Below are 49,648 nucleotides of genomic sequence, written 5' to 3' on the forward strand. Positions count from 1 at the left end.
TACCCGAAATCTGATTTATTCAACAAAGCCATTCCTCGACGTAAAATAACTCTAAGCAATACAACACCAGCGGAGGTCATAACACCTAATATAATCCCAATCAGAACAATAAGTATTTTCTTGGGCTTAATTGGCTTGGGTTGAGTTACGGCATTATCAATAATGCGTACATTACCAATAGCGCTGGATTTTGCTATATTTAACTCTTGCTGCCGATTTAATAACTGCATATACACAGCTCGACCGGACTCTACATCACGGCTTAAACGCAATATTTCCTGCTGCGTTTCAGGCATAGCAGACACACGCTTATTAAGCTTAGATTTTTCATCTTGTAGTGTCTTTCTTTTTTCCATCAATGCTTTATACGTCGGATGTTCCTTGGTATAGAGCTGGGATATCTCTGACTCACGGAAAGTTAATTCGTTAAGCTGATTATCGACATTAACTATTTGATCAAGAACGGCTTTTGCCTCAAGAGATAAATCAACGGAATCACTCTTTCTCCGATATTGGTTTAATTTATCTTCGGCCTGATCCAAATCACTGCGAACCTCGGGCAGTTGCTTACTCAAAAACTCCAGACTTTTCGCATCTTGTGCGGCTTGCCGCGCAATATTCTGAGCTAAATAGTTTTCACTGATGCTATTAAGAATACGTTCAATTAATACTGGATTATCGCCGGTCAAGGAGAGTGTTAGCATCCCAGTATCTTTTCCCTGATCAGCTACGGCTATATCGTCCTGAAGATCTGTTATAGCCTTCAATCGACTAACATAGACAATTGAAAACTCAGTCCCTGGTTTTGCGCTGATTTCATCAACTTTGAGCGAAATTCCCCGCTCATCAAGTAGCTCTCCAACTTTACCATTGATAATAAAGTCACCTACGGAGATAGAAAAACTATTTCTCTCTTTAACAGTTAGTATGATCTCAGGAGTATCATTATCATTTTCCGGTATATACAACCGAGAAATAGATAGACTACCAGGTTTATCTCCCGATAAGCGTGCAAAACCACGCCCTAATAGTGGGAAGTATTTTTGTTTTACCCTCGCCTGCAGGTTAAGATCATCAACTGTTTTTCCTAAAATCATCCGGGAACGAATCAACGCAATTTCTGGGGCCGATTGAGGTTGGCTATCCGGAAGCATCTGGCTAAGATTGCTAAGTATGGCATTCGCTTGTTTCTGTTCAACCTGAATTAGAGCATCAGCTTGATATATAGGCGTGGCAAAAATAGCATAAATTAATGCGACTAATGTGAATAGAGAAGTAACAGAAATAATAAGCTTGCGATGATCTATAAACTCACCAATAAGGCGACCTAAATCAATTTCATCCGCATCTTTAGATGTAGCTTTGTTTGTAACTGATGACATGCGATTTTTCCTGAATTATGCACCTAATTTCTGAGCCCAAAGTCTACCGGCCTGCTCAATAAGTTTATAAACTGATAAGAAGGCTTCGTCACTTTTGCGATAAGGGTCAGGTATATCGCGTTGCTCCAACCAGTGACCAAATAGCATCGTTTTCCCCCTGGCTTCTGGTGCTATATGCCCGATCTGCTCAATATGGGATTTTTCCATTGCTAATATCAAATCGTATTGACGCCCAAGAGAGGATGTAAACTGCCTGGAGAGGTGCCCCTCCAAAGAAAGCCCATGGAGCTGAGCAACCTTAATCGCACTATTATCAGCCGCATGCTCAATAAGTGCTCCAGTCCCTGCTGAATCGATTTTTTTATCAGGTAATAAGTTTCGTAAATATCGCTCTCCAATCGGAGAGCGGCATATATTACCTGTGCAAACCACAAGAATTGAATCAAACATTTCTATCACCAAGTCCGAATGAATTTACCTGTTTCTGTCATATCATGAACTCCCGTAATAGTTGGCACAAGTTGAGATATAACTCTATTCCAACGAACCAATGGAGCTGTAGTGACATAAACAATATCATACGGCTGTAACTGGAACTCTGTACCTAACACCATGGCCGAAGCATCCTGAGCATTAAGCTGATAGATATTCGCAATTTTACCCTGACTATCATTTTTAATCTGACGAATGACAAACACCCCAGTAGCATCACTGAAAGTTTGTGACATCCCCTCAGCGTTACCCAGAGCTTCCGCCAATGTCATGCCACTTCTATCCATCTTCATTGTGCTTTGCTTACCTACTTCGCCCATGACAAATACTTTTAGATCGTCATTACGCGGCACAAAGAGAATATCACCTGGATATAACAGATGATTTTGTGTCAAATCGCCTTTCTGCATTAATGCATACAATGAGACTTTTGTGTCTTTCCCGTTATGTGTTAATACAACATTCCGCCAGTCCGCATCTGGTGCAAGCCCGCCGGCCGCGTTAATGGCATCCATCACCGTTAATGGAATATTGGTAATTGGCTGCTGCCCTGATTTAGTAACCTCACCTGTCACATAGGCTTTTTGCGAACGAAAAGCAGCAACACTAACATCAACCTGTGGGCTTTCAATATAGGTGGTTAAACGGCTCGCTATATCCTGTCGTACCTGAGCGAGAGTTTTTCCCGCTACCTGCACCTTACCAATATAAGGATAAAAAATGGTACCATCGGAGTTAACCCAGTTACCGGTGTCGCTGGCGCTGCGGTATTGGCCTGCAGGAGTAGTTAGTTCAGGGTGGTCCCATACGGTAACCATCAGTACGTCACCAACCCCAATGCGGTATTCATAATTGCGCAGTAAATTATCAAGCTGCGGGTTTGGACGAGCGAGTACAGTCTCCGGACGAAGCTGATCGATCAGTCCTGGGGTCATTGGATACACGTTCACTAACTTATCCAGATCGTAGTCGCTGTCTGGAAGCTCAACCACGTTCTTGCGCAGACTGTTTAATCCCTGACCAGGGATGATTGTACAACCCGATAAAAACCCAATCGCTAACGCTAATGCCGAAAATCTAACAAGTTTTTTCTTCATAATGTCACATCATCAGTAAATCAAAATTTGCCAATTCCTGAGCAGCTGTCATCGCCGTTGCTTACCTGCCGGCTTGTGGAGAGATAAAAACTGACTGCCTCCTGCAGCACTACCACCCTCTCTCCTCTATTTTCAGCATTCAGCCTTATAAACTAAACGGTATCTCTATCCCTGCGCTCGCCCCAACGTCATCGCTGTCGCTGTTGTTCGCGTTTGTGTACCACAAAGAGGTATTCAGACGAACAGACTGATACACATCGCCGCTCCAGCCTAGCTGTACACCTTTCAAAGTATCGGCATGGGGGAATGCTTTATTGATCGACTGGTTCTCAGGGTTAACTTTGGCGTAAACGAGGCGTGTACTCCAACGCTGGTTATCTTCGGTAATCAGCTCAACCTTCCCGGCAATGAGTTGACCATCCCCACCCATCGCATCCCCCAGTGGATACCCTTGTTGGTAATAACCATCTTTATAGATGTGGTGGGTATAGCTGTAATTGGTTCGGCTCATGTTGGTACGCGTGTCATGCGCTTCCACATACCAGTTAACCGCATCTTTACCCCAACCGTGGTGCCCTTCCACTCCACCAAGGAACATATTCGCGGAAGGCAGGTAGCCAGACTCATCCTCGCCGACCATTTGCCCATAGAAACTCACCGGCCACCCTAGAGTCGGCTCGAGTTTGAATTTAAAGTCAAATCCGGCCAGCTGGTTACCCGGTTCGTTATCCGTCCCGGTATTATCATGGCCAGTGAAGCCATCCCAGAAGCTGCTAAATGACTCAGGCCGCCCTTCCCCACCCCACTGCATAATGCGTGACGCGCCTAATTCTAAAGACTGGAATGGTGAAAAGGTAAAACGACCGCCGATAATTTTGGCATGGGGTACCGCGGTATATTGATTCATCTGGCTGGCGGAGATCTGGTACTGCCATGGGCCGACCCAGCGCAACCACCAGGTCTCTGGCGCTGCCTGCTCTGCGCGCTGCATCAGGAAACCGGTCATCGGCCGCATCGCATCCCCGCGGATCAGGCTACCTTCATAGCCAGGCCCCCACCACTGTGGTATCTGGCCAAAGGAGAGCCACTGGTTCCAGAACTTCACCGCGCCATAGGCGCCGTTGGCGTTGAAGCGCGATCCGTTGCTGATCCGCTCTCCCCCTTCAACATTGCCCTGAAGGTGGACGTCCCACCACTCGCCGCTGTTGTTGAACGCCAGGCCTAACGAGCTATCCGCCGGCTGCGTCTGGCCAAACCCCTGCGGAGTGCCCGGCTGATCTGTTGAAGTGTAGCCGGTGACCCGGAAATCCGCTTTTAAGGCAGACAGTCTCTGGTTGATACGGGCCAGAACTACCTGCTCAGAAGAATAGGACGGTTTGGCCTTTTTCAGCGCCCGGGCAATCTCTTCCTGGCTGAGCGGCCAGGTCGACAGGCTCAGATGGATGACCCCGCGATCGGAAAGCCAGGCCAGGTCGTTACGCAAGTCGTTGTCATTTACCACTAACCCGGCTGCGTAAGCCTGGGCTCCCAGGGAGGAAAGCAAACCCAACGTCACGGCAATGCGCGCAATTTTTATCATTGTACAAGATCCATTTTCAGCCCCGCTGTCGTATCTCAATGAGAATGAGGGGAATACCAAGATAGAAAGCGCTCGCGGCACCAGCTGACTTCGCTGTGCAACACCGGCGAGGCAAGTACATTTACCCTAAGCTGCTTGTTAGCCTTATAACATCCACTCAGCTCACAATGTAGGCGAATTTTACCCTACAGGCTATCGATGAGACAGGAAAGTTAATATCCAGGCGATATCAGCAGCCGCTCCTGGCCAACTTCTGAGGATATCCGTAGAAAACTGATAGATATCTAGTGAGGGCGATCATCCTGACCGGGACGATTTTTCAGCCGTTGAAGAGAACCTCTGTGCAACAGCAAGCGGCTTCAGCGACGCTACCGCCCCTGGCTTAACAGCTACCAGTGCACTGACTACCTGAACGACTTAATTTTTATCGACCTGTGAATGAATAATTGGTCAGGCCATTATTTTTGGCGGCGTTAAGTTTACGGGATTTCGGTCACAATTGGGAGTGTTGTTACCGAATATCTGCCAATTAATGCCACCTGTCGTTCTACTGACAAAAAATAAGCGGGTCACCAATTAAGATTATTCACTGATTTCCAGGGTTAGAAATCTTCCCGGTACTGCTACAACATCACACTTGCAGCTAACTGACTGTAAAAAAGCGTCTTTTTCCATAGCTCATCATCATGCAAAAATCAGATGATGGCGTTATAGTCAACTACAATTTCTAATAGTTTCCTGTGTCTGGATATTCATTGAATGTGCATCAGGTAACGTCTCAGCGCATTTAAGAAACGTCTGATCAAAGCTATATCCAGGCAAATATTCAATAACAATGTAGTAGCACTTCATTATTTCATAAATATGAATTATCAATTACCGGATATATAGTAGATTATTTTCTTATTTGTTTAATTAACCGGCGAAAACTTAATTTCCCCTGTAAAACAAATGGCGATTACCAGGCCTGCTTGTGCAGATCGGTACGCGTAAAGGGTTTATCCAGCGGCCCCACCGCGGTGGCGATTTGTCCCAGCAGGGACTGAGTCGGCGCTTTGCTACCGCTATGTAAAAGGATAAGTGGAACCATCACCAGGCATGCGACACCGCCCCATGAGATATTCACGCTTTCCGGATCAGAGGTACGTTTTTGCAACACCAGGAACAAAGCGCTGCCAACAGCGCCCAGCAGCAGGCCGGCAATCACTTCCGAGACGGAATGCGCATGGATGACCAGCCGCGAATAGCCCACCACGGCGGCCAGAACATAGCCGGTAATAACGGCCACTTTACGCAGACCGACGGAGATACGGGCGCTGAGCAGCCACAGGAAGATAGGCCAGAAGGCCGCGGAGAGCGCGGAGTGGCCGCTGAAGCCGGTGTAATCCAGCTCGCGAATACCCAGACCCCAGCCCATAAAGGCCAGTTTGGAGGCGCAGACGATAGCGCCGGTGATGCCGAACAGCAAACTCCATTGCCACGCCAGCAACCGCGACGTTTTACGCAGCATCAGGACAATAAACAGCGCCGCTGCGCTGGGCAGCAAAACAGTGCTATCGCCAAAAAATGAGATGAGTTGCCAGTTCATATACCTGTGATCCTTCGATGATGTCCACTGCCGTGCTCAGGGATTATCCGTAATGTCTGTACCAGCTCGCATGCCAATTCATTTCACATTTTTATGCATGCAAGTGAGATGTTTAAAGCGGAAACATGATCGCAGTCAAGTTTTATTTTTGGCTGACGTTGACCGCTTTCCCTGCGCTTTAGGAATTGTCGCACTAAGTGACTATTCATAAAGCATTATTGCCGCTACTCCGACCATTGCACCACAGAGGCCAGAGACAAACTACCAGAAGTCTCCGAAGCCATACGTTTCTTTACAATCGTTATAACATTCGCGTTATGAATAATTTCTGCATAACGTTATGAGCGGCAGGACGAATGTTCACGCCCTGCCCCCCGTACTACGCTAGCAATCAGGCCAGCATTTTTTTAATACTTTCGCGGAATTTGGTGCCTTCTTTCAGGTTACGCATGCCGTAGGTGACGAAGGCCTGCATGTAGCCCATTTTCTTCCCGCAGTCGTAGCTTTCGCCGGTCATCAGCATCGCGTCGACGGACTGCTTCTTCGCCAGTTCGGCAATGGCGTCGGTCAGCTGGATACGGCCCCATGCGCCCGGCTCGGTACGTTCCAGTTCGGCCCAGATATCCGCCGACAGCACGTAGCGCCCCACCGCCATCAGATCGGAGTCCAGGGTCTGCGGCTCGTCCGGTTTTTCAATAAACTCGACGATACGCGCCACCTGGCCTTCAGCCACCATCGGCTCTTTGGTCTGGATGACGGAGTATTCGGAGAGATCGCCCGGCATGCGTTTCGCCAGCACCTGGCTGCGGCCGGTCTCGTTAAAGCGGGCGATCATAGCGGCGAGGTTATAGCGCAGCGGGTCAGCGGTGCCGCCGTCAAGGATGATATCCGGCAGGACCACCACAAACGGGTTGTCGCCGACTACCGGGCGGGCGCAGAGGATGGAGTGGCCCAGGCCCAGCGGCTGCGCCTGACGCACGTTCATGATGGTCACGCCCGGCGGGCAAATGGCCTGCACTTCCGCCAGCAACTGGCGCTTCACGCGCTGTTCCAGCAGGGCTTCCAGCTCGTAGGAGGTATCGAAGTGGTTTTCCACCGCGTTCTTCGAGGAGTGCGTCACCAGAACAATCTCTTTGATCCCGGCGGCGACGATTTCGTCAACGATGTACTGAATCATTGGCTTATCAACGATCGGCAGCATCTCCTTTGGAATTGCCTTTGTGGCCGGCAGCATATGCATGCCTAGTCCTGCGACCGGAATAACCGCTTTCAAATTCGCCATATTCATCTTCACCTGTTTGGTTGCAAAACACGCGGTTTTGCAAAATTGTACATGTCACAAATCCATTGGAACTGATAATACACGGATACTGCCCGGGCATCTGCCCGCCAAATTCTTAAATTCACTGTCACGTAAAAGAATACACACAACTCCCTTTTACCAACAGTCAGAAGTGAGAATAATCTTATTTTCGTTCAGGTTATTCAGCGGCTCGTTCCTTTGCGCCGCGCGATGTGGCTGAGAGGCCCGTCTATCGGGGTCTGTTGGCCGCCGGCCCCGCCGCGCCGCGCGTATGCCTGGAAAGAATAGATAGAGATAATAAATTTCGCCAGGCAATATATTTCAGCATAAACAGCCGGATATGACGACATATTAGCCTGAATCCGCGACGGTGAACTGCGATCCGCCCTATTCTGCACTCACTTCATAATATGAATTATGCCGGTTTTGTGAGCGGGCTTCGGGCTTCGCGCTTCGCTTCTGCTCTGCGCATCCGCGCTCGCCGTGACGAACCTCGGGAGAAAGCCCTTTTGCCGCCCTCGCTGAAACGCAGCGGAAAAAGTTCTGATATCGGCAAGCTTATTCCATGGTCGCCGCCATGGTATTATTTTTTCACTGTTCTTTTCCGGAACATAATTCTTATCGGTTCGCTTAATCCGCTGGAAATATATCCACCCACGGCAGGGCGATATCCGCGTCGTTATTGCATTTTAGACTCATCTTATCCATGATCGTGGTAACACATACCGCAGTCGTACAGGTTTTAATACATATGGAATGGATTGCCGATCCGTCAATCTGGGCAGGTCTCGTCACGCTGGTGGTTATCGAACTGGTGTTGGGTATCGATAACCTGGTCTTTATCGCTATCCTCGCCGAGAAGCTCCCTCCCGCCCAGCGCGACCGCGCGCGGATCACTGGCCTGATGCTGGCGATGGTCATGCGTCTTCTGCTGCTGGCCTCTATCTCCTGGCTGGTCACCCTGACCAAACCGCTGATTGTTTTTCACGACTTCAGCTTTAGCGCTCGCGATTTAATTATGCTGTTTGGCGGCCTGTTTCTGCTGTTTAAAGCGACCGTCGAGCTTAATGAGCGGCTGGAGGGGAAAGACAGCGATAACCCCACCCAGCGCAAAGGGGCGAAATTCTGGGCCGTCGTGGCGCAGATCGTGGTGCTCGACGCCATCTTCTCGCTTGACTCGGTGATCACCGCCGTCGGCATGGTCGATCACCTGGCGGTGATGATGGCCGCGGTGGTTATCGCCATCAGCCTGATGCTGATGGCCAGCAAGGCGCTGACGCGCTTCGTTAACAGCCACCCGACCATCGTGATCCTCTGTCTAAGCTTCCTGCTGATGATCGGCTTCAGCCTGATTGCTGAAGGCTTCAGCTTTATCATTCCGAAAGGCTATTTATATGCGGCCATTGGCTTCTCGGTCATGATTGAAGCGCTTAATCAGCTGGCGCAGTTTAACCGCCGTCGCTTCCTCTCCGCCAATATGACGCTGCGTCAGCGCACTACCGAGGCGGTGATGAATCTGCTGAGCGGGCAGAAAGAAAAAGCTGAACTGGATGCTGACACGGCGTCGCTGGTCGCCGATCAGGATCAACATCCACTGTTTAATCCGCAGGAAAGACTGATGATTGAGCGGGTGCTGAACCTTAATCAGCGCAGCGTCAGCAGTATTATGACGTCGCGCCATGATATCGAGCGCATCAACCTTAGCGCGCCGGAGGAAGAGATCCGCAGCCTGGTGGAGAAAAATCAGCATACCCGGCTGGTGGTCACCGGCGGGAAGGATAATGAAGATCTGCTGGGGGTGGTGCATGTTATTGACCTGCTCCAGCAGTCCCTGCGTCAGGAGCCGCTGGATCTGCAGGCGCTGGTGCGTCAACCGCTGGTCTTCCCGGAGGGGCTGCCGCTCCTCTCGGCGCTCGAGCAGTTCCGCCAGGCCCGCACCCATTTTGCCTTTGTGGTCGATGAGTTTGGCTCCGTCGAGGGGATTGTGACCCTCAGCGACGTGATGGAGACCATCGCCGGCAATCTGCCCAATGAGGTGGAGGAGATCGATGCCCGGCACGATATTCAGCATCATCAGGACGGTTCGTGGACGGTCAATGGTCATATGCCGCTGGAGGACCTGGTGCAGTACGTTCCGCTGCCGCTGGATGATAAACGTGAGTATCACACCGTTGCCGGTCTGTTGATGGAGTATTTGCAGCATGTGCCGCAGGTGGGGGAGACCATTGAGATTGACGGTTATACCCTGCGCACGCTGCAGGTCGACAGCCATCGGGTGCAGAAGGTGCAGATCGTCCCGCCGGTAAAGCAGGATGAGCTGGATTATGAGGTGTAATCGTCAGGCATAAAACGGCCCGGGGTATCCCGGGCCGTAAAATTGATAGCCAGGTATCCTGTTTAATGCCTGATGGCGCTGCGCTTATCAGGCCTACGGGATGGCGAACTAATCGGGGTATGACGCCCACCGTATAATCCAGACCGGGCCAGGCGTAGCTGCCACACTGCCTGATGGCGCTGCGCTTATCAGGCCTACATTAAGTGGCGACGCAAACGGATGATATTGCGCACATCCCAGGCCGGGTCAGACGCAGCCGCCACCCGGCATCATCGTGAAATCAGACGTTGACGATAAGCACGCAGCCCGGAAACTTCCGGGCCGCGGCGGTAGGAATTACAACTTATCGAGCAGCTTTTTGGCATCGTTGCCGTCTTTGCTGCCTTTATTACGCTCAACCCAGTCGTTGAGGCGCTGCTTCGCTTCATCCTGCAGCTGTTTGCGCAGGATCTGGTCGACCTGCAGACTGTAGCTCAGCGACTGCCACTCGCCGTAAATGCGCAGCGGGATAGCGGTCTGTTTCAGGCGGTCGATAAGCTTGCCCTCCCCTTTCCAGCCGCCGAGCACGCGCACGTTGAAGCGCATATCGCAGTTCTCTTTCTGCAGATCGAGCTGTCCTTCGCCGGTCATCGCCATCACGTCGGACTGCCCCTGCAGGCGGTTCAGCGTCACCAGCCCGTTATCCAGCGTCAGCCGGCTGCTCACGGAATCCAGGCGGGTGGCATTGTCGTAATTTTCCTGCGCCCGCACGTTGGTGCTGCGCTCCACGGCCTGCTGCACCAGCTGCTGGAAGTTCAGCCCTTCGGTGCGGGTATCGGCCATCTGGAGCTGAGCCTGTCCCTGCCAGTGGCGACGGAAATCATCGGCGTCAATGCGCGTTCCGGAAAATTCGCCGCTCAGCGACAGCTTGCCGGTCAGGTTTAAGGAATAGTTAAAGGCTTTGATCAGCGAACCGATCTCCACATTCTGCAGCGCCGGCTGGAACGTCGCCAGCGGCGTGTCGCCGCGGGCATCCAAGGTGCCAGGGAGAGAGAGCTGCCCGCCGTCAAGATTGCCCTGCATTTTGCTGACCGTCAGCAGCCCCTGCTGGTTGCTGATTTCGCTCTGCACCTGGGTGAAGTTCAGACCGCGCCACTGCAGCTGGTCGGCGCTCAGGGCCATTCGGCCGTTGAAGCCGCGCAGGCTCTGGTAATCTTCGCGCTCATCGCTGTCGGCGATCACCGGGCGCAGCGGTCGCGTCTGACTCTGGCCCTGCTGACTGGCACTACTGTCCGTCGCCGGCGACCTTTGCGCCAGCAGACTATCGAGATCGAGAGTGGTGGCGTGCAAATCCAGCGACCAGTCCGGGCGATCCCCCAGCACCACGCTGCCGCTGCCGGTAACGGTGCTGCGGTTAGCCATCAGATTCAGGTTGTCAAAACGCAGGGTCTTGTCATCTTCCTGCCAGCTGGCCTGCAGACTCCCCTGACCATTAATGCCGTCCGGTGGGAGCTCAGCGCCGCGCAGCTGCCAGCTAAGCTGGGTAAAGTCGGCTTTTAAGGAGTGCGGATAATCGCCGCCCTGCACGGTGGCGGAGAAGTTCAGCGCCAGGTCGCGCTGGTCGCGGTTCACCCGGCCGGAGAAATCCACGGTGGCCCGGTGATTCTCATCCTGCTCCATCTGCAGACGGATATCGCGCACGGTCACCTGCTCGCCGTTCTCATGCTGGAAGAAGAGCACGCTGTCGGCCACCTGCAGCTGACGCACATCGTAGGACCATCCGCGATCCTCCTGGGCCAGCGGCAGGGTGTTGTCATGCGGCACCACCGGCGCTGAGCTGTCGCGAACCGCCTCGGTTTTCGGGGTCAGCTGGATCACCGCGCCCTTGAGCATCACCTGCTTCACCTGCAGCTGATGCGAGAGCAGCGGCAGCAGCGCCACGTCGAGGCGCATATTGTCGGCGCGGATCACCGGCTCTTCGGCGCCTCTGGCGGTCAGCGTCATCCGTCCGCTGAGAATGCTGAGCTGCGGCCAGACGTGCCAGCGCAGCGGGCCATCAAGGTCAAGCTGATAACCGCTGCGCTCTGCCACCTCATGCACCATATAGGCGCGAAAATCGTTGGGATTGACCAGCAATACCAACGAGGTAAGCCCGGCGACAATGACCGCCAGCAGGATCATCAGCGTTGTCAGTATTCGTCTCATGGCACCCTCAGCAACACCCCGTTGACGTTATCAATCCTTGTCGATTCGGCTCGCCACCGCGCCCTGCTGGTCGCGATATTTGGCGTCTTCACGGCGGTTATACGGCCGGGCCGCCGGGCCCGATAACGGTTCAAAGCTCAGCGCGCCGATGGGCATCCCCGGGCGCAGCGCCAGCGGCAGCTTGCCGGAGTTGTAGAACTCAAGCACGATGCAGCCGGACCAGCCTGGATCAATACGGTGCGCGGTAACGTGCACCATCAGCCCCAGGCGCGCCAGCGAGGAGCGTCCGTCCAGCCAGCCTACGAGGTCGGCAGGCAGGGTGACAGACTCGTAGGTCACCGCCAGCGCCAGTTCGCCCGGATGCAGGAAAAAGGCCTCCCCTTCCGGCAGGACGATCTCTTCGCTCATCACCCGGTCCAGCGCGGCGCTGACCTCGGCCTTCGGGCCGCTTAAATCGATAAACGGCGCCGTGTGGCCACGGAAGGTGCGAAATTTATTACCCAGCCGTACATCAACCGTCGCGCCATTAATACGCTCAACGGGCGGACGCGGATTGATGGCGAGTCGCCCTTCATCCAACCAGGCTTCGATATCTCGGTCACACAGACGCATGGGCTTTCTCCTTATAAGGCTGCTTCCCGCACGCTTCGCGGCGGAGAGGGCAACAGGGCTACTCTTTGCACGTTACACAATTCGGCCAGGTTATTCAAAGAACTGACTGATTTTGGCCTTCAGAATATCAATAGCGATGCGGTTTTTGCCGCCGCGCGGCACGATGATGTCGGCATACTGCTTCGACGGTTCAATAAACTGCAGGAACATCGGGCGCACGGTTTTCTGATACTGGGCCATCACCGAGTCCATGGAGCGGCCGCGCTCGTTAACGTCGCGCTTAATACGGCGCATCAGGCAAATATCGAGAGGGGTGTCGACGAAAATAGAGAAGTTGAGCTCGTTACGCAGGCGCGCATCGGTCAGCAGCAGGATCCCTTCAAGGATAATCACCTTCTTCGGCTCGACGTGAATGGTGTTCGGCGTGCGGGTATGCTCGACGTAGCTATAGACCGGCAGTTCAATCGGCTGGCCGCTTTTCAGCATCTGCAAATGCTGGAACAACAGACTGTGGTCCATTGAGCTCGGGTGGTCATAGTTGGTTTTGACGCGCTCTTCCATCGACAGATGGCTTTGATCTTTGTAATAGCTGTCTTCCGGAATGACGCCAATATGTTCGTCGCCAACTTGTTCACGCAATTCGCGATAGAGAGTACTGGCGATAAGACTTTTGCCAGAAGCCGATGCGCCGGCGATGCCTACAATGACGCACTGATGGGACATATCAGTCATAAATTTTTGCGACCTGATTAACCTGGATAGAGATGGAGGGTGGCGGCGGACCGCCAAACGCGGCAATTATAGGGATTTCAGCGTCCCGATACCAGTGGTATGCGCCCCGGGCGGCTATTCCGCCGCCGGCGCCCAGTCATCGGTATACCAGATATGCAACAGCGCGTAGGATCGCATCGGCTGCCAGCGGCGGGCATAGCGGGCGATGGCGGCCGGGGTCATTCCCGGAAAGCGCTGTTTAATCAGGTAATCATCCGGCAAAAAGACATCTTTCGCCTGCCAGCCGCGCAGGGCAAAGTAGTTTGCCGTCCAGCGGCCAATCCCGGGCAGGGTCTGCAGTTGACGCAGCCCGGCGTCAATATCCGCCGGCGCCGTCAGGGGCAGCTCGCCGCTGAGCGCCGCCCGGGCGAGGTGGATCAGCGCCTCCGCGCGTCGCAGCGGCATCCCCAGCGCCTTCAGCGCCTGCGGATCGGCACGGGACAGCGCCTCTGGCGTCGGGAACAAGACATATCCAGGCGACTCCGCCAGCGGTTCGCCCCAGCCAGCCGCCACTTTGGCGGTGAGCCGGGCAGCCATCGCCACGCTCACCAGCTGGCCCAGCACCGCGCGCACCGCCTGCTCGAAGGCATCCAGCGCCCCCGGCAGGCGCAGCCCCGGCCGCGCCTGCGCCAGGTCGCCCAGAGTGCGAGCGACCTGCCGCGGGTCGCAGGCTAAATCAAACAGCTGGCCAATTCGCGCATAGCAGATCTCCGCCACCGGCTGCAGCCCGGGGGAAAGGGTCACCCGCAGGCCCTGCGCCTCTTCGTCCGGCGCCAGATGAATCAGCCCGCGGTGGCCTTCCACGCCAAAGCTGCGGCTGTAGCCCCCATCGTGAAAACGCTCGACGCCGGCAACCGCGCGCGCCTGCAGAAAACCAACCATCCACGCCCAGTCATAGGGCGGGGTCCAGGGTAACAGCACCATAAGCTCTCCTTTATATAGCGTTTCAATGATAGTCGCCCTTGACCGTCAGCGCCTTGCTTTTAAATTCCGGTTGTCGGCATGGCGACGATCCGCTAAAGTCGCCCCCCTTCTTCACCGGCATGGGGATTTTGCAGACGATGTTTATTGGTTTTGACTACGGCACCGCCAACTGTTCGGTGGCCGTGATGCGGGAAAATACCCCCCAGCTGTTAACGCTGGAAAACGGCAGCGCCCTGTTGCCCTCCATGCTCTGCGCGCCGACGCGCGAAGCGGTCAGCGAGTGGCTCTATCGCCATCATGATGTCCCCACCCACAGCGACGAAAACCAGGCGCTGCTGCGTCGGGCCATTGCAGCCAACCGCGACGAAGACATCGAGGTGCTGCGCAACAGCGTGCAGTTCGGTCTCGCCTCGCTGCAGCAGTATGTTGAAGATCCGCAAGAGGTCTACTTCGTTAAATCGCCCAAATCCTTCCTCGGCGCCAGCGGGCTGAAGCCGCAGCAGGTGGCCCTGTTTGAAGACCTGGTCTGCGCCATGATGCTCCACATTAAACTGCAGGCCGAAAGCCAGCTGCCCGAGCAGATCGACCAGGCGGTGATTGGCCGGCCGATTAACTTCCAGGGCCTCGGCGGCGATGAGGCGAACGCCCAGGCGCAGGGGATCCTTGAGCGGGCCGCCCACCGCGCCGGTTTCCGCGATGTGGTCTTTCAGTTTGAACCGGTGGCCGCCGGGCTCGATTTCGAAGCGACCCTCAGTGAAGAAAAGCGGGTGCTGGTCGTCGATATCGGCGGCGGAACCACCGACTGCTCCCTGCTGCTGATGGGCCCGCAGTGGCGGGAGCGCGCCGACCGACAGCAGAGCCTGCTCGGCCACAGCGGCTGCCGCATCGGCGGTAACGATCTCGACATTGCCCTGGCCTTCAAATGCCTGATGCCCCTTCTCGGCATGGGCGGCGAAACGGAGAAAGGCACCGCGCTGCCGATCCTCCCGTGGTGGAACGCGGTGGCGATCAACGACGTGCCGGCGCAGAGCGATTTCTACAGCACCGCTAACGGCCGCCTGCTGAACGATCTGCTGCGCAGCGCCCGGGATGCCGACAAGGTGGCTCTACTGCTGAAGGTCTGGCGCCAGCGTCTTAGCTATCGTCTGGTGCGCAGCGCCGAAGAGAGCAAAATCGCCCTCTCCAGCGCCGCCAGCGTCGAAACCGCGCTGCCGTTTATTCAGGACGATCTGGCCACCGCCATCGCCCAGCAGGGTCTGGAAGCCGCGCTGGATCAGCCCCTGACCCGCATTATGGAACAGGTGCGGCTCGCGCTCGACAGCAGCCAGACCACCCCGGATGTGATCTATCTTACCGGCGGCAGCGCCCGTTCGCCGCTGATCAAAAAGGCGCTGGCCGCTCAGCTGCCGGGTATTCCGCTGGCCGGCGGCGATGATTTTGGCTCGGTGACCGCCGGGCTGGCCCGCTGGGCGCAGGTGGTTTTCCGCTAGGCCTCGCCCGGCGCTGCCGCGCAGCAGGTCTGTCCTGATCCTGGCGCTGCAGATTACGCTGGAATATTCCTGGTCTCCCACGCAAAATGGCCTGTTCGTCCGGACAGGCCTGTCCACTCTTCCCCATTTCAGGGGGCGTATTATCCATACCGTAGCCAGACGTCTGCGGTCTGTATCGTTGGCTTGCCGCAAGGGGGCGTGATTGAAAAGGGTGTCTGCGATCTTCGGGGCGGTCCGGCGTTGCCGGCCGCAGTTCCTGGCAGGCTGGCTGCTCAGCTGTGGATTATTCTTGCTGCTGGTCGCCCCACAGGCGCAGGCGGCGACGCGCCAGGTGGGCATTGATATTCCGGTCCAGTGGTACGCGGACGCCAGCGGCCAGATGACCCTCGATCGCTTCGCCGCCCTGCCCACAGACCAGCTCGCCACCACCCGGCAGATCCCCTCCTTTGGTTATTCGCGAAAAACCTGGTGGCTGCGCAGCGAACTGCCGGGAACGTGGTTTGCCGGGGAGCCGCGCTGGCTGCAGCTGGGCCCCTCTTTTGTCGACCATCTGACTATTTACTACCGGCCTCTGGGCAGCGATGCCCCCTGGGCACAGCGCACCTTTGGCGACCGCGACGGCGCCCGCGAGAGCGACCTGCACTACCGCGAAAGCGTGCTGATCCTCCCCCCGCCGCCGACCGCCGCCGGCTATGAGGTGGTCTTTCGCCTGCAGAGCACCAGCACCCTGATCCTGCTGGCCTCGCTCTCCTCTGCGCAGGCGTTTGTGCAGCGGGCCACCGCTGACACCGCTTTCTGGAGCTTCTACTTCGGCCTGGCCGCTGTCGCCAGCGGTGTGGCGCTTTGGCTGGCGCTGGCCCTGCGCCGGCGTCTGCTATGGGGCATCTGTCTTTTCTCGCTCAATTATCCGCTGGTGGCCGCCCTGCACGGCTTCCCGGAGTGGTTCTTCGGCCACGCCGCGCTGCCCTTCCAGGATTTTATGATCAGTAGCCTCTCGCTGTTCAGCTATGCCACCGCCCTCTGGCTGCATAGCGAGATTTTTGATCTGAAGAAGAATATGCCGCGACTTCATCAGCTGCTGATCGCCGCCGTGATACTCAACCTGGTACTGCAGGTCAGTATTCCGCTCGGGTTTTACGGCTTCGCGATGCAGATTGAAGGGGTAGTATTCATCATTATCACCCCGGTGCTGCTGTTCACCTCCTGGTGGCTGTGGCGCAAAAAAGCTATCGACCGTACCACCCTGCTGCTGGGTCTGCTGCCGCCGTTCTATGTCGTCGCCGCGGTGCTGGTGCAGTTGTCGATCCATGGGATTATCCCGTTCCATATGGCGATCTATTCCCTCTGGCAGTACGCGCTGATCGTCCATATCATTACGGTGCTGATCATTGCCATCCTGCGGGTGCGTGCTGAAAACCGCCAGCTGGAGCAGAAGCAGCGCCTGGCGCGCGAACTGCAGATTGAGCGTGAAGCCAGCTTCCACCAGCGGCAGTTTATGGGCATGGTGGCGCACGAATTCCGCACCCCGCTGGCGGTGATCCAGGCGGCGCTGGAGAATCTTCGCCTCTCGGCGGCCTCGACCAGCCAGGAGGCGCGCTTCGATCGCATCGGCCGCGCCGCCACCCGCCTGGTGCAGCTCACCGATAACTGCCTTGCCGACGCCCGGCTCGCCTCCCACGATCTGCACGTCGAGCGCCAGCAGACCGCCCTGCTGACGGTAATCAACATGGCCGCCTCGGTGGTGGCCATCTCCCATGATCACTACCTGAACATCCGCCAGCACGGCGCGGTGGAAAGCCCGCAGCTGCAGGCCGATGCCGGCCTGCTGTGCATCGCCATCGCTAATCTGCTGGATAACGCCGTCAAGTATTCGCCCCCCGGTGAAATCGCCATCGATATTCATTCCGATACCGGGCAAACGGAGCTGCGCATTCGCGACCACGGCCCGGGACTCCCCGCCGGACAGGCGGAACTGATCTTTGAGCGCTACCGCCGCGGCGAGCACACATCGCCGGTGCCAGGCGGCACCGGTCTCGGACTGTATGTTGCGCGTCAGATAGTGCAGGCTCATGATGGCAAACTGTGGCTGGCCGAGCATGGCCCGGACGGCTGCACCTTTATTCTCACCCTCCCCACGGTTGCTTAAGAGGAGAACGACGTATGGCTTTACGGCTGGCGATAATTGAAGATAACGCCGATCTGCTGGATGAATTGCTGGCCTGGCTGGGCTATCGCGGCTTCGAGGTGTGGGGGACGCGCAGCGCCGAAGCCTTCTGGCGGCAACTGCACAGCCATCCGGTGGATATCGTGCTGGTTGATATCGGCCTGCCCGGCGAGGATGGCTTCAGCGTACTGAACTATCTGCATGAGCTGGGGCACTACGGTCTGGTGGTGGTCAGCGCCCGCGGTCAGCAGCAGGATAAACTGCAGGCGCTGAGCCTTGGGGCCGATGCCTATCTGATCAAACCGGTAAACTTCGCCCATCTTGCCGAGACCCTCACCGCCCTCGGCGCGCGCCTGCGCCAGGACCGTCCGGCGGCTCCGCCTGCGGAGGCGATCGGCACGCCGCCGGCCGTCTCCCCCGGCAGCTGGCGTCTGCAAGAGGATAAACTGATTTCACCCGACGCCCGGACGCTGGAGTTAACCCAGCAGGAATATCGCCTGGTGGAGCTCCTGATGCGCAATCGCAACGAAGTGTGCAGCAAACTGGATCTCCATGCCTGCCTGTTTTCCCATGAAAGCGAGCCTGACCTGCACCGGATCGACGTGGTGGTTAGCCGCCTGCGTCACAAGGCACGCCAGCAGGGGATCCACCTGCCCGTTCGCGCAATCTTTGGTAAGGGACTGGCCTTTATTTCCTGAACGACGGGGCGCGTCGGCGGCCGCGCGGGATATAAAAAACTCGCAAGTGTTAATTTTTCTCATTTTCTGAGAGAAATGAGAGGAATGAGACTGACGATGACCTTAAGAACTTTCTTATAGTGCTAGCACATCAGGATGATGGCGTAAGATTTTCGCGGGACAGAAAAGCATATAACAAAACGTATTAGCCGTTCGCGGCAAATTCTGACACCATGCAACACAATCAGGGTAAAAACGATGGCCATGCAAACGTGGTTAGTTTTATTGCTATGCATTTTTTTCTTCAGCATCTCTGTATACAGTTTTATTTCCTATCTGAAAGACAGGAGGCGGCAGAAATTTACTTTTAACGATAAGCGTTCGATGCGTCGTAAATAATTCACTTTAAAATAATAAAAAATTATTGTAGGTGCTTTTATATCTTCAACACACCGCATACGCCCGGAGGATTTGTCACAGCATGGCGTTATGTTTTGCGTAAGGAAATAACGCCATGAGAAACATTAATGTCACCATCAACACCCGCAACGCCTTTGTCCGTGAATCGCTGGTAGCCATGGTCAATGACCTCACCCGGGGCGATCTGCGGGCGCGTTTTTCCTGGCGTAACACCGATCTGTCAGCTGAAGATATCATTATCTGCGAAGTGATCCCCGGGGAAATATACCTGTGTAATACCCTGATTAAGAACAGAAAAAGAGGTAGCTCGCTGATTATTCTCCATAGCTATGACCAGCTGCCGGAAGATGAGTTCATGATTAACTGCCTGAAAGGGGTCATTTTTGTTTCGCTAAAAACGGCCAGTATTCCGCAATTGCTGACGATCATTAAAAGCGAGCTCCAGCATTGTATGACCCCCACGGCTACCGACGCCGCAGGCCGGGAACTCAGCTGCGCCAGCTGTCCGCATCGCGTGTTATCACGATCGCAGACCGCCGTAGTGCACGGTATTCTCGAAGGGCTGGATATGAGTAAAATCGCCGCCCTGCAGCGTGTGAGTCCCCGCACCGCCGCCTATCATAAGAATAAGATCATGGAAAAATACAGCCTGAATAATAATCATGAATTTTTCCAGTTTATGAATCTTTTACGTGAGCGCTGGTAGGCAAACAGCAGCACAAAAAAATAAGATATTGACCTGGCTATATTGTCGGAAATCCGAAAATAGCCGCAGGATGCTAAAAAATATCCAGCGCTGGCGGACATAACGTTAAACTCTGACGCTTCCTCGGTATAAAGACATTACCGCCCGTCTTTATATAATAAAAAACACGCTACACGAGGAAAACTGATACTTCGTCACATTGCCCCTGACGTGCCTGTCAGGGGTCCTTTTTTCCTTGTGGAATAGCGCCCTCAGTGAAAGGGCGCGGCAGGATCAGGCTTCCGCTTTCTCCACTTCCCAGTCCGGCTGCGCTTCCTCGTCGGTCAGCAACCCTTCATTTTTCGACAGCATCGCGGTGGCGATGCCATTACCCAGCACGTTGATGGCGGAGCGCCCCATGTCGAGGAAATGGTCGATACCCATCAGCAGCAGGATCCCGGCGACCGGTATATTGAAGCTGGGGATCGTCGCCGCCAGCACCACCAGCGCCGAACGCGGCACCCCGGCGATACCTTTCGAGGCCAGCATCAGGGTCAGCATCATGACCGTAATCTCGCTAAAGCTCAGCGGCACGTTATAGGCCTGGGCGATAAACATCGCGGCGAAGGAGCAGTAGACCATCGAGCCAACGAGGTTGAACGAGTAGCCAATCGGCAGGACGAACGAGACGATATTGCGCGAACAGCCAAACTTCACCAGTCGCTCGAGGGTCTTCGGATAAGCCGCTTCCGAGCTGCTGGTGGTAAAGGCCACCAGCACCGGATCTTTCAGCATGTTCAGCAGGCGGAAAACCTCTTTTTTCAGCACCATATAGCCGACGGCAATTAGCACCGCGCTGGTCAACAGCACCGCCAGGTAGTAGCCGCCGATGAACGAAGCATAGTTGAGCAGGATCCCCAGCCCCTGGGAGGCAATCACCGACGAGATGGCGGCGAAGATGGCCAGCGGCGCAACGTACATCACATAGCCCGTCACCTTCAGCATAATGTGCGACACCACGTTAAGGGCCGCCACCAGCGGAGCATTAAACTTCTCCCCCAGCGACGCGCCGGCGATGCCGAAGAACATCGAGAACACCACGATCTGCAGGATCTCGTTGTTGGCCATCGCCTCGGTGATGCTGGTGGGGATGGTGTGCGACAGGAACCCTTTTAGGCTCATGCCGCTGACCGCCAGGCCGGTATCCACCGCCTCTTTCGGCACCGCCAGGTTTAACCCGGCGCCCGGGTGCTGGAAGGTGACGATCACCAGCCCGACGAGAATGGATAATACCGAGGAGGTGATGAACCAGACCATCGCCTTGCCGCCTACCCGGCCGATGGTCGCCGTCTCGCCGAGGCGCATAATGCCGACCGTCAGGGTGCTGAACACCAACGGCGCGATGACCATTTTGATCAACCGCAGAAACAGATCGGTGAGCAGCGTAATATTATCCGCCCAGGCGGAAACGGTGGTTGGCGTCGCGTAGGCATGGATAGCCGCGCCGGAGAGGATCCCCATCAGCATAAAAATGACGATGAAGAGCGTGAGTTTGTTTGCGTTTGCCACAGCAATGACCCCTGATTATTTAACACGTTGATTTTTAAGTGCATATTTTATTATTATGAGAATGCACTGATTTATTCACCGCATAAATCTAATTAAAGCCCCCGCGGATACAACTATTTTTTGCTTTTTTAAACTAAAAGTTGATATCACCCCGGATATCGGCCGCGGGAGCGCCCGGCGTCGCGGCGGTTATCCAGACATTTCTCAACCTTCTTTTCATAATTCCTCCATTTTTACGGCCCCTTCCCTCACTAAACTAGTATCATTCAGCGAAACGCTTCAGGATGAGACCGTAAACTAATGAAAGGCAGTAACATACGTCGTTGGGGCGCCGCGCTGGCGGTAGTGATTATCGCCGGGGCCGCCTACTGGTTCTGGCACGATCGCGGGACGAGCGGCAGCGGGGCTCCCGCCGCCGGGCAGGGCCCGCAGGGGCCGGGCGGCGCACGCCATGGCCGCTTTGGCGCCGCGCTGGCGCCGGTGCAGGCGGCCACCGCCACCGAAGAAGCGGTCCCGCGCTATCTCACCGGGCTGGGTACGGTAACGGCGGCCAATACCGTCACCGTCCGCAGCCGGGTCGACGGCCAGCTGCTGAGCCTTCACTTCCAGGAGGGTCAGCAGGTCAAAGCCGGCGACCTGCTGGCGCAGATCGACCCCAGCCAGTTTAAAGTCGCTCTCGCCCAGGCGCAGGGTCAGCTGGCGAAAGATCAGGCCACCCTCGCCAACGCCCGCCGCGATCTCGCTCGTTACCAGCAGCTGGTGAAGACCAACCTCGTCTCCCGCCAGGAGCTCGACACTCAGCAGTCGCTGGTGGTGGAATCCGCCGGCACGGTGAAAGCTGATGAAGCGGCCGTCGCCAGCGCCCAACTGCAGCTCGACTGGACCCGCATTACCGCGCCAATTGACGGCCGCGTCGGCTTAAAGCAGGTCGATATCGGCAACCAGATCTCCAGCGGGGATACCACCGGGATCGTGGTCCTTACCCAGACGCACCCGATCGACGTGGTCTTTACCCTGCCGGAAAGCAGCATCGCCACGGTGGTGCAGGCGCAGAAAGCGGGCAAAGCGCTCAGCGTCGAGGCCTGGGATCGCACCAATAAGCAGAAAATCAGCGTCGGCGAGCTGCTGAGCCTCGACAACCAGATCGATGCGACCACCGGGACCATCAAGCTGAAGGCGCGCTTTAGCAATCTGGACGACGCGCTGTTCCCCAATCAGTTCGTTAACGCCCGCCTGCTGGTGGACACCCAGCAGAACGCGGTGGTGATCCCTGCCGCCGCGCTGCAGATGGGCAACGAAGGGCATTTCGTATGGGTGCTGAACGATGAGAATAAGGTCAGCAAACACAGCGTGACGCCCGGCATCCAGGACAGCCAGAAAGTAGTCATCAGCGCCGGGCTTTCCGCCGGAGATCGCGTGGTCACCGACGGGATTGACCGCCTGACCGAGGGGGCGAAGGTGGAAGTTGTCACCGCCAGCAGCGGCGAGCAGGCGCAGCCCGCCCCGCGCCAGAGCGGTAAACACGGAGCGCGTTCCTGATGCAGGTGTTACCCCCAGGCCGCACCGGCGGCCCGTCCCGGCTGTTTATTATGCGTCCGGTGGCCACCACTCTGCTGATGGTGGCTATCCTGCTGGCCGGGATCATCGGCTACCGCTTTCTGCCGGTCTCCGCCCTGCCGGAGGTCGATTACCCGACCATTCAGGTAGTCACCCTCTATCCGGGCGCCAGCCCGGACGTGGTGACCTCCGCCATCACCGCCCCGCTGGAGCGCCAGTTCGGCCAGATGTCCGGCCTCAAGCAGATGTCGTCGCAAAGCTCCGGCGGCGCCTCGGTAGTCACGCTGCAGTTCCAGCTGACCCTGCCGCTGGACGTCGCCGAGCAGGAAGTGCAGGCGGCCATTAACGCCGCCACCAACCTGCTGCCGAGCGATCTGCCCAACCCGCCGGTCTACAGCAAGGTGAACCCGGCGGATCCGCCGATCATGACTCTCGCCGTCACCTCCTCCGCCATCCCGATGACCCAGGTTGAGGATATGGTGGAGACCCGGGTGGCGCAGAAGATCTCCCAGGTTTCCGGCGTCGGTCTGGTGACCCTCGCCGGCGGCCAGCGCCCGGCGGTGCGGGTGAAGCTTAACGCCCAGGCCATCGCCGCCCTCGGCCTGACCAGCGAAACCGTGCGCACCGCTATCACCAGCGCCAACGTTAACTCCGCGAAAGGCAGCCTCGACGGTCCGGCCCGCGCGGTGACGCTTTCCGCTAACGATCAGATGCAGTCCGCTGAGGATTATCGCCGGCTGATTATCGCTTATCAGAACGGGGCGCCGATCCGGCTCGGCGATGTCGCCAGCGTCGAACAAGGGGCCGAAAACAGCTGGCTCGGGGCGTGGGCCAACCAGCAGCGGGCCATCGTGATGAACGTCCAGCGCCAGCCGGGGGCCAACATCATCGACACCGCCGACAGCATTCGCCAGATGCTGCCGCAGCTCACCGAGAGCCTGCCGAAATCGGTGAAGGTGCAGGTCCTCTCCGACCGGACCACTAACATCCGCGCCTCGGTGCGCGACACCCAGTTTGAGCTGATGCTGGCCATCGCCCTGGTGGTGATGATCATCTACCTGTTTCTGCGCAACGTGCCGGCGACCATTATTCCCGGCGTCGCGGTGCCGCTGTCGCTGGTGGGCACTTTCGCGGTGATGGTGTTCCTCGACTTTTCGATCAATAACCTGACGCTGATGGCCCTGACCATCGCCACCGGCTTCGTGGTGGATGATGCCATCGTGGTGATCGAGAACATCTCGCGCTATATCGAAAAAGGCGAGAAGCCGCTGGCCGCCGCGCTGAAGGGCGCGGGGGAGATCGGCTTCACCATCATCTCCCTCACCTTCTCGCTGATCGCGGTGCTGATCCCGCTGCTGTTTATGGGCGATATCGTCGGCCGCCTGTTCCGCGAATTCGCCGTCACCCTTGCCGTCGCTATTCTTATCTCGGCGGTGGTCTCCCTGACCCTGACGCCGATGATGTGCGCCCGCATGTTAAGCCACGAATCGCTGCGCAAGCAGAACCGATTCTCGCGGGCCAGCGAGCGTTTCTTCGAACGGGTGATCGCCGTCTATGGCCGCTGGCTGAGCCGGGTGCTGAACCATCCGTGGCTGACGCTCGGCGTCGCCCTGAGCACCCTGGCGCTGTCGATTATCCTGTGGGTCTTTATCCCGAAAGGCTTTTTCCCGATCCAGGATAACGGCATTATCCAGGGTACCCTCCAGGCGCCGCAGTCGGTCTCCTTCGCCAGCATGGCCGAGCGCCAGCGGCAGGTGGCCAGCATTATCCTTAAGGATCCGGCGGTGGAGAGTCTGACCTCCTTCGTCGGCGTCGACGGCACCAACCCGGCGCTGAACAGCGCCCGTCTGCAGATCAACCTCAAGCCGCTGGACGAACGCGACGACCGCGTCCAGACGGTGATAAGCCGCCTGCAGCAGGCGGTGGACGGCGTCCCCGGCGTGGCGCTCTACCTGCAGCCGACCCAGGACCTGACCATCGACACCACGGTGAGCCGCACCCAGTATCAGTTCACCCTGCAGGCAAACTCCCTCGAGGCGCTGAGCACCTGGGTGCCGCCGCTGCTCAGCCGCCTGCAGGCCCAGCCGCAGCTGGCCGACGTCAGCAGCGACTGGCAGGACAAAGGCCTGGCCGCCTATATCAAGGTGGATCGCGACAGCGCCAGCCGCCTCGGCATCTCAATGGCCGATGTCGATAACGCGCTGTACAACGCCTTCGGCCAGCGGCTGATCTCCACTATTTACACTCAGGCGAATCAGTATCGCGTGGTGCTCGAGCAGGATACCGAGGCGACGCCGGGCCTGGCGGCGCTGGAGAATATCCGCCTCACCAGCAGCGACGGCGGCATCGTGCCGTTGACCGCCATCGCCACGGTGGAGCAGCGCTTTACCCCGCTGTCGGTGAACCACCTCGATCAGTTCCCGGTGACCACCATCTCGTTTAACGTCCCGGACAACTACTCGCTGGGCGAAGCGGTGGAGGCGATCCTCGCCGCCGAACAGTCGCTGGATTTCCCGACCGATATTCGCACCCAGTTCCAGGGCAGCTCGCTGGCCTTCCAGTCGGCGCTCGGCAGCACCGTCTGGCTGGTGGTCGCCGCGGTGGTGGCGATGTATATCGTGCTGGGGGTGCTGTACGAGAGCTTTATCCATCCGATCACGATCCTCTCCACCCTGCCCACCGCCGGGGTCGGGGCGCTGCTGGCGCTGTGGCTGGCGGGCAGCGAGCTGGACGTGATCGCCATCATCGGCATCATTCTGCTGATCGGCATCGTGAAGAAGAACGCCATCATGATGATCGACTTCGCGCTGGCCGCTGAGCGCGAGCAGGGCATGCCGCCGCGGGAGGCGATCTACCAGGCCTGTCTGCTGCGTTTTCGGCCGATCCTGATGACCACCCTCGCCGCCCTGCTCGGCGCCCTGCCGCTGATGCTGAGCACCGGCGTCGGCGCCGAGCTGCGGCGTCCGCTGGGGATCGGCATGGTCGGCGGTCTGATGCTCAGCCAGGTGCTGACCCTGTTCACCACCCCGGTGATCTATCTGCTGTTCGACCGCCTGTCGCTGCACCTGAAGCGCCGCTTCCCGCGTCAGGAAGAGGAGGCGTAAGTGAAGTTTTTCGCCCTCTTCATTTACCGCCCGGTGGCGACGATCCTCATCTCGCTGGCCATCACCCTGTGCGGCATTCTCGGCTTCCGGCTACTGCCGGTGGCCCCGCTGCCGCAGGTGGACTTCCCGGTGATCATGGTTAGCGCCTCGCTGCCGGGAGCCTCGCCGGAGACCATGGCCTCGTCGGTGGCCACCCCGCTGGAGCGCTCCCTGGGGCGGATTGCCGGGGTCAATGAGATGACCTCCTCCAGCTCTCTCGGCAGCACCCGCATCATTCTCGAGTTTAACTTCGACCGCGATATCAACGGCGCGGCGCGCGACGTTCAGGCGGCGATCAACGCCGCGCAAAGCCTGCTGCCGAGCGGGATGCCCAGCCGGCCGACCTATCGCAAAGCCAATCCGTCGGATGCGCCGATCATGATCCTGACGCTGACCTCGGACACCTACTCCCAGGGTGAGCTGTATGATTTCGCCTCCACCCAGCTGGCGCAGACCATCGCGCAGATCGACGGCGTGGGCGATGTCGACGTCGGCGGCAGCTCCCTGCCGGCGGTGCGCGTCGACCTCAACCCGCAGGCGCTGTTCAACCAGGGCGTGTCGCTGGACGCGGTGCGCACCGCCATCAGCGACGCCAACGTGCGCAAACCGCAGGGGGCGCTGGAGGACAGCGCGCACCGCTGGCAGGTGCAGACCAACGATGAGCTGAAGACCGCCGCCGACTATCAGCCGCTGATCGTCCACTATCAAAATGGCGCCGCGGTGCGGCTGGGAGATGTCGCCACCGTCTCGGATTCGGTGCAGGACGTACGCAACGCCGGGATGACCAACGCCAAACCGGCGATCCTGCTGATGATCCGCAAACTGCCGGAAGCCAATATTATCCAGACGGTGGACAGCATCCGCGCCCGCCTGCCGGAGCTGCAGCAGACCATTCCGGCGGCTATCGACCTGCAGATCGCCCAGGACCGCTCGCCGACCATCCGCGCCTCGCTGGAGGAGGTGGAGCAGACGCTGGTGATTTCGGTGGCGCTGGTGATCCTCGTGGTGTTCCTGTTCCTGCGCTCGGGGCGCGCCACGCTGATCCCGGCCGTCGCCGTCCCGGTATCCTTAATCGGCACCTTCGCCGCGATGTATTTGTGCGGCTTCAGCCTCAATAACCTGTCGCTGATGGCCCTGACCATCGCCACCGGCTTCGTGGTGGATGATGCTATCGTGGTGCTGGAGAATATCTCCCGCCATCTGGAGGCGGGGATGAAACCGCTGCAGGCGGCGCTGCAGGGGAGCCGCGAGGTCGGCTTTACCGTGCTGTCGATGAGCCTGTCGCTGGTGGCGGTGTTCCTGCCGCTGCTGCTGATGGGCGGCCTGCCCGGCCGCCTGCTGCGCGAGTTCGCCGTCACCCTGTCGGTGGCGATCGGCATCTCGCTGGCGGTCTCCCTCACCCTGACGCCGATGATGTGCGGCTGGCTGCTGAAAAGCGGCAAGCCCCACCAGCCGACGCGCAACCGCGGCTTTGGCCGCCTGCTGGTGGCCGTGCAGGGCGGCTATGGTAAATCGTTAAAATGGGTGCTGAAGCATAGCCGGCTGACCGGCCTGGTGGTGCTGGGCACCATCGCCCTCAGCGTCTGGCTCTACATTTCGATCCCGAAAACCTTCTTCCCGGAGCAGGACACCGGGGTGCTGATGGGCGGCATTCAGGCCGACCAGAGCATCTCCTTCCAGGCGATGCGCGGCAAGCTGCAGGACTTTATGAAGATCATTCGCGAAGATCCGGCGGTGGATAACGTCACCGGCTTTACCGGCGGCTCGCGGGTCAACAGCGGGATGATGTTTATCACCCTCAAGCCGCGCGACCAGCGCCACGAGACGGCGCAGCAGGTGATCGACCGGCTGCGCAAAAAGCTGGCCAACGAGCCCGGGGCCAACCTGTTCCTGATGGCGGTGCAGGATATCCGCGTCGGCGGCCGGCAGTCGAACGCCAGCTATCAGTACACCCTGCTGTCCGACGACCTGTCGGCGCTGCGCGAGTGGGAGCCGAAGATCCGCAAAGCGCTGGCGGCGCTGCCGGAGCTGGCGGACGTCAACTCCGATCAACAGGACAATGGCGCCGAAATGGACCTGGTCTATGACCGGGACACCATGTCGCGCCTCGGCATCAGCGTCCAGGACGCCAACAACCTGCTGAACAACGCCTTTGGCCAGCGGCAGATCTCTACCATCTACCAGCCGCTCAACCAGTATAAGGTGGTGATGGAGGTGGATCCGGCCTACACCCAGGACGTCAGCGCCCTGGATAAGATGTTCGTCATTAACAGCGACGGCAAGCCGATCCCGCTGGCCTACTTCGCCAAATGGCAGCCGGCCAATGCCCCGCTGTCGGTGAACCACCAGGGGCTGTCGGCGGCATCCACTATCTCCTTTAACCTGCCCACCGGCCGCTCGCTGTCGGAAGCCAGCGAGGCCATTGACCGCGCGATGACCCAGCTCGGGGTGCCGTCGAGCGTGCGCGGCTCCTTTGCCGGTACCGCTCAGGTGTTCCAGCAGACCATGAACGCGCAGGTGATCCTGATCCTCGCAGCTATCGCCACGGTCTATATCGTGCTGGGGGTGCTATATGAGAGCTATGTGCATCCGTTGACCATCCTCTCGACGCTGCCCTCCGCCGGGGTGGGCGCTCTGCTGGCGCTGGAGATCTTCGATGCCCCGTTCAGCCTAATCGCCCTGATTGGGATTATGTTATTAATTGGCATCGTTAAGAAAAACGCCATCATGATGGTTGATTTTGCCCTGGAGGCGCAGCGCAACGGCAACCTGACGCCGGAAGAGGCGATTTTCCAGGCCTGCCTGCTGCGTTTCCGGCCGATTATGATGACCACCCTCGCCGCGCTGTTCGGCGCCCTCCCGCTGGTGCTCTCCGGGGGCGATGGCTCTGAGCTGCGCCAGCCTCTGGGGATCACCATCGTCGGCGGTCTGGTGATGAGCCAGCTGTTAACGCTCTACACCACGCCGGTGGTCTATCTTTTCTTTGACCGTCTGCGGCTGCGTTTTTCGCGTCACTCCTCTCAACCGGTAAGCGAATAACATGACAGACCTCCCGGCCAGCGTGCGCTGGCAGCTATGGATAGTGGCGTTCGGCTTCTTTATGCAGTCGCTGGACACCACCATCGTTAACACCGCCCTCCCCTCGATGGCCAAAAGCCTCGGGGAGAGTCCGCTGCATATGCATATGATTATCGTCTCCTATGTGTTAACGGTGGCGGTGATGCTGCCGGCCAGCGGCTGGCTGGCCGACCGGGTCGGGGTGCGCAATATTTTCTTCACCGCCATCGTGCTGTTTACCGCCGGATCGCTGTTTTGCGCCCAGGCCAGCACCCTCGACCAGCTGGTGATGGCGCGGGTGCTGCAGGGGGTCGGCGGCGCGATGATGGTGCCGGTCGGCCGCCTGACGGTGATGAAGATCGTCCCGCGCGATCAGTATATGGCGGCGATGACCTTCGTCACCCTGCCGGGCCAGGTCGGCCCGCTGCTCGGCCCGGCGCTGGGCGGCGTGCTGGTGGAGTACGCCTCCTGGCATTGGATCTTCCTCATCAATATCCCGGTGGGGATCGTCGGCGCGATCGCCACCCTCTGTCTGATGCCCAACTACACCATGCAGACCCGGCGCTTCGATCTCTCCGGCTTTCTGCTGCTGGCCGCCGGGATGGCGACCCTGACCCTGGCGCTCGACGGCCAGAAAGGGCTCGGCATTTCCCCTGCCTGGCTGGCGGGGCTGGTGGCCGTCGGCCTCTGCGCCCTGCTGCTCTACCTGTGGCACGCCCGCGGCAACGCCCGGGCGCTGTTTAGCCTTAACCTGTTTCGCAACCGCACCTTCTCTCTCGGCCTCGGCGGCAGCTTCGCGGGACGCATCGGCAGCGGCATGCTGCCGTTTATGACCCCGGTGTTTCTGCAGATCGGCCTCGGCTTCTCCCCCTTTCACGCCGGGCTGATGATGATCCCGATGGTGCTCGGCAGCATGGGCATGAAGCGGATCGTGGTCCAGGTGGTCAACCGCTTTGGCTACCGTCGGGTGCTGGTCGCCAGCACCCTGGGCCTGGCGGCGGTCAGCCTGCTGTTTATGTTTAGCGCCCTGGCCGGGTGGTATTACGCGCTGCCGCTGGTCCTGTTTCTGCAGGGGATGATCAACGCCAGCCGCTTCTCCTCAATGAATACCCTGACGCTGAAAGATCTCCCGGACGATCTGGCCAGCAGCGGCAACAGCCTGCTGTCGATGGTGATGCAGCTGTCGATGAGTATCGGCGTGACCATCGCCGGGCTGCTGCTGGGGCTGTATGGCCAGCAGCATATGAGTCTCGACGCCGCCAGCACCCATCAGGTCTTTCTCTACACCTATCTGAGCATGGCGGCGATCATCGCCCTCCCGGCGCTCATCTTTTCCCGGGTACCGGATGACGTCGGCAGCAATACCGTCCTCCGTCGACGCAACAGGAGTGGATCGTGAAATTTTGGCGCCCGGGTATTACCGGCAAGCTGTTCCTCGCTATATTCGCCACCTGCATCGTGCTGCTGATCAGCATGCACTGGGCGGTGCGCATTAGTTTTGAACGCGGGTTTATCGACTATATCAAGCGCGGCAATGAGCAACGCTTAACCATGCTCAGCGACGCGCTGAGCGAGCAGTATGCCCAGCATGGCAGCTGGGCGTTTCTGCGCAATAATGACCGCTTTATCTTCCAGCTGCTGCGCACCTTCGAACGGGATAACGACGACCGCTCGCCGCCGGGGCACGCCATGAAGCCGGACGCCGCCCCGGACGGGCCGCCGCCGGATGGCCCCCCTGACGGCCCGCGCCCGAGGCCGGAAATGCCGCCCCACGGCTGGCGCACCATGTTCTGGGTGGTGGATCAGTCGGGGCGCGTGCTGGTGGGGCCGCGTGAGCGCGTCCCGGAGGACGGCACCCAGCGCAGCATCGTGGTCAACGGCGCGGAGGTGGGCAAAGTTATCGCCTCGCCGGTAGAGCGGCTGACGCGCAATACCGACATTAACTTCGACCGGCAGCAAAAGCGCACCAGCTGGCTGATCGTCGCCCTTGCCACCCTGCTTGCCGCGCTGGCCACTTTCCCGTTGGCCCGCGGTCTGCTGGCGCCGGTGAAGCGGCTGGTGGAAGGCACCCATAAGCTGGCGGCAGGCGACTTTTCCACCCGCGTGACGGTGACCGGCGGCGATGAGCTCGGCCGCCTGGCGCAGGATTTTAACCAGCTCGCCAGCACCCTGGAGCGGAACCAGCAGATGCGTCGCGATCTGATGGCCGATATCTCCCATGAGCTGCGTACCCCGCTGGCGGTGCTGCGCGGCGAGCTGGAGGCGATTCAGGACGGGGTCCGGCGCTTTACCCCCGAGTCGATTCCTTCTCTGCAGGCTGAGGTGGCTACCCTCACCAAGCTGGTGGACGACCTCCATCAGCTGTCGATGTCCGACGAGGGGGCGCTGGCCTACCAGAAAACCTCACTGGATATCATCACCCTGCTGGAAGTGGCGGCGGGCGCTTTTCGCGAGCGCTTCGCCAGCCGGCAGCTAAGCATTCAGGTGTCGCACCCGGAGCAGGCGATGATCTTCGGCGACCGCGACCGCCTGATGCAGCTCTTCAACAATCTGCTGGAGAACAGCCTGCGCTATACCGACAGCGGCGGCAGCCTGCACATTACCGCCCGCCGCAGCGGCCGGATGCTGGTGATTGACTTCGCCGACAGCGCCCCCGGCGTCAGCGATGAGCAGCTGGCCCGCCTGTGCGAACGCTTTTACCGGGCGGAAGGATCGCGCAACCGCGCCAGCGGCGGCTCCGGCCTCGGACTGGCGATTTGCCTCAATATCGTAGCGGCCCACGGCGGCACCCTGCGTGCCGACCATTCGCCTTTTGGCGGGGTTAGCATTAAAGTTGAGTTACCTCTGGAACATGATTTACCGAGAGACGTATGACTGAATTGCCTGTAGATGAAAACACCCCACGCATCCTTATCGTGGAAGATGAACCGAAGCTCGGCCAGCTGCTGATTGATTATCTGCAGGCCGCCGGCTATGCGCCTGCGTTGATTAACCACGGCGACAAGGTCCTGCCCTACGTCCGCCAGACGCCGCCGCACCTGATCCTGCTGGATCTGATGCTGCCCGGTACCGACGGTCTGACGCTGTGCCGGGAAATTCGCCGCTTCTCCGATGTTCCGGTGGTGATGGTGACGGCGAAAATCGAAGAGATCGACCGTTTGCTGGGGCTGGAAATAGGCGCCGACGACTATATCTGCAAGCCCTACAGCCCGCGGGAAGTGGTCGCCCGGGTAAAAACCATCCTCCGCCGCTGCAAGCCGCAGCGCGATCTGCAGGCGCTGGACGCCCAGAGCCCGCTGATTGTCGACGAAGGTCGTTTTCAGGCCTCCTGGCGCGACAAGCTGCTGGACCTCACTCCCGCCGAGTTCCGGCTGCTGAAAACCCTCTCCCAGGAGCCGGGCAAAGTGTTCTCCCGCGAACAGCTACTCAACCATCTGTATGACGATTATCGGGTAGTCACCGATCGCACCATCGACAGCCACATCAAGAACCTGCGGCGCAAGCTGGAGGCGCTGGACGCCGAGCAGTCGTTTATCCGCGCGGTGTATGGCGTTGGCTACCGCTGGGAAGCGGACGCCTGCCGGCTGGCGTAGTTAGCCTTTTCCCGGCTCGCGCTGCGCTTCGCCGGGCTACACGTTCACCGCCATCTGCAATCCGTAGCCCGGGTAAGGCGTTTACGCCGCAACCCGGGGAACTCCCTAGAGCCTATCCCACCAGGCGTTATTAACGCTGTCAGTGTGAGCACTGCCCAGGTTCAAAATGGCAAACAAATTAGCCATACTGAAAGATACCTATCTGATATTTACTCCCCTTCGCCGCGGCGCTACAATGCCCGCCCTTAATGTGGGGACACTCCCCAACTCGCCGCACCAGGTGCGGCGAATCTGACCTGTCATCAGAACGAGAACACCATGTTTAAACCAGAACTCCTCTCCCCGGCGGGAACGCTGAAGAATATGCGTTACGCTTTCGCCTATGGCGCCGATGCCGTCTATGCCGGCCAGCCGCGCTACTCGCTGCGCGTGCGTAACAACGAATTCAATCACGAAAATCTGCAGCTCGGCATCAATGAAGCCCACGCGCTGGGTAAAAAATTCTATGTGGTGGTCAACATCGCCCCGCATAACGCCAAGCTGAAAACGTTTATTCGCGATCTGAAGCCGGTGGTGGAGATGGGTCCGGACGCGCTGATCATGTCCGATCCGGGTTTAATCATGCTGGTGCGGGAACACTTCCCTGAGATGCCGATCCATCTTTCAGTGCAGGCCAACGCCGTCAACTGGGCGACGGTCAAATTCTGGCAGCAGATGGGGCTCACCCGCGTGATCCTGTCGCGTGAACTGTCGCTGGATGAAATCGAAGAGATACGCCGCCAGGTGCCGGAGATGGAGATCGAGATTTTCGTCCACGGCGCGCTGTGCATGGCCTACTCCGGCCGCTGCCTGCTCTCCGGGTATATCAACAAGCGCGACCCGAACCAGGGGACCTGCACCAACGCCTGCCGCTGGGAATACAACGTGGCGGAAGGCAAAGAGGACGACGTCGGCAACATCGTCCACAAATATGAGCCGATCCCGGTGCAGACCGTGGAGCCCACCCTCGGCATCGGCGCGCCGACCGATAAAGTCTTTATGATTGAGGAAGCCAAACGTCCGGGCGAGTACATGACCGCCTTTGAGGACGAACACGGCACCTACATCATGAACTCGAAAGATCTGCGGGCTATCGCCCACGTTGAGCGTCTGACCCAGATGGGAGTTCACTCGCTGAAGATCGAAGGCCGCACCAAATCCTTCTACTACTGCGCGCGCACCGCTCAGGTTTACCGCAAGGCGATCGACGATGCCGCCGCCGGCAAACCGTTCGATACCAGCCTGCTGGAGACCCTGGAGGGGCTGGCCCACCGCGGGTACACCGAAGGCTTCCTGCGCCGCCATACCCATGACGATTATCAGAACTACGAGTACGGCTACTCCGTCTCCGAGCGCCAGCAGTTTGTCGGCGAATTCACCGGAGAGCGTAACGGCCCGCTGGCGGCCGTGGCGGTCAAAAATAAGTTCAGCGTCGGCGACAGCCTTGAGCTGATGACCCCGCAGGGTAACGTCAACTTCACCCTTGAGCATATGGAGAATGGCAAAGGCGAAACCATGCCGGTGGCCCCGGGCGATGGCTATACCGTCTGGTTGCCTGTGCCGGACGACCTGCCCCTGCAGTATGCCCTGCTGATGCGCAACTTTACTGGTCAAACAACCAGAAATCCGCACGGTAACTAGTTAATTTGCGTTATTTTTTCACGATGTAAGGATATTAGAATCGGATCACATACCGTTTCGATCGAAACAGGTATCATCCATTTCGCTGAAAAACATAACCCATAAATGCTAGTTGTACCAGGAACCACCTCCTTAGCCTGCGTAATCTCCCTTACGCGGGCTTATTTTTTTGCCTCTCCTCCGGTCTTCGCTTTCGTCATGCGGTACACTTTATGCAACATTGAGCAATAAAGGTTCCCTTGATGATGTCTACGTTTCCTGCCAGCTTACTGATCCTTAACGGCAAAGGTGCCAATGAACCGCAGCTACGCGAAGCGGTTAACCTGTTACGCGATGAAGGGATTGATATTCACGTCCGCGTGACCTGGGAAAAGGGCGATGCCGCTAGGTTTATCGATGAAGCCCTGCAGCTGAACGTTGAAACGGTGATCGCCGGCGGTGGCGATGGCACCATTAATGAAGTGGCGACCGCGCTGGTGGAGCGCGGCGGCAAGATGGCGCTAGGGATTTTACCGCTGGGCACGGCTAACGATTTCGCCACCAGCGTCGGTATCCCGCAGGATCTGGCCAGCGCCCTCAAGCTGGCGATCGTCGGCCGCGATGTGCCGATAGATATCGCCCGGGTGAATGATAAAACCGGCTTTATTAATATGGCGACCGGCGGGTTCGGCACCCGGATCACCACCGAAACGCCGGAAAAACTCAAGGCCGCGCTCGGCGGTGTCTCTTATTTAATCCACGGTCTGATGCGCATGGATACACTGAAGCCGGACCGCTGCGAGATCCGCGGGGAGAACTTTCACTGGCAGGGCGATGCGCTGGTCATCGGCATCGGCAACGGTCGCCAGGCCGGCGGCGGCCAGCAGCTGTGTCCGGAGGCGTTGATTAACGATGGTCTGCTGCATCTGCGCATTTTCACCGGCGAAGAGCTGATCCCTGCCCTGTTCAGCACCCTGGCGAATCCGGAAAACTCGCCGAATATTGTTGACGGTGTCTCCTCGTGGTTTGAAATAACCGCGCCCCATGAGATGACCTTTAACCTCGACGGCGAGCCGCTCAGCGGAAAAACCTTCCGTATGGAGCTGTTACCGGCGGCCCTGCGCTGCCGGCTGCCGCCCGACTGCCCGCTGCTACGCTGAGGCGGACAGGGGCACACTGCCCGGCGGCGCTACGCTGGCCGGGCCTACGGTTCGCAGATCTCATGCCGCGCGGATAAGCGCCGCGCCATCCGGGGAAGTCAACCCAGGCCGGGTCAGGCGGCAGCCGCCACCCGGCAAAAAAACCGGTTTGGCGCCCCCCTGAACCTTTCCCGCGGATTAAGGCTATCAATGGGGCGTGAGCGCAGAGAAGAGATTAACCGACCAGCTACATCCCGGGAATGTCTGCGCCCACAAATGGCTGACTTAAACCGCCGCCGCTGGCTCCGCGCTAAGCGCTTCCAGCAGTTCAGGTAAGGTTTGATAGCGGCCAGCGGCGGCCTGAAAACGCGCGTGCTGGCTATCTTCTGCAATCACTATCGTGGCAATCCCCGCCGACTGGGCCGCGCAAAAGCCGGTAAAGCTATCCTCAATCACCAGACACTGGCTGGCATTGAGATTGAGCTTGCGCAGCGTCGTGAGGTACACCGCCGGGTGCGGTTTGCCGCGTGGTTCATCATCCGCGCTGGAGATCGCGTCAAAAAAGTGCCAGAGCGAAAGCTTGTTCAGCACAGCGGCAATAACCTGACGAGATGATGACGTGGCGAGCGCAATCTTATAACCCGCTTCGCGAAAATAGCGTAACGCCTCCTGCACCCCGCGCATCGGTTCGCCTTTCGCGGCAATCAGGCGGGTGATGCGCTGCAGGATGGCGTCTTCAAGCCGCTGCGGAGCGAGATCAAGCTGAAAATAGCGGCACCAGGTGCCGGCAATGTCGTCGAGGCGCTTGCCCTTGGTCAGGGTTTCACATTCAGCAACGCTCGCCGTTGCCCCCCACTGCGCGAGGGCGTCAATCTGCGCCTGACGCCACAGCGCCTCGGAATCAATAATCACGCCATCCATGTCAAAAATAACCGCCTGCATACTCATTCGTTCACCTCATTAAGGCTGGCATGAAGCGCATGCCAGCCGCAGTACCTATGAGAATTCAACCTGCTCGCGGGCGGTTGCTTCCTTGTGGGAGAACCCCGGCTGCTCCACGCGGATAAAGGCGCAGAGGAAAAAGGCCACCACGTACAATCCGGTATAGGCGATCACCACCCCGATGGTGCTGAAGAACGGCAGCAGCACCACGGCAATCGCCGGCGCGAGAAAGTTCGACATCCCCGCCGACAGGTTATAGACCGAAATGGCCGCACCTTTATGCTTCGGCTCCAGCGCCGGGAACACGGCCGCCAGCGGCACGAAGGCGGCGACAAAGATCCCGAGGGCGATGGCGGGGATCAGCGCCATCGCAAAGCTATGGCCAAAGTGCTGAGGAATGTAGTAAAACGCCAGGCTGGAGAGCGCCATCCCGATGCAGCCGAACCAGCGCACCACCTTCATCCAGCCAAGTTTTTCCCCGAGGATCCCCCACAGCACGTTAGAGAAAATGGTGGTGAAGAAGAAGACTGCCCATACCTGGAGCCATTCTGAAGTGCTGAAGCCCAGCTCATCGACAAACATCATCGGCATAATCACCGCAAAACCGAACAGCGAGAGGGTATTGATAATCCTCACCATGCTCGACAGCAGAATATTGCGGTTGGTATAGAGCAGCGTCGCGGCGCGTCCCAGCTCGGAAAACTTCTCACGGGTGGTGAGATTCTGCATATGCTGCGGCGTTTGAATATGGCGCAGGGAAACCAGGGCAATCACGCCCCCGGTAAGGCAGAAGGCCAGCGCCAGCCACAGGGTGCCCATTTCGCCAATGTGGGGAATGGTAAAGCTCGGAATATAGCTGCCGAAGACCCCGATGCCGATGGAATACACCGCCCAGAACCAGCCGATGGCCGAGCTGGCGTTGTCGCTTTTGACGTTATGGACAATCGCCACGATAAACGAGTAGAGGAACAGCGGATAGGCGAAGCCGCGGATGCCGTAGAAAAGCAGGATCAGCGCATAGTTGGCGTGACCGAGGCCGAAAACGAGGAACAGCACGTGGAATACGCACCACAGCACGAAGCCAATCATCATCGTTTTCAGCGGGGTGATAATTTCCGCCACCACCCCGGAAATCCACGCCGACAGCGCGGCGGCCAGGCCGTAGAGGGTAAAGGCAAAGGAGGCCTCCGCCGGAGAGAAGCCGAGCGCTTTGATATAGTGCGACAGAAAGGCTAATTCAAAACCGTCGCCGGTCATAAATACGGCAATGGCGATGTATCCCCAGAGCAGGTTCAGGGGTAAACCGAGCCACTGTTTATTATTGATAGACATAATAACCTCGTTTTCAGGGTACAGGGTGGCCGCTCCGCGACGTGCAACGAAGCGGCGGTTATGATGAAAATCAGTGCTGTCGATAGTGCAGATCGTTTAAATACAGGGCTTTAAACTGCGCGTAGCGTTGCATCAGGATGTGGTGGCGAATGGGATCCGCACGCCAGGTCTGCCAGACTTCCGGTTTTTCACACACCGCGGCAACCGGTTTGCCCGCAGCCAGGCAGGCCAGCCGCGCCGCGCCCAGCGCGCCGCCGGTCTCTCCGCCTTTGTGGGTCACCACCGGCATAGCGAGAATATCGGCCAGCAGCTGGGCCCAGAACGGACTGCGGGCGCCCCCGCCCACCAGCGAGCACTGCGCGATCGGCGTCCCGCTCTCTTTCAATGCCTGCAGGCCGTCGTTGATCCCAAAGCTCACCCCCTCCAGCACCGCGTAGCCTAGCTGCGCGCGCAGGCTGGCATGGGTCATGCCCCAGAAGATGCCGCGGGCGTCAGGATCGTTATGCGGGGTTCGTTCCCCGGAGAGATAGGGCAGGAAGAACGGCGCGTTGGCTTTATCCTCCTCGCTTAGCTCGGCAATCTCCGCCAGCAGCGCCACCTCCGTGGTGCCGGTCAGGCGGCAGAACCACTGCAAACAGCTGGCGGCGCTCAGCATGACGCTCATCTGGTGCCACAGGTTCGGCAGCACGTGACAAAACGCATGTACCGCCGACTGCGGCGCCGGACGATAGGCGTCGGTCACCACAAACAGCACCCCGGAGGTGCCGAGCGAAATAAACGCATCTCCCGGCGAGACCGCGCCGACGCCAATGGCGCTGACCGCGTTATCCCCCCCGCCCCCGGCCACCACCACCGAGGCGTTCAGCCCCCAGCGCGCAGCCACCTGCGGGTCAAGGGTGGCGGAAACCTCGCAGCCTTCGACCAGCGTCGGCATTTGGCTACGCGACAGGCCGCACTTGTCCAGCAGAGCGTCGGACCAGTCGCGCTTCGCCACGTCCAGCCACAGCGTCCCGGCGGCGTCCGACATATCGGAGACTTTCTTCCCGGTCATCCGGTAGCGCAGATAATCCTTCGGCAACAGCACCGTGGCGGTGCGCTGAAAGTGTTCCGGCTCGTGACGGCGCACCCACAACAGCTTCGGCGCGGTAAAGCCCGGCATCGCCAGGTTGCCCGCCACCTGATGCAGCTCCGGCGCCATCGCCTCCAGCTCGGCGCACTCTGCGGCGCAGCGGGTGTCGTTCCACAGAATGGCCGGACGGATCGCCTCCCCCTCTGCATCCAGCAACACCGCGCCGTGCATCTGCCCGGAGAGGCCAATCGCCTTAATGGCCGGCCAATGCTGGGCGCATTTTTCCCGTAGCGTGGCCATCAGGTACTCCGTCGCCTCCCACCATAGCTCCGGCGCTTGTTCTGACCAGTGCGGATGAGGCCGCTGAATACTCAGCGGCGCGCTATGGCTGGCGATAACCTCATGGTTCTCATCAATGACCAGCGCTTTGACTTCCGATGTGCCGAGATCGATACCCAGATACATAGCCACCTCTTAGTTAATCAGCGTGTAAACGGCGGCGACTTTCTCGCGCATCAGCGCCAGGAAATCCGCGTTGTTGGCGAGATCACCAAACAGGGCTTTATCACGGGCGAAGACAGCCACCGGATCCTGAGCCTCGAACATCTCATGCACCGCCTGCGCATCCAGGATGCCGTCCTGGTACTGATACGGCAGAGTTCCCTTGTGCCACTGCTCCATAAAGACGAAGAACAGCGCCGGCAGCATGGCGGTCGCCTCAGGGCGGACGCCGCGTTGGTAGCACTCCTGCAAGGTTGGCGCGATCATCGCCGGAATTTTCGAGAAGCCGTCGGCGGCGACGCGCTGGTTGGTGTCCTGGATATAGGGGTTGGTAAAGCGCTTAAGCACCACATCCCGGTAGGTCGGCAGATCAATGCCGTTATCGCCGAGACACGGAATAACGTCCTCCGTAACGTAGCGGTCGGCAATGGCGTAGATAACATCGGTCAGCGTGCTTTCATGAATATACTGCTGGCCGATTAAGGTTCCCGCCCAGGCAATGCAGCTGTGCGACGCGTTCAGAATACGGATTTTCGCCTCTTCATACGGGATGACCGACTCCACCATCTCCACGCCGACTGCCTCCAGATTCGGGCGGGCATCGCGGAAGTTGTTCTCCACTACCCACTGGATAAAGGTCTCCCCCATCACCGGCGCTTTGTCATCAATTCCGGTTTGCGCTTTGATGCGGGCCGGCAGATCGGCCGCCGGACGCGGGGTGATGCGGTCCACCATGGTGTTCGGACAGGTGGTATTGGCCGCCATCCAGTCAATCACCGCCTGTTTGCCGGTGAGCTGCAGGAACTCGACCATACCGTCGTGGAAACGCTCGCCGTTATGGCGCACGTTATCGCAGTTGAGCAGGGTCAGCGGCCCGGCGTTGTCGGCCATGCGCTTTTCCAGGATCCGCGCGAGGGTGCCGTAAATGGTTTTGCACTCGCCTTGCAGGTCGGCCTGCAGATCGGGGTTGCTGGTTTCCAGCCGATGGCGAGTGTTCAGGTAGTACCCCCCTTCCGTCACGGTAAAGGCGATAACTTTGGTCTGCGGGTTTGCCCCTTCGTTAATCAGCGGCTGTAGCCCGGCCTGCCACGGCAGCAGTTTCTGGATTGAGGTGATCTCTTCATATTCGCGCTCCCCTTCCGGGCTGACGGTCTCGAGGACGTAACGTCCTCCCTGCGCCGCCAGCGCCTGTACCACCTGCTCGGCGTCGTTGCGAATATTCCCCGCCGCGATGCGCCAGCGATTATCCCCGGAAGCAATCAGACGATGCAGATACCACGCCTGATGCGCGCGATGAAAAGAACCCAGACCGATATGAAGCCATGTGAATTGATTGTTCATGTTCTGCTCTCCTTGAGTTGATGGCGCCACTGTAATTGATCATTTGACCTAAATAAGAGCCATAGATCACAAAAGATCAATTACCCAATTAAATTACAAATGACCAGTAAAGAGCAAAAGCTTGCCAGTTATGCCAACCACGGCGAGAATGCGGGTATTCGCCGGGCCAATTGCGTGCCCTGGCCAGCAACTTAGGGCGGGAAACCATGAGTAAAGAAGACGATATCCGGTTGGATCAGAAGGTGCGTGCCGCATGGATGTACTACATCGCCGGCCAGAATCAGAGCGAGATTGCCAGCCAGCTGGGCACCTCCAGACCGGTGGTGCAACGGCTGATCGCCGCCGCGAAAGAAGAAGGGATTGTGTCGATTAATCTGCATCATCCGGTAGCGAACTGCCTCGATTATGCGCAGTTGCTGCAGGAAAAATACCGCTTGATCGAGTGCAATGTGGTCCCCGCCTTTAGCGAAGAAAGCACCCTCGACAGTGTGTCATTTGGCTGCTATCAGCTGATGGCTCGCTATCTGCAGGATGATAAAGAGAAAATCATCGGTCTGGGCTCGGGCCTGACCCTGAAAAAAGCGCTGCAGCGCATCGATTTTGACAGCCTGAATACCCGCTGCGTGGCGCTGATCAGCGCCATGAACGCCGACGGGCAGTGCAATTATTACGATGACGTGCCCCTGCTGCTGACCCGCAAAATTAAGGCCAAGTACTATCAGTGGCCGGCGCCGCGCTACGCCCAAAGCGCGGATGAGTATGAAATGTGGTGCACCAATCGCTTATTCCGCAGCGTCTCCGGCGTCGCCCGCGAGGCGGACGTGATTTTTGTCGGTATTGGTCCGCTGGGCACGCAAAGTCCGATCTTTAAAGACGGCTTTATCAATCAGGCGCAGATGGATGAGCTGACCGCCCGCGGCGGCATCGGGGAGATCCTCGGGCGGTTTATTGATGCGCAAGGCGACGTGGTAGACAGCGAGATCAACCGCATGATCACCAGCTATGATATCCGCCAGAGCCACTGCCCGCGGATTGCCGCTGCCTGTGGAGAACATAAACGACCGGCGATCCTGGCCGCCCTTAAAGGCGGCTGGATTAATGGCCTGGTGACCGATGAGCATACCGCCCGTTGGCTGCTGACGCGGTAACGTCGAACAGCCAGACAGCGACTCAGCTGCTGCTCATCAGTCGCGGGGGAATTTCAATCCGCTGCTGGCTGGCTTCGCCGGCGTCAATAATCGAAAAAACAGCGTCCAGCATCGCCGGCACGTCCTGCTGCACCATGTCGATATCGTGCCCCAGCAGGTAGACAAAAGGATCCCAGTCGAAGCAGCCCATCGGCGGCTGCTCGCTGCCGGTTAGCCCCACCTGCGACAGCCAGCGCACAACCCCTTCCAGGGATATCGTCGAGTTAACAAATATCCCCTGCAACAGCGTCTTCGCGCTGCCAAACCGCTCCTGCAGGCAGTCCTCAACGTGGCCTTTCGAATAGCCGGGAGCCAGAATATTCGCCTGCGGCACGCTAAGCCCCAGCTCGCGATGCGCATCGTGGAAGCCGCGTAAACGCTCGCTGGTGTTATGGTCGCTGCTGCGCCCGCCGATAAAGGTCAGCGGCGCCAGCTCTCCGCGGCGGCGGGCGCTATTAGCCAGGATCTTATGAGTCAGCGCTTTCGCCCCGCCGTAGTTATCCGAAATCACCGACGGCGAGAGAGAGCCCGGCAGGTCGAGATTGACCGTTGGCACGCCCGCCTGCTGGCATAGCGCGGAAATTTTATCCGGATTGGTCGCCCCGGTCGCGACCACCCAGTCAACCTGCCAGGAGAGCATCGCCTTTACCGCTTCGATCTCCAGTTCCGGACGCCGGCGCGTACAGGTGATAATCGGCAGCAGGCCGCGCTCGCGGGCCATCTCCTCAAAGCGTTCGGCGATGGAACCGAAGTAGCGGTTATCATATTTGGGGATAATCATACCGATGACGTGTGATTTTTTACTGCGCAGCATGCTGGCCTGACGGTTAATCGCATAGCCCTGCTCCTCGGCAATCCGCGTCACCTTTTCCGCAAGCTTGGCGCTGATGCGGCGCTTTTTCCAGTTACCGTTGAGGATAGCGCTCACCGCGCTCGCCGAAACGCCGGAAAGTTCCGCCAGGTCGTAAATCGTTATCTTCTTCATTTTTCCAACTTGCGTCACAAAATCATGTCGCTGTTAATTTCCCCACTTGCTCAATCGATGAAGCGAGAGCAACATAGCTTCATCGATTGAGCATCCTTTTCACGCCAGGAAGTACGCGCGCATACCGCCTCAACATGCCAGCAAGCCTGAATTAAGATGCTGATATTCAATATGTTACCAGTTTTAGTCTATCACCTCGAACGTGATGCCCTCGCGTTCGATAGTTTTAACCAGACACGGCAAAGGATTATAAAATGAACCACTCTGTCTCCTCTATGAATACTTCCCTCAGCGGTAAAGTCGCCGCGATCACCGGCGCGGCGTCCGGTATCGGCCTCGAGTGCGCGAGGACCCTGCTGGGAGCTGGCGCAAAAGTGGTACTGATCGACCGCGAAGGCGAAAAGCTCAACAAACTGGTCGCCGAACTTGGCGAAAACGCCTTCGCCCTGCAGGTCGACCTGATGCAGGCGGACCAGGTCGATAACCTACTGCAGGGCATTTTGCAGCTTACCGGGCGTCTCGATATCTTCCACGCCAACGCCGGCGCCTATATCGGCGGGCCGGTGGCCGAGGGCGACCCGGACGTCTGGGACCGCGTGCTGCACCTCAATATCAACGCCGCCTTCCGCTGCGTGCGCAGCGTCCTGCCGCATCTGATCGCGCAAAAATCCGGGGATATTATCTTCACCAGCTCGATCGCGGGCGTGGTGCCGGTGATCTGGGAGCCTGTCTATACCGCGTCGAAATTCGCGGTGCAGGCATTTGTGCACACCACTCGTCGCCAGGTGGCGCAGTATGGCGTGCGCGTCGGCGCCGTACTGCCGGGCCCGGTGGTTACCGCTCTGCTGGACGACTGGCCAAAAGCCAAAATGGACGAAGCGCTGGCCAACGGCAGCCTGATGCAGCCGATTGAAGTGGCGGAGTCGGTGCTGTTTATGGTGACGCGTTCGAAAAACGTCACCGTGCGCGACATTGTGATCCTGCCGAACAGCGTGGATCTCTGACCCTGGCCAGCCTGTGAGAGGATGTGATGCAAAACGATACGCAAAACATTATTGGCGTGGATGTCGGTTCGGGCAGCGTGCGCGCCGGGGTATTCAATCTGCGGGGCGAGCTCCTCGCCCACGCGACCCGGGAAATAACCCTGTTTCGCAGCGCCGGAAACAAGGTCGAGCAGTCGAGCCGTGAGATCTGGCAGGCGGTGTGCTACTGCATTAAAACGGCGGTGGCCAACGCCGGCGTTTCGCCGTCGTCGATCGCCGGGATCGGCTTCGATGCCACCTGCTCGCTGGTGGTGATTGGCGATAACGATGCGCCGCTGGCGGTCGGGCCTTCGGACGATGCGGACCGCAACATTATTGTCTGGATGGATCATCGCGCCACCGGGCAGGCGGAAAAGATCAATGCCACGGGCCACCCGGTACTGCGGTACGTTGGCGGCAAAATCTCGCCGGAGATGCAAACGCCGAAGATTTTGTGGCTGAAGGAGAATCGCCCGCACATCTATCAGCAGGCGCGCCACTTCTTCGACCTCGCCGATTACCTCACCTGGCGCTCAACCGGCGATGAAGCCCGCTCGGTCTGCACGGTGACCTGTAAATGGACCTACCTGGCGCATGAACAACGCTGGGATGCCGGTTACTTCCGCCAGATTGGCCTCGAAGAGCTGGCGGATGAAGATTTTGTCCGCATCGGCCAGCGGATTGTCGATCCAGGCACCCCCTGCGGCGAGGGCCTTTGCGCCACGGCGGCAGAGGAGATGGGCCTGCCGATCGGTACGCCGGTGGCGGTGGGGATGATTGACGCCCACGCGGGCGGCATCGGTACCGTCGGCGTGCTTAACGGCGCGGCCAACAATATGGCCTATGTCTTCGGCACTTCTTCCTGCACCATGACCACCACTCAGGAAGCGGTATTCGTCCCGGGCGTCTGGGGCCCTTACTATTCGGCGATGGTGCCGGGCTACTGGCTAAGTGAAGGCGGGCAAAGCGCCGCCGGCGCGGCTATCGACCAGCTGCTGAGCTTCCATCCGGCGGCGGCGGAAGCGCGCGAGCAAGCGAAAGCCGCAGGCGTCCCTCTACCGGTCTGGCTGGCGGATCGCGTTCTGACGCAAGTTGCTTCCCCTTCTGAGGCGGTAACGCTGGCCGCCGGTCTGCACGTCGTTCCGGAGTTTCTCGGTAATCGCGCGCCGCTTGCCGATCCCCACGCGAAAGCGCTGATTGCCGGGCTGGGGATGGAGCGGGACCTGGATAACCTGACCGCGCTGTACGTTGCCGGGCTATGCGGGATTGGCTATGGTCTGCGACAGATCATTGACGCCCAGCGCGCCTGCGGAATTGAGAGTGAAAATATCGTCATCAGCGGCGGAGCCGGGCAGCATCCGCTGGTGCGTCAGCTGTTGGCCGACGCCTGCGGCGTTAGCATCGTGAGCACCGCCAGCCGCGAGCCGGTGCTGTTAGGTTCCGCCATCCTCGGCGCGGTGGCGGGCAGAGTCGCGGCTTCGCTGCCGGAGGCCATGAAGCAGTTTACTCAGGTGGATGCCACCTATCACAGCGAGACTGCGTTTAGCCCGCTTCATCAGCGCAGGTATGCGGCCTATAAGGCGCTACAACAGGCCGGCAGGCTGATTCGCGAATAACATACCTCCTTATTTTATAACAATAATGCTCCGCTGCTGTGCAGCGGAGACACTCATCTGCACTCTGAAATCGAGGTCAACATGTCCGTTAATAACAAACAGTGGTACGGTCTACCGCTCAACCTCATCTGGGGATATGTCGCCATCGCCGTGTTTATGACCGGCGACGGCTTTGAGCTGGCTTTTCTGTCGCACTACATCAAAGCACTCGGATTCACCCCGGCGCAGGCTTCCTTTGCTTTTACTCTCTACGGTCTGGCTGCCGCCCTGTCGGCGTGGGTCTCCGGCGTGGTGGCGGAAATCATTACCCCACGCAAGGCCATGCTGATTGGCTTCGTGCTGTGGTGTGTGTTCCACGTACTGTTCCTCGTCTTCGGCCTCGGTCGCGCCAACTATGCGCTGATCCTGCTGTTTTATGGCATCCGCGGCCTGGCCTACCCGCTGTTCCTCTACTCCTTTATCGTCGCCATTATCCACAACGTCCGCAGCGACAGTTCCAGCTCCGCGCTGGGCTGGTTCTGGGCGGTCTACTCGGTGGGTATCGGCGTGTTCGGCAGCTATATTCCGAGCTTTACCATTCCCCACATTGGCGAAATGGGCACCCTGTGGCTGGCGCTGCTCTTTTGCGCCACCGGCGGCATTATTGCGCTGGTGTCGATGCGTCATACCGAAACGCCGCGCCATATGCAGAACCTGACCACTCGTGAAAAATTCGCCGAACTGGGGCGCGCGGCGACGCTGCTCTATACCAACCGCAGCATTCTGTTCTCGAGCATTGTGCGCATTATCAACACCCTGTCGCTGTTTGGTTTTGCGGTGATCATGCCGATGATGTTTGTTGATGAGCTGGGATTTACCACCTCGGAATGGCTGCAGGTATGGGCGGCATTCTTCTTCACCACGATCTTTTCGAACGTTTTCTGGGGGATTGTGGCGGAGAAAATGGGCTGGATGAAGGTTATCCGCTGGTTCGGCTGCATCGGGATGGCGCTTTCCAGCCTGGCGTTCTATTACCTGCCCCAGCACTTCGGCCATAATTTTGCCATGGCGCTGGTACCGGCTATTGCCCTGGGGATTTTTGTCGCCGCGTTTGTGCCGATGGCGGCGGTGTTCCCGGCGCTGGAGCCGAACCATAAAGGCGCGGCGATTTCGGTCTATAACCTGTCAGCCGGGCTGTCGAACTTTCTGGCGCCGGCGATTGCCGTGGTACTGCTGCCCTATTTCAGCACTATCGGCGTGGTAATAGCCTATACCGCCTTATATATTCTGGCCTTCTTCCTGTGCCCGTTAATCCGCGTTGAACAGCCTGGCTTTACCAGCGATCAGCATGCGAAACCGTTTACCGCCAACGCGGCAGAGTCTTAATAAACCGCATCTGGTACAAACAATGCGCAATCCGGGCGGTGACGCCCGGATTTTTGCCTTATGCAATAGTCACTTTGCCATCCAGATAAACATCCTGCACGGCATTGATCAGCTTCACGCCGTCGGCCATCGATTTCTTAAACGCTTTGCGGCCAAGGATCAGCCCCATGCCGCCGGCGCGTTTATTGATCACCGCCGTGCGCACCGCGTCGGCAAGGTCGGTCTCCCCGCCCGCCGCGCCGCCGGAGTTGATCAGCCCGGCGCGGCCCATATAGCAGTTGGCCAGCTGGTAGCGCACCAGATCGATGGGGTTATCGCTGGTCAGTTTGCTGTACACCCGGTCGTCGGTATAGCCGAAGTTAACCGCTTTGTAGCCGCCGTTATTCTCCGCCATCTTTTGCTTAACGATATCGGCGCCGATGGTGGCCGCCAGGTGGTTGGCCTGACCGGTCAGGTCAGCGGAAACATGATAGTCGACGCCGTCTTTCTTGAACGCCGAATTGCGCAGATAGGCCCACAGCACGGTGACCAGGCCCAGCTCATGGGCCCGCTCAAAGGCGGCGGAAATCTCTTCTATCTGACGACGCGATTGTTCTGAGCCGAAATAGATCGTCGCTCCCACGGCCACCGCCCCCATATTGAACGCCTGCTCAACGCTGGCGTAGAGGGTCTGGTCGTATTCGGTGGGGTAGCTCAGCGTTTCGTTATGGTTGAGCTTCACCAGGAAAGGGATGCGATGCGCGTAGCGGCGCGACACCGAGGCCAGCACGCCGTAGGTCGACGCCACGCAGTTACAGCCGGCTTCGATCGCCAGCTCGACGATATTTTTCGGATCAAAGTACAGCGGGTTGGCGGCAAAGGAGGCGCCCGCCGAGTGCTCCACGCCCTGGTCAACCGGCAGAATGGAAAGGTAGCCGGTTCCCCCCAGGCGTCCGGTATTGTACAGGGTCTGCATATTGCGTAGCACCGCCGGTGGTCGGTTGTTATCCACCATCACCCGATCAACATAATCTGCGCCAGGCAGATACAGCTGGTCGGACGGAATGGTTATACAACGGTGCTGCAACAGGCTCTCGGCATCTTTGCCCAGCAACTGCGTAATATCAGTCATAGCAATCTCCCGTAAGGCCGGCCGAAGCCGGCATGCATTATCCCAACCCAATTTTTTTGGGCAGGTTAAGCCTGGTACCGACTTAGCCTATTTTCCAGCCGGGGGGCCATTTTTTCAGGAGATTCTGCTGTCCCGTTGCGCTGCCATTTACCACCAGGCGTGGAAATGGTGCACCGGCCCGATACCGTGGCCTACCTCCAGAGAGTCGGCCTGCGCCAGAGCCGCCGACAGCCAGGCCTTCGCCTCGATAACGGTGGCCGCCCAGTCCGCGTGACGCGGGCGCAGCGCCGCCAGCGCGGCGGAGAGCGTACAGCCGGTGCCGTGGGTATTTTTGGTCTGCACTCGCGGCGCGGTGAACCGCTGTTCCCCTTCGCGGGTGAAGAGCCAGTCCGGGCTTTCGGCATCGTCGAGATGGCCGCCCTTCATCAATACCGCGCCGCAGCCCAGCGCCAGCAGCGCCCGCCCCTGCTCCAGCATTTCCCGTTCGTTACGCGCATGGGGGGCATCGAGTAGCGCGGCCGCTTCCGGCAGGTTCGGGGTGATCAATGACACCTGCGGCAACAATCGTTGACGCAGGGTCTCCACCGCCGAGGCCGACAGCAGCGGATCGCCGCTTTTCGCCAGCATGACGGTATCCAGCACCACGTTGGCCACCCGGTAGCGCGCCAGCCGCTCGGCCACGGCTTCCACAATATCGGTCTCCGCCAGCATGCCGATTTTGGTGGTATCGATACGCACATCGCTGAACACCGAGTCGAGCTGCGCGGCCACAAAATCCGGTTCGATGCGATAGACCGACTGTACGCCGCGGGTATTCTGCGCCACCAGGGCGGTGATCGCCGAGCAGCCATAGGCCCCCAGCGCGGAGAAGGTTTTCAGATCGGCCTGGATACCGGCCCCACCGCTGGGATCGGTGCCGGCGATGGTCAGGGCGTTGATGCGTTTCATCCCTGCACCTCCTGATACAGCGCGTCGAGAAACGCCGGAATAAAGCTGCCTGGGCCTCCCTGACGGGCGGCGATCTCCCCGGCCTGCTTCATCAGCCCGCAGGCGGCGGCCACGTTTTCCAGCCGGTCTCCCGGCAGCGCCGCGCTCGCCGCCACCACCGCCGACAGCGCGCAGCCGGTGCCCACCACCCGGGTCATCAGCGGATTGCCCCCCGCCACGCTGAGCACCCGCTCGCCGTCGGTGACGTAGTCCACCTCGCCAGTGACCGCCACCACGGTAGCCAGCCGACGAGCCAGCGCCTGGGCCGCCGGCAGCGCCGCAGCGGCCGTATCGGTGGTATCCACCCCGCGCCCGCCGGCGCTCATCCCGGCCAGCGCCAGAATTTCAGAGGCATTGCCGCGAATGGCCGCCGGCTGGAGGGCCAGCAGCTCGTGACAAAAGGCCGTGCGCACGGTCAGGGCGCCGACCGCCACCGGATCCAGCGTCCAGGGCTTGCCGGCCTGCCGGGCGTGCTCCACCGCGGCGCGCATCGCCACGGCGCGATCTTCGGTCAGGGTACCGACGTTAATTAACAGCGCATCAGCGATAGCGGCAAATTGCGCCGCTTCGCGGGGATCGATCACCATCGCCGGCGAGGCGCCGACGGCCAGCAGAACATTGGCGGTAAAGGTCTGCACCACGTCATTAGTCATGCAGTGCACAAGGGGGGAATGGGCGCGCAGAAGATGGCGCAGGTGCGCGACAGGCGCGGGATTCAACAGCTCAGGCATAGTTTGCTCCCGCCAGACGAGGTAGAAGCAATGACCCTG

The 49,648-nt window shown here is 58.8% G+C and carries 36 protein-coding genes and 2 pseudogenes; 19 read left to right on the forward strand and 19 right to left on the reverse strand.

Annotation, left to right across the window (positions count from 1 at the left end):
* The 4 genes from HMPREF3140_RS04760 to HMPREF3140_RS04775 form a co-directional block, all read right to left on the reverse strand.
* The coding region (locus tag HMPREF3140_RS04760; RefSeq protein WP_267283805.1) for a GNVR domain-containing protein at positions 1–1,382 on the reverse strand (1,382 nt) is incomplete at its 3' end.
* A 15-nt stretch (positions 1,383–1,397) separates the two neighbouring features.
* Positions 1,398–1,832 (reverse strand): arsenate reductase/protein-tyrosine-phosphatase family protein, encoded by a 435-nt coding sequence (locus HMPREF3140_RS04765; protein WP_031592319.1) that lies wholly within the window; start codon positions 1,830–1,832, stop codon positions 1,398–1,400.
* A 5-nt stretch (positions 1,833–1,837) separates the two neighbouring features.
* Positions 1,838–2,971 (reverse strand): polysaccharide export protein, encoded by a 1,134-nt coding sequence (locus tag HMPREF3140_RS04770; RefSeq protein ID WP_032411939.1) that lies wholly within the window; start codon positions 2,969–2,971, stop codon positions 1,838–1,840.
* A 145-nt stretch (positions 2,972–3,116) separates the two neighbouring features.
* On the reverse strand, positions 3,117–4,550 hold the full coding sequence (locus HMPREF3140_RS04775; RefSeq protein WP_015958714.1) for a capsule assembly Wzi family protein: 1,434 nt from the start codon (positions 4,548–4,550) through the stop codon (positions 3,117–3,119).
* 316 nt (positions 4,551–4,866) lie between these two features.
* Here HMPREF3140_RS04775 and HMPREF3140_RS28615 point away from each other — a divergent pair.
* Positions 4,867–4,962: pseudogene (locus tag HMPREF3140_RS28615) on the forward strand (hypothetical protein); the annotation flags it as partial.
* A gap of 546 nt (positions 4,963–5,508) precedes the next feature.
* Here the strand turns inward: HMPREF3140_RS28615 and HMPREF3140_RS04785 are convergent.
* A complete protein-coding gene (locus HMPREF3140_RS04785) occupies positions 5,509–6,138 on the reverse strand; it encodes a phosphatase PAP2 family protein (protein ID WP_070552863.1) in 630 nt (209 codons plus the stop codon).
* Positions 6,139–6,453: 315 nt separating this feature from the next.
* Positions 6,454–7,426, reverse strand: a pseudogene (galF, locus tag HMPREF3140_RS04790) (GalU regulator GalF).
* A gap of 766 nt (positions 7,427–8,192) precedes the next feature.
* Between galF and HMPREF3140_RS04795 the strand changes: the two are divergent.
* Positions 8,193–9,776, forward strand: coding sequence for a TerC family protein (locus HMPREF3140_RS04795; protein WP_004151147.1), 1,584 nt, complete (start codon positions 8,193–8,195; stop codon positions 9,774–9,776).
* Between the two features lie 336 nt (positions 9,777–10,112).
* On the opposite strand, the gene asmA is transcribed toward HMPREF3140_RS04795, so the two are convergent.
* The 4 genes from asmA to alkA all read right to left on the reverse strand — a co-directional run bounded on the left by asmA (position 10,113) and on the right by alkA (position 14,267).
* Positions 10,113–11,960 carry an outer membrane assembly protein AsmA gene (gene asmA / locus HMPREF3140_RS04800; RefSeq protein ID WP_032411941.1) on the reverse strand — a complete coding sequence of 616 codons (1,848 nt, stop codon included), beginning with the start codon at positions 11,958–11,960 and terminating at the stop codon, positions 10,113–10,115.
* Between the two features lie 30 nt (positions 11,961–11,990).
* Complete coding sequence (dcd, locus tag HMPREF3140_RS04805; RefSeq protein ID WP_004151145.1) at positions 11,991–12,572, reverse strand: dCTP deaminase; 582 nt, start codon at positions 12,570–12,572, stop codon at positions 11,991–11,993.
* A gap of 90 nt (positions 12,573–12,662) precedes the next feature.
* Positions 12,663–13,304 carry a uridine kinase gene (gene udk / locus HMPREF3140_RS04810; protein ID WP_002912442.1) on the reverse strand — a complete coding sequence of 214 codons (642 nt, stop codon included), beginning with the start codon at positions 13,302–13,304 and terminating at the stop codon, positions 12,663–12,665.
* 114 nt (positions 13,305–13,418) lie between these two features.
* The gene (alkA, locus tag HMPREF3140_RS04815) at positions 13,419–14,267 is read right to left on the reverse strand and encodes a DNA-3-methyladenine glycosylase 2 (protein WP_032411942.1); all 849 of its coding nucleotides are present in this window, start codon (positions 14,265–14,267) and stop codon (positions 13,419–13,421) included.
* A gap of 137 nt (positions 14,268–14,404) precedes the next feature.
* On the opposite strand from alkA, the gene yegD reads away from it, so the two are divergent.
* The 5 genes from yegD to HMPREF3140_RS04840 all read left to right on the forward strand — a co-directional run bounded on the left by yegD (position 14,405) and on the right by HMPREF3140_RS04840 (position 19,724).
* A complete protein-coding gene (gene yegD, locus HMPREF3140_RS04820) occupies positions 14,405–15,757 on the forward strand; it encodes a molecular chaperone (RefSeq protein ID WP_023284036.1) in 1,353 nt (450 codons plus the stop codon).
* Positions 15,758–16,046: 289 nt separating this feature from the next.
* Complete coding sequence (locus HMPREF3140_RS04825) at positions 16,047–17,903, forward strand: sensor histidine kinase (RefSeq protein WP_060614329.1); 1,857 nt, start codon at positions 16,047–16,049, stop codon at positions 17,901–17,903.
* A gap of 14 nt (positions 17,904–17,917) precedes the next feature.
* Entirely contained in the window at positions 17,918–18,619 is a 702-nt protein-coding gene (locus HMPREF3140_RS04830; RefSeq protein WP_004151141.1) for a response regulator transcription factor, read from the forward strand.
* Positions 18,620–18,856: 237 nt separating this feature from the next.
* Positions 18,857–18,997 carry a small membrane protein gene (locus tag HMPREF3140_RS28140; RefSeq protein ID WP_004146563.1) on the forward strand — a complete coding sequence of 47 codons (141 nt, stop codon included), beginning with the start codon at positions 18,857–18,859 and terminating at the stop codon, positions 18,995–18,997.
* A 115-nt stretch (positions 18,998–19,112) separates the two neighbouring features.
* Positions 19,113–19,724, forward strand: a complete 612-nt coding sequence (locus tag HMPREF3140_RS04840) for a helix-turn-helix transcriptional regulator (RefSeq protein WP_009483956.1) — start codon at positions 19,113–19,115, stop codon at positions 19,722–19,724.
* Between the two features lie 273 nt (positions 19,725–19,997).
* Here the strand turns inward: HMPREF3140_RS04840 and HMPREF3140_RS04845 are convergent, their stop codons facing one another.
* Complete coding sequence (locus HMPREF3140_RS04845) at positions 19,998–21,272, reverse strand: dicarboxylate/amino acid:cation symporter (RefSeq protein WP_004149053.1); 1,275 nt, start codon at positions 21,270–21,272, stop codon at positions 19,998–20,000.
* A gap of 300 nt (positions 21,273–21,572) precedes the next feature.
* On the opposite strand from HMPREF3140_RS04845, the gene HMPREF3140_RS04850 reads away from it, so the two are divergent.
* From HMPREF3140_RS04850 to yegS, 8 genes are all read left to right on the forward strand, one after another.
* A complete protein-coding gene (locus HMPREF3140_RS04850; RefSeq protein ID WP_004175207.1) occupies positions 21,573–22,811 on the forward strand; it encodes an MdtA/MuxA family multidrug efflux RND transporter periplasmic adaptor subunit in 1,239 nt (412 codons plus the stop codon).
* On the forward strand, positions 22,811–25,933 hold the full coding sequence (locus HMPREF3140_RS04855) for an MdtB/MuxB family multidrug efflux RND transporter permease subunit (protein ID WP_004149055.1): 3,123 nt from the start codon (positions 22,811–22,813) through the stop codon (positions 25,931–25,933). The genes HMPREF3140_RS04850 and HMPREF3140_RS04855 overlap by 1 nt, the downstream gene beginning before the upstream one ends.
* The gene (gene mdtC, locus HMPREF3140_RS04860) at positions 25,934–29,011 is read left to right on the forward strand and encodes a multidrug efflux RND transporter permease subunit MdtC (RefSeq protein ID WP_002912617.1); all 3,078 of its coding nucleotides are present in this window, start codon (positions 25,934–25,936) and stop codon (positions 29,009–29,011) included.
* A 1-nt stretch (position 29,012) separates the two neighbouring features.
* Positions 29,013–30,428, forward strand: a complete 1,416-nt coding sequence (locus HMPREF3140_RS04865) for an MFS transporter (protein WP_004151136.1) — start codon at positions 29,013–29,015, stop codon at positions 30,426–30,428.
* Positions 30,425–31,903: an envelope stress sensor histidine kinase BaeS gene (gene baeS / locus HMPREF3140_RS04870; RefSeq protein ID WP_032411947.1), complete on the forward strand. Its 1,479-nt coding sequence runs from the start codon at positions 30,425–30,427 to the stop codon at positions 31,901–31,903. The genes HMPREF3140_RS04865 and baeS overlap by 4 nt, the downstream gene beginning before the upstream one ends.
* Complete coding sequence (gene baeR / locus HMPREF3140_RS04875; protein WP_004175198.1) at positions 31,900–32,622, forward strand: envelope stress response regulator BaeR; 723 nt, start codon at positions 31,900–31,902, stop codon at positions 32,620–32,622. Before baeS ends, baeR begins: the two co-directional genes overlap by 4 nt.
* A 318-nt stretch (positions 32,623–32,940) precedes the next feature.
* Entirely contained in the window at positions 32,941–34,302 is a 1,362-nt protein-coding gene (gene yegQ, locus HMPREF3140_RS04880; RefSeq protein WP_004144192.1) for a prephenate-dependent tRNA uridine(34) hydroxylase TrhP, read from the forward strand.
* A gap of 242 nt (positions 34,303–34,544) precedes the next feature.
* The gene (gene yegS, locus HMPREF3140_RS04885) at positions 34,545–35,441 is read left to right on the forward strand and encodes a lipid kinase YegS (RefSeq protein ID WP_004151134.1); all 897 of its coding nucleotides are present in this window, start codon (positions 34,545–34,547) and stop codon (positions 35,439–35,441) included.
* A 264-nt stretch (positions 35,442–35,705) separates the two neighbouring features.
* On the opposite strand, the gene HMPREF3140_RS04890 is transcribed toward yegS, so the two are convergent.
* The 4 genes from HMPREF3140_RS04890 to dalD all read right to left on the reverse strand — a co-directional run bounded on the left by HMPREF3140_RS04890 (position 35,706) and on the right by dalD (position 40,605).
* Complete coding sequence (locus tag HMPREF3140_RS04890) at positions 35,706–36,368, reverse strand: HAD family hydrolase (RefSeq protein WP_004175126.1); 663 nt, start codon at positions 36,366–36,368, stop codon at positions 35,706–35,708.
* A gap of 48 nt (positions 36,369–36,416) precedes the next feature.
* The gene (gene dalT, locus HMPREF3140_RS04895; protein ID WP_004175125.1) at positions 36,417–37,694 is read right to left on the reverse strand and encodes a D-arabinitol transporter; all 1,278 of its coding nucleotides are present in this window, start codon (positions 37,692–37,694) and stop codon (positions 36,417–36,419) included.
* A gap of 70 nt (positions 37,695–37,764) precedes the next feature.
* Positions 37,765–39,228: a xylulokinase gene (gene xylB, locus HMPREF3140_RS04900; RefSeq protein ID WP_020801662.1), complete on the reverse strand. Its 1,464-nt coding sequence runs from the start codon at positions 39,226–39,228 to the stop codon at positions 37,765–37,767.
* Positions 39,229–39,237: 9 nt separating this feature from the next.
* Positions 39,238–40,605 (reverse strand): D-arabinitol 4-dehydrogenase, encoded by a 1,368-nt coding sequence (gene dalD, locus HMPREF3140_RS04905; RefSeq protein ID WP_020801658.1) that lies wholly within the window; start codon positions 40,603–40,605, stop codon positions 39,238–39,240.
* A 206-nt stretch (positions 40,606–40,811) separates the two neighbouring features.
* Here dalD and HMPREF3140_RS04910 point away from each other — a divergent pair, with 206 nt between their 5' ends.
* Positions 40,812–41,753 carry a sugar-binding transcriptional regulator gene (locus HMPREF3140_RS04910; protein ID WP_004144198.1) on the forward strand — a complete coding sequence of 314 codons (942 nt, stop codon included), beginning with the start codon at positions 40,812–40,814 and terminating at the stop codon, positions 41,751–41,753.
* Positions 41,754–41,775: 22 nt separating this feature from the next.
* On the opposite strand, the gene HMPREF3140_RS04915 is transcribed toward HMPREF3140_RS04910, so the two are convergent.
* Entirely contained in the window at positions 41,776–42,777 is a 1,002-nt protein-coding gene (locus HMPREF3140_RS04915) for a LacI family DNA-binding transcriptional regulator (protein ID WP_004180590.1), read from the reverse strand.
* A 254-nt stretch (positions 42,778–43,031) separates the two neighbouring features.
* Between HMPREF3140_RS04915 and HMPREF3140_RS04920 the strand changes: the two genes are divergently transcribed.
* The 3 genes from HMPREF3140_RS04920 (at position 43,032) to HMPREF3140_RS04930 (ending at position 46,780) form a co-directional block, all read left to right on the forward strand.
* Positions 43,032–43,781 carry an SDR family oxidoreductase gene (locus tag HMPREF3140_RS04920; RefSeq protein WP_004180592.1) on the forward strand — a complete coding sequence of 250 codons (750 nt, stop codon included), beginning with the start codon at positions 43,032–43,034 and terminating at the stop codon, positions 43,779–43,781.
* Positions 43,782–43,807: 26 nt separating this feature from the next.
* Entirely contained in the window at positions 43,808–45,415 is a 1,608-nt protein-coding gene (locus HMPREF3140_RS04925) for an FGGY-family carbohydrate kinase (protein ID WP_032411949.1), read from the forward strand.
* An 81-nt stretch (positions 45,416–45,496) separates the two neighbouring features.
* A complete protein-coding gene (locus HMPREF3140_RS04930) occupies positions 45,497–46,780 on the forward strand; it encodes an RbtT/DalT/CsbX family MFS transporter (protein ID WP_004175116.1) in 1,284 nt (427 codons plus the stop codon).
* A gap of 58 nt (positions 46,781–46,838) precedes the next feature.
* On the opposite strand, the gene fbaB is transcribed toward HMPREF3140_RS04930, so the two are convergent.
* The 3 genes from fbaB to thiM form a co-directional block, all read right to left on the reverse strand.
* Positions 46,839–47,891 carry a class I fructose-bisphosphate aldolase gene (fbaB, locus tag HMPREF3140_RS04935; protein ID WP_002912704.1) on the reverse strand — a complete coding sequence of 351 codons (1,053 nt, stop codon included), beginning with the start codon at positions 47,889–47,891 and terminating at the stop codon, positions 46,839–46,841.
* A gap of 147 nt (positions 47,892–48,038) precedes the next feature.
* Positions 48,039–48,839 (reverse strand): bifunctional hydroxymethylpyrimidine kinase/phosphomethylpyrimidine kinase, encoded by an 801-nt coding sequence (gene thiD / locus HMPREF3140_RS04940; RefSeq protein WP_002912707.1) that lies wholly within the window; start codon positions 48,837–48,839, stop codon positions 48,039–48,041.
* Complete coding sequence (thiM, locus tag HMPREF3140_RS04945) at positions 48,836–49,609, reverse strand: hydroxyethylthiazole kinase (RefSeq protein ID WP_012541053.1); 774 nt, start codon at positions 49,607–49,609, stop codon at positions 48,836–48,838. The genes thiD and thiM overlap by 4 nt, the downstream gene beginning before the upstream one ends.
* Positions 49,610–49,648: the final 39 nt, after the last annotated feature.

It is taken from the genome of Klebsiella sp. HMSC16A12 (assembly GCF_001808265.1).
Lineage (GTDB): Bacteria > Pseudomonadota > Gammaproteobacteria > Enterobacterales > Enterobacteriaceae > Klebsiella > Klebsiella pneumoniae.

What these genes read in the sequence shown, in the direction of transcription:
- HMPREF3140_RS04920 (WP_004180592.1), top strand. Translation starts at nt 43,032, where the DNA reads ATGAACCACTCTGTCTCCTCTATGAATACTTCCCTCAGCGGTAAAGTC.
- HMPREF3140_RS04915 (WP_004180590.1), bottom strand. Translation starts at nt 42,777, where the DNA reads ATGAAGAAGATAACGATTTACGACCTGGCGGAACTTTCCGGCGTTTCG.
- baeR (WP_004175198.1), top strand. Translation starts at nt 31,900, where the DNA reads ATGACTGAATTGCCTGTAGATGAAAACACCCCACGCATCCTTATCGTG.
- dalT (WP_004175125.1), bottom strand. Translation starts at nt 37,694, where the DNA reads ATGTCTATCAATAATAAACAGTGGCTCGGTTTACCCCTGAACCTGCTC.
- alkA (WP_032411942.1), bottom strand. Translation starts at nt 14,267, where the DNA reads ATGGTGCTGTTACCCTGGACCCCGCCCTATGACTGGGCGTGGATGGTT.
- dalD (WP_020801658.1), bottom strand. Translation starts at nt 40,605, where the DNA reads ATGAACAATCAATTCACATGGCTTCATATCGGTCTGGGTTCTTTTCAT.
- HMPREF3140_RS04930 (WP_004175116.1), top strand. Translation starts at nt 45,497, where the DNA reads ATGTCCGTTAATAACAAACAGTGGTACGGTCTACCGCTCAACCTCATC.
- HMPREF3140_RS04890 (WP_004175126.1), bottom strand. Translation starts at nt 36,368, where the DNA reads ATGAGTATGCAGGCGGTTATTTTTGACATGGATGGCGTGATTATTGAT.
- yegQ (WP_004144192.1), top strand. Translation starts at nt 32,941, where the DNA reads ATGTTTAAACCAGAACTCCTCTCCCCGGCGGGAACGCTGAAGAATATG.
- yegS (WP_004151134.1), top strand. Translation starts at nt 34,545, where the DNA reads ATGATGTCTACGTTTCCTGCCAGCTTACTGATCCTTAACGGCAAAGGT.
- yegD (WP_023284036.1), top strand. Translation starts at nt 14,405, where the DNA reads ATGTTTATTGGTTTTGACTACGGCACCGCCAACTGTTCGGTGGCCGTG.
- HMPREF3140_RS04855 (WP_004149055.1), top strand. Translation starts at nt 22,811, where the DNA reads ATGCAGGTGTTACCCCCAGGCCGCACCGGCGGCCCGTCCCGGCTGTTT.
- HMPREF3140_RS28140 (WP_004146563.1), top strand. Translation starts at nt 18,857, where the DNA reads ATGGCCATGCAAACGTGGTTAGTTTTATTGCTATGCATTTTTTTCTTC.
- dcd (WP_004151145.1), bottom strand. Translation starts at nt 12,572, where the DNA reads ATGCGTCTGTGTGACCGAGATATCGAAGCCTGGTTGGATGAAGGGCGA.
- HMPREF3140_RS04770 (WP_032411939.1), bottom strand. Translation starts at nt 2,971, where the DNA reads ATGAAGAAAAAACTTGTTAGATTTTCGGCATTAGCGTTAGCGATTGGG.
- thiM (WP_012541053.1), bottom strand. Translation starts at nt 49,609, where the DNA reads ATGCCTGAGCTGTTGAATCCCGCGCCTGTCGCGCACCTGCGCCATCTT.
- asmA (WP_032411941.1), bottom strand. Translation starts at nt 11,960, where the DNA reads ATGAGACGAATACTGACAACGCTGATGATCCTGCTGGCGGTCATTGTC.
- HMPREF3140_RS04910 (WP_004144198.1), top strand. Translation starts at nt 40,812, where the DNA reads ATGAGTAAAGAAGACGATATCCGGTTGGATCAGAAGGTGCGTGCCGCA.
- HMPREF3140_RS04775 (WP_015958714.1), bottom strand. Translation starts at nt 4,550, where the DNA reads ATGATAAAAATTGCGCGCATTGCCGTGACGTTGGGTTTGCTTTCCTCC.
- xylB (WP_020801662.1), bottom strand. Translation starts at nt 39,228, where the DNA reads ATGTATCTGGGTATCGATCTCGGCACATCGGAAGTCAAAGCGCTGGTC.
- HMPREF3140_RS04785 (WP_070552863.1), bottom strand. Translation starts at nt 6,138, where the DNA reads ATGAACTGGCAACTCATCTCATTTTTTGGCGATAGCACTGTTTTGCTG.
- HMPREF3140_RS04865 (WP_004151136.1), top strand. Translation starts at nt 29,013, where the DNA reads ATGACAGACCTCCCGGCCAGCGTGCGCTGGCAGCTATGGATAGTGGCG.
- HMPREF3140_RS04765 (WP_031592319.1), bottom strand. Translation starts at nt 1,832, where the DNA reads ATGTTTGATTCAATTCTTGTGGTTTGCACAGGTAATATATGCCGCTCT.
- fbaB (WP_002912704.1), bottom strand. Translation starts at nt 47,891, where the DNA reads ATGACTGATATTACGCAGTTGCTGGGCAAAGATGCCGAGAGCCTGTTG.
- HMPREF3140_RS04795 (WP_004151147.1), top strand. Translation starts at nt 8,193, where the DNA reads ATGGAATGGATTGCCGATCCGTCAATCTGGGCAGGTCTCGTCACGCTG.
- HMPREF3140_RS04850 (WP_004175207.1), top strand. Translation starts at nt 21,573, where the DNA reads ATGAAAGGCAGTAACATACGTCGTTGGGGCGCCGCGCTGGCGGTAGTG.
- HMPREF3140_RS04830 (WP_004151141.1), top strand. Translation starts at nt 17,918, where the DNA reads ATGGCTTTACGGCTGGCGATAATTGAAGATAACGCCGATCTGCTGGAT.
- thiD (WP_002912707.1), bottom strand. Translation starts at nt 48,839, where the DNA reads ATGAAACGCATCAACGCCCTGACCATCGCCGGCACCGATCCCAGCGGT.
- HMPREF3140_RS04925 (WP_032411949.1), top strand. Translation starts at nt 43,808, where the DNA reads ATGCAAAACGATACGCAAAACATTATTGGCGTGGATGTCGGTTCGGGC.
- HMPREF3140_RS04840 (WP_009483956.1), top strand. Translation starts at nt 19,113, where the DNA reads ATGAGAAACATTAATGTCACCATCAACACCCGCAACGCCTTTGTCCGT.
- udk (WP_002912442.1), bottom strand. Translation starts at nt 13,304, where the DNA reads ATGACTGATATGTCCCATCAGTGCGTCATTGTAGGCATCGCCGGCGCA.